At 66.6% G+C, this 57,671-nt stretch carries 46 protein-coding genes (1 of these 46 running past the window's edge); 24 read left to right on the top strand and 22 right to left on the bottom strand.

Annotated elements, in window-relative coordinates; translation table 11 throughout:
* Both hmgA and KHO41_RS02260 read right to left on the bottom strand, forming a co-directional pair.
* A protein-coding gene (gene hmgA / locus KHO41_RS02265) for a homogentisate 1,2-dioxygenase (protein WP_211951686.1) crosses the window boundary here: on the bottom strand, nt 1-1,139 show its 5' portion. It extends 181 nt beyond the left edge of the window; the window shows 1,139 of its 1,320 coding nt (coding positions 1-1,139); the start codon lies at nt 1,137-1,139; its stop codon lies beyond the left edge, outside the window.
* A 376-nt stretch (nt 1,140-1,515) separates the two neighbouring features.
* Nucleotides 1,516-1,887, bottom strand: a complete 372-nt coding sequence (locus KHO41_RS02260) for a helix-turn-helix domain-containing protein (protein WP_084791941.1) — start codon at nt 1,885-1,887, stop codon at nt 1,516-1,518.
* A 297-nt stretch (nt 1,888-2,184) separates the two neighbouring features.
* Between KHO41_RS02260 and KHO41_RS02255 the strand changes: the two genes are divergently transcribed.
* From KHO41_RS02255 to KHO41_RS02245, 3 genes are all read left to right on the top strand, one after another.
* Complete coding sequence (locus KHO41_RS02255) at nt 2,185-2,790, top strand: TetR/AcrR family transcriptional regulator (protein ID WP_211951685.1); 606 nt, start codon at nt 2,185-2,187, stop codon at nt 2,788-2,790.
* A gap of 179 nt (nt 2,791-2,969) precedes the next feature.
* Nucleotides 2,970-3,899, top strand: coding sequence for an alpha/beta fold hydrolase (locus KHO41_RS02250; RefSeq protein WP_211951684.1), 930 nt, complete (start codon nt 2,970-2,972; stop codon nt 3,897-3,899).
* A gap of 16 nt (nt 3,900-3,915) precedes the next feature.
* A complete protein-coding gene (locus tag KHO41_RS02245; protein WP_211951683.1) occupies nt 3,916-4,239 on the top strand; it encodes a DUF2917 domain-containing protein in 324 nt (107 codons plus the stop codon).
* 68 nt (nt 4,240-4,307) lie between these two features.
* Here the strand turns inward: KHO41_RS02245 and aliA are convergent, their stop codons facing one another.
* Genes aliA through badH form a run of 4 tightly spaced genes read right to left on the bottom strand, consistent with a single transcriptional unit; the run spans nt 4,308 to nt 8,797 of the window.
* Nucleotides 4,308-5,969, bottom strand: a complete 1,662-nt coding sequence (gene aliA / locus KHO41_RS02240) for a cyclohexanecarboxylate-CoA ligase (RefSeq protein ID WP_211951682.1) — start codon at nt 5,967-5,969, stop codon at nt 4,308-4,310.
* Nucleotides 5,970-6,017: 48 nt separating this feature from the next.
* Nucleotides 6,018-7,169, bottom strand: a complete 1,152-nt coding sequence (gene aliB / locus KHO41_RS02235; RefSeq protein WP_211951681.1) for a cyclohexanecarboxyl-CoA dehydrogenase — start codon at nt 7,167-7,169, stop codon at nt 6,018-6,020.
* A gap of 29 nt (nt 7,170-7,198) precedes the next feature.
* Nucleotides 7,199-7,981 carry a 2-ketocyclohexanecarboxyl-CoA hydrolase gene (gene badI, locus KHO41_RS02230; RefSeq protein ID WP_211951680.1) on the bottom strand — a complete coding sequence of 261 codons (783 nt, stop codon included), beginning with the start codon at nt 7,979-7,981 and terminating at the stop codon, nt 7,199-7,201.
* A 48-nt stretch (nt 7,982-8,029) separates the two neighbouring features.
* A complete protein-coding gene (gene badH, locus KHO41_RS02225; protein WP_211951679.1) occupies nt 8,030-8,797 on the bottom strand; it encodes a 2-hydroxycyclohexanecarboxyl-CoA dehydrogenase in 768 nt (255 codons plus the stop codon).
* 136 nt (nt 8,798-8,933) lie between these two features.
* Here badH and KHO41_RS02220 point away from each other — a divergent pair, with 136 nt between their 5' ends.
* Complete coding sequence (locus KHO41_RS02220; protein WP_211951678.1) at nt 8,934-9,446, top strand: MarR family winged helix-turn-helix transcriptional regulator; 513 nt, start codon at nt 8,934-8,936, stop codon at nt 9,444-9,446.
* A gap of 286 nt (nt 9,447-9,732) precedes the next feature.
* Nucleotides 9,733-10,026: a GYD domain-containing protein gene (locus KHO41_RS02215; RefSeq protein WP_211951677.1), complete on the top strand. Its 294-nt coding sequence runs from the start codon at nt 9,733-9,735 to the stop codon at nt 10,024-10,026.
* Between the two features lie 79 nt (nt 10,027-10,105).
* Here KHO41_RS02215 and KHO41_RS02210 read toward each other — a convergent pair whose 3' ends face one another.
* From KHO41_RS02210 to KHO41_RS02195, 5 genes are all read right to left on the bottom strand, one after another.
* On the bottom strand, nt 10,106-11,122 hold the full coding sequence (locus KHO41_RS02210) for a zinc-binding alcohol dehydrogenase family protein (protein ID WP_211951676.1): 1,017 nt from the start codon (nt 11,120-11,122) through the stop codon (nt 10,106-10,108).
* A gap of 153 nt (nt 11,123-11,275) precedes the next feature.
* Nucleotides 11,276-11,410 carry a hypothetical protein gene (locus tag KHO41_RS41615; protein ID WP_280519686.1) on the bottom strand — a complete coding sequence of 45 codons (135 nt, stop codon included), beginning with the start codon at nt 11,408-11,410 and terminating at the stop codon, nt 11,276-11,278.
* A gap of 82 nt (nt 11,411-11,492) precedes the next feature.
* Entirely contained in the window at nt 11,493-12,062 is a 570-nt protein-coding gene (locus tag KHO41_RS02205; protein WP_211951675.1) for a thioredoxin family protein, read from the bottom strand.
* Between the two features lie 187 nt (nt 12,063-12,249).
* Nucleotides 12,250-13,557 (bottom strand): ATP-binding protein, encoded by a 1,308-nt coding sequence (locus tag KHO41_RS02200; RefSeq protein WP_211951674.1) that lies wholly within the window; start codon nt 13,555-13,557, stop codon nt 12,250-12,252.
* Nucleotides 13,554-14,297 carry a response regulator gene (locus tag KHO41_RS02195; RefSeq protein ID WP_011300033.1) on the bottom strand — a complete coding sequence of 248 codons (744 nt, stop codon included), beginning with the start codon at nt 14,295-14,297 and terminating at the stop codon, nt 13,554-13,556. Before KHO41_RS02195 ends, KHO41_RS02200 begins: the two co-directional genes overlap by 4 nt.
* A gap of 215 nt (nt 14,298-14,512) precedes the next feature.
* Here KHO41_RS02195 and KHO41_RS02190 point away from each other — a divergent pair, with 215 nt between their 5' ends.
* From KHO41_RS02190 to KHO41_RS02165, 6 genes are all read left to right on the top strand, one after another.
* Nucleotides 14,513-16,318, top strand: a complete 1,806-nt coding sequence (locus KHO41_RS02190) for a cytochrome c biogenesis protein DipZ (RefSeq protein ID WP_211951673.1) — start codon at nt 14,513-14,515, stop codon at nt 16,316-16,318.
* Between the two features lie 157 nt (nt 16,319-16,475).
* Nucleotides 16,476-17,219, top strand: a complete 744-nt coding sequence (locus tag KHO41_RS02185; RefSeq protein WP_211951672.1) for a DUF3348 domain-containing protein — start codon at nt 16,476-16,478, stop codon at nt 17,217-17,219.
* A gap of 10 nt (nt 17,220-17,229) precedes the next feature.
* On the top strand, nt 17,230-20,628 hold the full coding sequence (locus KHO41_RS02180; protein WP_211951671.1) for a DUF802 domain-containing protein: 3,399 nt from the start codon (nt 17,230-17,232) through the stop codon (nt 20,626-20,628).
* Nucleotides 20,625-21,272, top strand: coding sequence for an OmpA family protein (locus KHO41_RS02175; RefSeq protein ID WP_211951670.1), 648 nt, complete (start codon nt 20,625-20,627; stop codon nt 21,270-21,272). The genes KHO41_RS02180 and KHO41_RS02175 overlap by 4 nt, the downstream gene beginning before the upstream one ends.
* Nucleotides 21,265-21,915 (top strand): DUF2894 domain-containing protein, encoded by a 651-nt coding sequence (locus tag KHO41_RS02170; protein ID WP_211951669.1) that lies wholly within the window; start codon nt 21,265-21,267, stop codon nt 21,913-21,915. The genes KHO41_RS02175 and KHO41_RS02170 overlap by 8 nt, the downstream gene beginning before the upstream one ends.
* A 150-nt stretch (nt 21,916-22,065) precedes the next feature.
* Nucleotides 22,066-22,368 carry a hypothetical protein gene (locus tag KHO41_RS02165; RefSeq protein ID WP_211951668.1) on the top strand — a complete coding sequence of 101 codons (303 nt, stop codon included), beginning with the start codon at nt 22,066-22,068 and terminating at the stop codon, nt 22,366-22,368.
* 292 nt (nt 22,369-22,660) lie between these two features.
* Here KHO41_RS02165 and KHO41_RS02160 read toward each other — a convergent pair whose 3' ends face one another.
* Entirely contained in the window at nt 22,661-23,719 is a 1,059-nt protein-coding gene (locus tag KHO41_RS02160) for a BKACE family enzyme (RefSeq protein ID WP_211951667.1), read from the bottom strand.
* 199 nt (nt 23,720-23,918) lie between these two features.
* On the opposite strand from KHO41_RS02160, the gene KHO41_RS02155 reads away from it, so the two are divergent.
* Both KHO41_RS02155 and KHO41_RS02150 read left to right on the top strand, forming a co-directional pair.
* Entirely contained in the window at nt 23,919-24,956 is a 1,038-nt protein-coding gene (locus tag KHO41_RS02155) for an AraC family transcriptional regulator (protein ID WP_211951938.1), read from the top strand.
* Between the two features lie 273 nt (nt 24,957-25,229).
* Nucleotides 25,230-26,735: a DASS family sodium-coupled anion symporter gene (locus KHO41_RS02150; RefSeq protein ID WP_211951666.1), complete on the top strand. Its 1,506-nt coding sequence runs from the start codon at nt 25,230-25,232 to the stop codon at nt 26,733-26,735.
* Nucleotides 26,736-26,797: 62 nt separating this feature from the next.
* On the opposite strand, the gene KHO41_RS02145 is transcribed toward KHO41_RS02150, so the two are convergent.
* Entirely contained in the window at nt 26,798-27,769 is a 972-nt protein-coding gene (locus tag KHO41_RS02145) for a Bug family tripartite tricarboxylate transporter substrate binding protein (protein WP_211951937.1), read from the bottom strand.
* A gap of 272 nt (nt 27,770-28,041) precedes the next feature.
* On the opposite strand from KHO41_RS02145, the gene KHO41_RS02140 reads away from it, so the two are divergent.
* Entirely contained in the window at nt 28,042-29,370 is a 1,329-nt protein-coding gene (locus KHO41_RS02140; protein ID WP_211951665.1) for a DUF1254 domain-containing protein, read from the top strand.
* Between the two features lie 46 nt (nt 29,371-29,416).
* Here KHO41_RS02140 and KHO41_RS02135 read toward each other — a convergent pair whose 3' ends face one another.
* Nucleotides 29,417-30,148: a TetR/AcrR family transcriptional regulator gene (locus KHO41_RS02135; protein WP_211951664.1), complete on the bottom strand. Its 732-nt coding sequence runs from the start codon at nt 30,146-30,148 to the stop codon at nt 29,417-29,419.
* 1,095 nt (nt 30,149-31,243) lie between these two features.
* On the opposite strand from KHO41_RS02135, the gene KHO41_RS02130 reads away from it, so the two are divergent.
* Nucleotides 31,244-32,362 (top strand): ligase-associated DNA damage response exonuclease, encoded by a 1,119-nt coding sequence (locus KHO41_RS02130; RefSeq protein ID WP_211951663.1) that lies wholly within the window; start codon nt 31,244-31,246, stop codon nt 32,360-32,362.
* A complete protein-coding gene (locus tag KHO41_RS02125; protein ID WP_211951662.1) occupies nt 32,359-34,014 on the top strand; it encodes an ATP-dependent DNA ligase in 1,656 nt (551 codons plus the stop codon). Before KHO41_RS02130 ends, KHO41_RS02125 begins: the two co-directional genes overlap by 4 nt.
* Here KHO41_RS02125 and KHO41_RS02120 read toward each other — a convergent pair.
* From KHO41_RS02120 to KHO41_RS02105, 4 genes are all read right to left on the bottom strand, one after another.
* Nucleotides 34,001-35,008: a Bug family tripartite tricarboxylate transporter substrate binding protein gene (locus tag KHO41_RS02120; protein WP_376989612.1), complete on the bottom strand. Its 1,008-nt coding sequence runs from the start codon at nt 35,006-35,008 to the stop codon at nt 34,001-34,003. The two genes, KHO41_RS02125 and KHO41_RS02120, sit on opposite strands and share 14 nt — an antisense overlap.
* A 62-nt stretch (nt 35,009-35,070) precedes the next feature.
* On the bottom strand, nt 35,071-37,539 hold the full coding sequence (locus KHO41_RS02115; RefSeq protein ID WP_211951660.1) for a CaiB/BaiF CoA transferase family protein: 2,469 nt from the start codon (nt 37,537-37,539) through the stop codon (nt 35,071-35,073).
* 43 nt (nt 37,540-37,582) lie between these two features.
* Nucleotides 37,583-40,900 carry an acetyl-CoA carboxylase family protein gene (locus tag KHO41_RS02110; RefSeq protein ID WP_211951659.1) on the bottom strand — a complete coding sequence of 1,106 codons (3,318 nt, stop codon included), beginning with the start codon at nt 40,898-40,900 and terminating at the stop codon, nt 37,583-37,585.
* A 74-nt stretch (nt 40,901-40,974) separates the two neighbouring features.
* Nucleotides 40,975-42,522: an acyl-CoA carboxylase subunit beta gene (locus KHO41_RS02105; protein ID WP_211951658.1), complete on the bottom strand. Its 1,548-nt coding sequence runs from the start codon at nt 42,520-42,522 to the stop codon at nt 40,975-40,977.
* A 170-nt stretch (nt 42,523-42,692) separates the two neighbouring features.
* Here KHO41_RS02105 and KHO41_RS02100 point away from each other — a divergent pair, with 170 nt between their 5' ends.
* From KHO41_RS02100 to KHO41_RS02065, 8 genes are all read left to right on the top strand, one after another.
* On the top strand, nt 42,693-44,429 hold the full coding sequence (locus KHO41_RS02100; RefSeq protein WP_211951657.1) for a sigma-54 interaction domain-containing protein: 1,737 nt from the start codon (nt 42,693-42,695) through the stop codon (nt 44,427-44,429).
* Nucleotides 44,430-44,754: 325 nt separating this feature from the next.
* Nucleotides 44,755-45,573, top strand: a complete 819-nt coding sequence (locus KHO41_RS02095; RefSeq protein ID WP_211951656.1) for an IclR family transcriptional regulator — start codon at nt 44,755-44,757, stop codon at nt 45,571-45,573.
* Between the two features lies 1 nt (nt 45,574).
* Nucleotides 45,575-46,636 carry a cyclase family protein gene (locus KHO41_RS02090; RefSeq protein WP_211951655.1) on the top strand — a complete coding sequence of 354 codons (1,062 nt, stop codon included), beginning with the start codon at nt 45,575-45,577 and terminating at the stop codon, nt 46,634-46,636.
* Nucleotides 46,637-46,676: 40 nt separating this feature from the next.
* Entirely contained in the window at nt 46,677-47,918 is a 1,242-nt protein-coding gene (locus tag KHO41_RS02085; protein WP_211951654.1) for an ABC transporter substrate-binding protein, read from the top strand.
* A 1-nt stretch (nt 47,919) separates the two neighbouring features.
* Nucleotides 47,920-49,065, top strand: a complete 1,146-nt coding sequence (locus KHO41_RS02080) for a thiolase family protein (protein WP_211951653.1) — start codon at nt 47,920-47,922, stop codon at nt 49,063-49,065.
* On the top strand, nt 49,062-49,415 hold the full coding sequence (locus KHO41_RS02075; protein ID WP_211951652.1) for a Zn-ribbon domain-containing OB-fold protein: 354 nt from the start codon (nt 49,062-49,064) through the stop codon (nt 49,413-49,415). Before KHO41_RS02080 ends, KHO41_RS02075 begins: the two co-directional genes overlap by 4 nt.
* A 69-nt stretch (nt 49,416-49,484) precedes the next feature.
* Complete coding sequence (locus KHO41_RS02070) at nt 49,485-50,471, top strand: tripartite tricarboxylate transporter substrate binding protein (protein WP_211951651.1); 987 nt, start codon at nt 49,485-49,487, stop codon at nt 50,469-50,471.
* Nucleotides 50,472-50,499: 28 nt separating this feature from the next.
* Nucleotides 50,500-52,587: an acetate--CoA ligase family protein gene (locus KHO41_RS02065; RefSeq protein WP_211951650.1), complete on the top strand. Its 2,088-nt coding sequence runs from the start codon at nt 50,500-50,502 to the stop codon at nt 52,585-52,587.
* A gap of 218 nt (nt 52,588-52,805) precedes the next feature.
* On the opposite strand, the gene KHO41_RS02060 is transcribed toward KHO41_RS02065, so the two are convergent.
* The 4 genes from KHO41_RS02060 to KHO41_RS02045 form a co-directional block, all read right to left on the bottom strand.
* The gene (locus tag KHO41_RS02060; RefSeq protein WP_211951936.1) at nt 52,806-53,783 is read right to left on the bottom strand and encodes a Bug family tripartite tricarboxylate transporter substrate binding protein; all 978 of its coding nucleotides are present in this window, start codon (nt 53,781-53,783) and stop codon (nt 52,806-52,808) included.
* A 121-nt stretch (nt 53,784-53,904) separates the two neighbouring features.
* Nucleotides 53,905-55,155 carry a CaiB/BaiF CoA transferase family protein gene (locus KHO41_RS02055; protein ID WP_211951649.1) on the bottom strand — a complete coding sequence of 417 codons (1,251 nt, stop codon included), beginning with the start codon at nt 55,153-55,155 and terminating at the stop codon, nt 53,905-53,907.
* Nucleotides 55,156-55,251: 96 nt separating this feature from the next.
* The gene (locus KHO41_RS02050) at nt 55,252-57,366 is read right to left on the bottom strand and encodes a 3-hydroxyacyl-CoA dehydrogenase NAD-binding domain-containing protein (RefSeq protein ID WP_211951648.1); all 2,115 of its coding nucleotides are present in this window, start codon (nt 57,364-57,366) and stop codon (nt 55,252-55,254) included.
* Nucleotides 57,367-57,429: 63 nt separating this feature from the next.
* Nucleotides 57,430-57,671, bottom strand: a 242-nt coding sequence (locus KHO41_RS02045; RefSeq protein WP_211951647.1) for a hypothetical protein, incomplete at its 5' end; no start/stop codon positions are given.

Genomic DNA, 57,671 nt, shown 5'->3' with positions numbered 1-57,671 from the left:
GCAAAGGTATCGGCATCGGGGCCATGGCCGCTCATGCAGTTGTGCAGGCTCGCGCCGCCCGGAGCGAAGCCATCGGCCTTGGCGTCGTACACGCCGGAGATCAGGCCCATGAATTCGCTGGCGATATTGCGGTGGAACCAGGGCGGGCGGAACGAGTTTTCCATGGCCAGCCAGCGCGGTCCGAAGATGACAAAGTCGATGGTGTCCACGCCCGGCGTGTCCGACGGCGATTGCAGCACAAGGAAGATCGACGGGTCCGGGTGGTCGAAGCTGATCGAGCCGATGGTATTGAAGCGCCGCAGGTCGTACTTGTACGGCGCGAAGTTGCCGTGCCAGGCCACCACGTCCAGCGGCGAATGGCCGATATCGGCACGCCACAGATTGCCCTGGAACTTGGCCACCAGTTCGAAATCGCCTTCGCGGTCCTCGTATGCGGCGACCGGGGTCACGAAATCGCGCGGGTTGGCCAGGCCATTGGAGCCGATCACGCCGAGGTCGGGCAACTGGAACAGCGCACCGTAGTTCTCGCAGATATAGCCACGCGCCTCGCCATCAGGCAGTTCCACGCGGAAACGCACGCCGCGCGGAATCACCACGATCTCCTGCGGCTCCACGTCGAGCCGGCCCATTTCCGTCACGAAGCGCACGCGGCCCTGCTGGGGCACGATCAGCATTTCGCCGTCAGCGTTGTAGAAGAAGCGGTCCTGCATCGACTGGTTGGCCAGATACAGGTGGATGCCGCAGCCCGTCATGGCGTCCGGACCCCCGTTGCCTGCCATGGTGACGATGCCGTCGATGAAATCCGTCGGCGTGGTGGGCATGGCCGGCGGGCTCCAGCGCATCTGGTTCGGCGACGGCGGTACGTCGTCGAAGCGGCTCAGGAAACGCGACTGCTCCACCAGCGTGAACGGCTTGTGCACGGCGCCCGGGCGGATGCGGTACAGCCATGAACGGCGGTTGTGGGCTCGCGGCGCGGTGAAAGCCGTGCCTGACAACTGCTCGGCGTACAGGCCATAGGGCGCGCGCTGCGGCGAGTTCTGACCAACCGGCAGTGCGCCCGGAAGCGCCTCGGTGGCGAATTCGTTGGCAAAGCCGGACATATAGCCGTGCTCGGCCAGTTGGGTGTGCGTAAGGTTCATGGTCGGATCAGCGTCGGGGGTCAGGAGCTTTCGATCGAATTACGAATTGCGTAATGCATTTACTATATCGTAATCATCAGGCGTGGACGTGTCAAACCGTTGCCGGGACGCGCGCGGGAAAACGCACATCACAGACGTTGTAGGCGGGAAACTGAGGAAACGCGGAGGAAGTCGCGGGAAAAAAACGCGGGAAGGGTCCGGCCGCGAAGAATATGCCGGTTACGCTACAAGGGAGGGGGAAAAGCGACGCTGCGGACAACAACAACCGGCACAGTGCCATGGCACTGTGCCGGTTGTTGCACTCCTGTCCGGCAGGTGACTGCCTGCGCCGGCCCGTCTGGAACGTGGCCGGTCAGACAGCCCTGGAAAGCCGAGGCTAGTGGCCTTCGCCCGTACCGGAGCCGAAGCTGCCGGTAGCCGGGCTGGCTGCGGTCGCCGGCGCACTCGGGGCCGCTTGGCCGGCCATCGAGGCTGCCGTGACGCCGCCATTGCGGCTGGCAATGAATGCGTTTACGTCGGCAGCAAGATGCTGCGGCGCCAGGACGACTTCGAGCCCAAGGGCTTCGCATGCGGCCAAGAAGGTCGACATGCGCGGATCGGCCTGGCCAGACTCTGCACGCAGGTAGGCTTCTCGCGAGATTCCCGCCTTGCGGGCAACGTCTTCCTGCTTCAGCTTGCGCGCTCGACGCAACGCCCGCAGTTGCCGGAACGGTTCGCTAGCGCCTCTTGGCACGGCTGTACTGTTCATGTCGGTCTCCAGTCACCAGTGAAAAAAAAGTGCGCGGACGTGCATTCGAGTATAGAGCACGCGAAGCATTCCGTATGTAACTGCCCAAACACTTTGTGCAGATTTCTTGCAACGAAGGTTTTGGAGGCCAAAGCGGGCTGCCTATGGGTCGAATACTGCACAGAATCGTCGTACCGCCCTGACAGTAACGAGAATGTAGCAATTGCGTTGACGTGTAAGGCACACGACTTGACTTGCCCCCGCTTTAGCAGGGGCAACTTCATTGACAAACCGACCGGTCGTGCTATTCTCGGCTCTATGCAAAAAGGCCAACTGACCCGCAACGCCATCATCGAACAGGCACTCGACACCGCCGCCAAGGTTGGTTTCGAACAGCTTTCGCTGGCGAGCCTGGCGGCGGACACCAATATGTCCAAGAGCGGCCTGTACGCCCACTTCAAGTCGAAGGAAGCGCTGCAGCAGGCTGTCCTGGAACTGGCGACGGACCGGTTTGCGACCATGGTCGTCCGCCCCGCCATGCGGCAGCCGCGCGGCGTTGCGCGCATGGAGGCGCTGTTCGAAGGCTACCTGGAATGGCTGGGCGGCACAGTGACGCAGGGACGTTGCCTGTTCATGGCGCTTGGCCAGGAGTACCGCGACAAGCCCGGCGCGATTCGCGACCAGGTAGTGCAGTCGCTCAAGGACTGGCACAGCACCATTGCGCGCGTGGTCGCGGACGGCATCGAAGAAGGCCAGTTCGCGCCGGACGTGGATGCGCGCCAGTTCGCCTTCGACATGGTCGGTATCGGCATGTCCTTCCAGCAGTCGTTCAAGCTGCTGGGCCGCGCCGACGCCGAAACCATGGCCCGGCGCGCGTTTGCCGGCCTGCTCGACCGCGCTCGCCAGCCCGCTGCGGCGGACTGACAGCACCACGAAGGATTCCGGACGACGGCGTACAGCTACTTAAAAAAAGCACGACTGGTCGTTCTTTATAACAGCGTGGACATTCCGTAACCGTTTTGGTCGGTCCGATCCGCGCACCACATCAGTTGGAGGTGTTGGTTGTGAGGCAAGGACTTTCATCATCTTCTCCCGGCACCGCCGTGAAACGCACGACGCCGGCCCTGGGAGCGCTCGCCGCCCTGGCCCGCTTGCGCTGGCAGGCTGGCAGCCTGATCAACCCGGCCGGCACGGCGCGAGCGCTGGAACGGCTCTGGTTCGGACCGCCACGCGGGACCCCGAACGGCGCCGCGCTGCGGCTACTCGATCGCGCGCGTGCCGACTGGGCGCTCGTTGTTGGCCATGGACCGAGCCGGCGGGTCCGCGTGTACCGATGGGGCAACAGTGGTCCGGTGGTGCTGCTAGCCCATGGCTGGGGCGGGCACGCGGGCCAGTGGCATGCGGTGGTCGACGGGTTGCTCGCGGCCGGCATGCGCGTGGTGGCATTCGATGCGCTGTCGCATGGCGCGTCGGATGCCGGCGTACGTGGCAGCACTCAGACATCGGTGCTGGAGATGTCGCGCTCATTGCTGGCGGCGGCGTGGCACGCCGGACCGGTGCACGCGGTGGTGGCGCACTCGCTGGGCAGTGCCGCCACCGCCCTGGCGATCCGCGAGGGCCTGCCCGCGCGGGCCGCGGTGATGATTGGCCCGCCGGCCGACATGCACGCCGCGTGCGCCACCATGGCATGGAACCTCGGCATCGGTCCGCGCGTGCTGGCACGCATGCAGCGCGACAGCGAGCAATGGCTGGGCATGCCGTGGTCCGCGTTCAACGTGCCCGATGTGGGCCGCACGCGCCCCGTGCCGCCGACGCTCGTCATCCATGACCGGCACGACCGCGAGGTGCGTTGGGAAGACGGCGCCGCCATCGCGGGCGCGTGGCCGCAGGCGCAGTTGCTGACCACCGAAGGCCTTGGCCACCGGCGCATCCTGCAGGACGCCGGCGTGATCGCGCGCATCGCCGATTTCATCGGACCGGCGGCGGCGCAGCCCTTGCCCGGGCTTGCGCTGCCAGACCTGGCCTTGCAGTAAATGCGGGAGAACCGACATGTTCCTGGTCAGCAATGACATGACAGCCACGCTGCCCGCACGCGCATCCCTGCGCGTCGTGGCCGATCCCGGCGAACGCGTCGCCGTGCGCTGCACCGATGGCGAGCTGTGGCTGATCCGCGACGGCGACCCGAAGGACACGTCCCTGGCCGCCAGCGAGAGCTTCACGCTGGCCGAGGCCAGCCGTGTCGACCTCTACGCGGTCACCGCTGCGACACTGCGGGTCACCCGCTGCCGAGCGGGCGGCGCCACCGTCCGAGGCTGGCGCGCCTGGTACAGGCGAGCCCTCAACCTGGTCCATCCGTTGGAATCCGGCGGCTGACAGCCGCCTTGTTGGCGGGCGACGCAGGGCGTCGTCCCGCTTGATCCGGCGTGGCACTCGCCTGTCAGTTAATTGCTTAATCTACCTTCGGCAGCCTGCTCCCGGAGCATTTCACGCAACCTGAACTTCTGGATCTTGCCGGCCGGCGTCGCCGGCAAGGCGTCCTGCACGATCAGCCGTTCGGGGATGTACTGCAGCGCCACCTTCTGCGCCTTCAGGAAATCCACCATCGCCGACTTGTCAAAGCCCTGCCCTTGCCGCGGCACGACCACGGCGCATGCACGCTCGCCCAGCCGCTCATCGGGATACGCGACAATGGCCACCTGCGCCACGGCGGGATGCCGGTACAGCAGCGTCTCGATCTCGACCACCGGGATGTTCTCGCCGCCGCGGATGATCACGTCCTTGCTGCGCCCGGCGATGCGCACGTAGCCCTGCGCGTCGAGCCACGCCAGATCGCCGGTATCAAACCAGCCCTCGGCATCGGTCGCGTTCAGATGTGGCCGCTTCAGGTAGCCGCCGAAGTTCGAGCACGCGCGCACGAGCAGGCGCCCGACTTCACCCGCCGGCACCGAAGCATCCTGTCCATCCACCACCTTTACCTCCACGCCGGGCAGCGGCACGCCATCCGTCGTCGAGGCACGCTCCTCACTGTCATCGGGCAACGTCGTCGTCACCGCGCCGTTCTCGCTCATCCCCCAGGCCGAAACGATGCTGGCGCCCAGCGCCGTGCGCGCCCGCTCCACCAGCGCCCCGGGAATCGGCGCGCCTGCGCACAGGAATGTACGCAGGCTTGGCACGGGTTGGCCCAACTCCTCCACGGTGCGCGCAAGATCGGTCAGGAATGGCGTCGACCCCATCGTGAACGTGACGCCGGCCTCGCGGATCAGCCTGGCCGCCTGCGCCGGGTCCCAGATGTCCTGCAGCACGGCATGCGCGCCCAGCACCACGGGCATCATCAGTCCGTACATGAAACCGGTCTGGTGGGCCATGGGCGAGGCCATCAGCACCACGTCGCCGGCGCCAAGGCCTAGCCGCTCGGCATACGGAAGGATGTTGGACAGCAGCGTGTTGGCGGTATGCATCACGCCCTTGGGCTCGCCCGTCGTGCCCGAGGTATAGATGAGCTGGGAGACATCATCGGGGCCGGGGCGATCGCGCCTCAGGATGGCGGCTGCATCCGGGTCGCTTTCGCGATCGGGGCCGCACAGCATGGCCTCAAACCCGTCGGGGCCATCGCTTCCGGTGATCACGACATGACGCAACGCCGGCAACGATTCACGCAGGCCTGCCAGCATGCCCGCATGATCAAACCCACGGAACCGCTGCGGCACGACCACGACCTTGCTGTCCGCGTGCGCCAGCATGAACGACAGCTCGCGCTCGCGGAAGATCGGCATCAGCGGATTGAGCACCGCGCCGATGCGCGCGCAGGCCAGGTACAGCGCCGTGACCTCCCAGCCATTGGGAAGCTGGCACGACACCACGTCATTGCGTTCGACGCCGAGCCGGCGCAGCCCGACGGCAATGCGCGCGACCATCGCGTCGAGCTGACGCCACGTGAAATGCCGCACCGCCCCGCTTTCCACCTGCAGCGACGTGAGCGCCGGGCCGTCCGGCGCGCGCGCCACGCTGGCGTCGAAATAATCATTGATGGTGCGGTCACGCCACAGCCCTGCCGCCACGCTCGCCGCGCGGCGCGGCGCAATCAGTACCGCGTCGAAATCCATGGCTTGTCTCCTGTGTTCTTGTGTTGATGGCCCGGCCCGTGCGCGGCCTCAGGCCGGCACCGCGGCGCGCCCGGCACGGTGCCGCGCGATGATGGTCTTCATGATCTGGGCCGTGCCGTCGCCGATCTGGAAGCCCAGCACATCGCGCAGGCGCTGCTCCATCACTCCGCGGTCATAGCCGCCATGCCCGAACGACAGCAGGCACTGATGCACTACGTCGTAGGCAAGCCGTGGCGCCCACCACTTGCACATGGCAGCCTCGGACGTGTGCGGCAGGCCATGGTCCTTGAGCCAGAGCGTCTGCAGGCACAGCAAGCGCGCGGCCGTCACCTGCGTCTCGAAATCCGCAAGCGGATGCGATACACCCTGGAAGGCCGACAGCGGCTTGCCAAAAGCCTGGCGCTCGGCCACGTATTCCCACGTTTCGTCGAGCGCGGCCTGCGCCACCGCCAGCACCTGCAGGCCGATCAGCGCCCGCGAGAAATCGAAGCCCTGCATCACCTGCACAAACCCTTCGCCTTCCTTGCCCAGCAGGTGGTCCGCCGGCACGCGCACGTTCTCGAAGAAGATCGAGCCGCGCCCGATCGCGCGCTGGCCGTGGCAATCAAAGCGGCTGCGCGTGACGCCGGGCAGATCCATCGGCACGAGTACGGCCGAAATACCGCGCGCGCCGTCCTCGACGCTGCCCGTGCGGGCAAACACGACCGCGGCATCGGCCTGGTCGGCTGCCGAAATCGACGTCTTCTCGCCGTTGAGCACATAGCTGTCGCCGACGCGTTCCATGCGCAGCCGCAGGCTGCCCGCGTCCGATCCGCCACGCGGCTCGGTCAGCGCAATCGCGAGCAGCGCCTCGCCCCGGGTGAGCCGCTGCAGCCACGGCCGCCCCACTTCAGGCAATGCATGCTGCGCGAGGATCTGACCGTTGAGCGACGCCAGCAGGTTGACATAGGACATGCTCAGGTCCGCGCGCGCCACGGCTTCATGGATCACGCCGGCGGCCAGGCAACCCATGCCCTGCCCGCCGTACGCTTCGGGCAGCTCGGGGCCGATGAAGCCCATCTCGCCCATCTGCCGCATCAGCGAGCGGTCCAGCACGCGCGTCTTGTCACGCTCCAGGAAACCGGGTGCGATGCACGCATCGGCAAACCGGCGCGCATGCTCGGCCAGCGCCTGCAGGTCTTCGTTGAGGTAGGGATTCATGATGTTTCCTCGATCTGCCTGTCTGCGCCTTACTTCGCGTACTTGCGGAATTCGGGCTTGCGCTTTTCCTGGAACGCCTTGACGCCCTCGCGCGATTCCTCGGTGTCGTAATAGAGCTTCAGCGCATACATGCCCATGCCGGCGATGCCGCTCTGGTGGGCCGTGTCCATGTTGAACGAGCGCTTGGCAATGGCGACCGCAGTCGGGCTCTTGTCGAGGATCTCGTCGCACCACTTCTGCACCTCGGCATCGAGCTGCTCGTGCGGCACCACGGCGTTGACGAGGCCCATGGCCAGTGCTTCGGCTGCGGGATAGCGGCGGCACAGGTACCAGATCTCGCGCGCCTTCTTTTCGCCGACGACGCGGGCCAGATAGGCCGTGCCATAGCCGGGATCGACCGAGCCCACCTTCGGCCCGACCTGCCCGAACACGGCCTTCTCGGACGCGATGGTGAAATCGCAGATCGTGCACAGCACATTGCCGCCGCCGATGGCGTAGCCCTGTACGCGTGCGATGACCGGCTTGGGCACGTCGCGGATGGCGTTGTGCAGCTCTTCCATCGGCAGCCCGATGGTGCCGCGCCCGTCATACTGCCCTTCATGCGCGGACTGGTCTCCGCCGGTGCAGAACGCCTTGTCGCCGGCGCCGGCCAACACGATTGCGCCGATCTCGCGGTCATAGCCCGCGCGGTTGATCGCGTGGATCAGCTCGTCGCAGGTACGGCCACGGAACGCATTCATCTTCTCCGCGCGGTTGATGGTGATCCAGGCTGCGCCGTTGCGGACTTCATAGAGGATGTCTTCGTACTGCATGGTGATCTGTCTCCTGTGTATTGCCGATTGGGGTGGCGAGCGCCGGGCTCAGCCGTTCATGGTCAGTCCGCCGGACACGCTGAGCACCTGTCCGGTAATGAATGCCGCATCGTCGCTGGCAAAGAAGGTAATCGCGCCCGGCAGGTCATCGGGCTGACCGATGCGGCCGAGCGGAATCGAGCGCGTGAACGCTTCCATGAGCTTTTCGGGGTTGCCCGCGCCCTGCTTGTAGTCTTCAAACAGCGCGGTCTGCGTCGGCCCCGGGCACACCACGTTGACGGTGATGCCGTGGCGCGCATGTTCGCGTGCGATGGTCTTGGAGAACGACACCAGCCCGCCCTTGCACGCGGCATAGACGGCTTCGCCGGACGAGCCCACGCGCGCCGCGTCGGACGCGATATTGACGATGCGGCCCTGCTTGCGCTCCACCATGCCGGGCAGCACCGCGTGATGCATATGCAGCGCGCCGGTCAGGTTAATGGCGATCAGGCGTTCCCATTGCGCGGGCTCGGTCTTGGTGAAGGGACGGAACACGTCCCAGCCCGCGTTGTTGACGAGAACATCGACAGGGCCCAGCCCTTCACACACCGCGGCGACGGCCAAATCCACGCTGGCGCGATCCGTAATGTCGCACTGAATTGCCAGCGCCTTGCCGCCGGCTTCGGTAATACGGTCCGCCACCTTCTGCGCCGCCTCCGCACTGAGGTCGAGCACAGCCACCGCCGCGCCTTCGCGCGCAAAGCGCAAACATGTTGCGCCGCCGATACCACCACCGCCGCCGGTCACGATGACCGTTTTGCCTTTCAGTCCCTGCATGGCTATCTCCGAGAAGGTCTCCGGTGCTATCGTGCCGCCATTGCGTCACGCGCCGTCACCGAATTAGGTAAATATATTGACCTATACTAGGCTGTGTAGCGCTGTCACGCAAGGCTCTTACTCAGTGGATCGGATCATGGTTAACCCGGAATTTGGCGACGATATCGCCCCAAACGCGCGGATGGAACTGGCCAACCGGCTGTTCTTCCGCCTTTACCAATGCGCAAACATGTTGCATAAGACGGGTTCGCGCGCCGTGGAAGCGGAAGGCCTGACCACGCAGCAATGGGCGGTACTGGGCGCGTTGTCGCGGCCGGAGGCCGCCAATGGCATGAGCGTGGGAGACCTGGCGCACTACCTGATGGTGAGCCGCCAGAACCTGTCGGGGCTGGTCAGCCGCATGGAGCGGGACGGGCATGTGAGCCTCGCGCCGGATGCGCGCGACCGCCGGTCAAGGCTGGTGCGGATGAGCGAAACGGGGCGTGAGGTATGGCTGCACCAGGCGCAGCCGAAGATTCGCGACTACTACGAGCGCGCGCTGGAAGGCTTCTCCACGAATGACCTCACGCACACGTTGCATTACCTGCTAAAGCTGCTGGACAACATGCGCGCGCTCGATGTCGGCGCGTCGGACGCCGAAAGCGACTGACTGGCAATATCGGATTTGCAACCATGCGGCGCGCCGGCCGCACCATCCGCCAGTACCGAAGACCGGGAAGCCGCCTGGCATGGCCGGTGGCGCGCAACTTGCGTCAACGCAGGCTTGCTCAGACGCAAGGGCGCCTTTCCCTCGAGGCGCGAGCGCTTTACCGCGCGACCTCCCGCGGCGGAGGCCCTGGCACACGCTGCCCGGGCTACGCCAACAACGCTCCGAAGCCCTGAACCACCGTCCGCGCCTGCGCCGACGGCGCCGACCCATTCCGCCGGAGACTCACATGACCCGATACCTCGTGCTGGCAAACTTCACCGACCAGGGCATCCGCAGCGTGAAGGACACGACCAAGCGTGCCGCCGCCGTGCGGGAAATGGGCGCCCAGCTCGGCGTGCAGATAAAGGAGATCTACTGGACGCTCGGCGCTTATGACCTCGCGCTGGTCATGGAAGCACCCGATGATGAAGCGATGACAGCCTTCGGCTTGACGGTCGGGGCCCAGGGCAATGTCCGCACGCAAACGCTGCGCGCGTTCAACGCCGACGAAATGCAGGGAATTCTCGGCAAGGTGCGTTGATACGTACCTAAACGCAGAAAGCGCCTGTCTGCACGATGTGCGGCAGGCGCTTTCTGCTTGATGCGTTCGGACAGCCGGCTCAGAACCCTTCCAGCACCAGCTTGCCGATGGTCTTGCCGCCTTCCAGCATGGCGTGGGCTCGGCGCAGGTTTGCCGCGTTGATCGTGCCGAGGTGCTCGCCTACCGTGGTCTGCAGCCGGCCGGCATCGACCAGCCGCGCCACTTCGTTGAGCAACCGGTGCTGCGCGATCATGTCGGGCGTGCCGAACATCGCGCGCGTGAACATGAACTCCCACACGAACGCCGCGCTCTTGCTCTTGAGCCGTTCCACCGGCAGCGGCGCCGCGTTCTCGACGATCGTGCAGATCTTGCCCTGCGGCGCGATCAGGTCCGCCATGGCCGGGAAATGGCCATCGGTATCGTTGAAGCACAGGATGTAGTCGACCTGCGCAAACCCGAGCGCCTTCAGTTGCGCCGCCATGTCGCTGCGATGGTCCACGGTATGGTCCGCGCCCAGCCGCCGGCACCACGCCTGCGACTCCGGCCGCGCCGCCGTGGCAATCACCGTCAGCCCCGCCAGCGTCTTGGCAAGCTGGATGCCGATGGACCCCACGCCGCCCGCACCGCCAATGATCAGCACCGACTTGCCCGCATCGTCGCCCTTGGGCGACACGCCGAGCCGGTCGAACAGCGCTTCCCACGCGGTGATGGCCGTCAGCGGCAGCGCAGCGGCGTGTGCGAAATCGAGCGAAGCTGGCTTGTGCCCAGCAATGCGCTCATCAACAAGGTGGTATTCCGCATTGGCGCCGGGGCGCGTGATGCTGCCCGCGTAGTAGACCGGATCGCCAACCTTGAACAGGCTGACATCCGGCCCCACGACGACCACCGTGCCGGCTGCATCCCAGCCCAGCACGCGCGGCGTCGGTTCGACCTGCGGCTTCGGCGCGCGGACCTTGGTGTCGACCGGATTGACGGCGATGGCCTCGACTTTCACCAGCATGTCGTGGCCCGACGCAGTCGGCGTTTCGAGTTCGATGTCGACCAGCGAATCGGTGTCGGAAATGGGCAGGTAGCGGGTCAGGCCAATGGCTTTCATGGTGACAGTCCGGTGGTTCGTGCCGGCCTGCAGGCGTGTCTGCAAGCCGGTTCAGGGAGATGGACTGTAGCGTAGCTGCAATTGACTTGCTTGATTAGCTGGATTATCCGGCAATCACTTTCCTGAAATTCAGGAAAATAGCCTGAAGACGCGTCAGTGAGGTTGCCGCGCCTGGCTCCTGGCCGGGTCTTCGTCGTAGAAACCGGGCGGGTAGATCGGATACCGCACAGCCGCGTACACAACCACGGCCGCGCCGATCGCGGTGATCCAGTCGAGCAGATTCGCCATGGAGACTCCTTGCAAAGCGCCGGACACTGGCTGCACCGGCCTTTGCTGAAGTCTATGAAGGTTCCGCGCCTGGACCAACGATCTATTTCGACTTAGGTTCCTCGGGCCGTGACTTGCGCTGCGCCAGCAGCTTCTGGATGGCGGCCTCGGTCTCGGCGTAGCGCCCTTCGCCATAGTGCTGGTACACGATGCGTCCGTCTGCGTCGATCAGGTAGGTAGCCGGCCAGTAGCGATTGTGGAAGGCCGACCACGTGCCGTAGGCGTTGTCCTGCGCGACCGGATAGCGGATATCCAAGCGCCGGATCGCCTCCTGCACATTGGCGGTCGACTTTTCGTACGGAAACTCCGGCGTATGCACGCCGACGACGACCAGCCCCTGGTCCTTGTACTTCTCGTGCCACTGCTTCACGTACGGCAGCGTGTTGATGCAGTTGATGCACGAGTACGTCCAGAAGTCGACCAGCACGACCTTGCCGCGCAGCGACTGCATCGTCAGCGGCGGCGAGTTCAGCCAGTGGTCGATGCCGGTGAATTCGGGGGCCTTGCCTTGGTCGCCGACCGCGGGGCTGGAGTAGGCACTGAAACCGGTGCCGAAGAGGTAGACGGTGAGGAGGATAGCCGCCGCAAGAGCGGCGCGAAATAGTGTGCGCATGGTCAGGGCTGGTCGTTGGGCAGTGGGCGCGGCAGCCGCGTCGCTCGGGTAGAACGCGCTGCCACGCTTGCATTTAAGGCGACCGATGTATCGCGCCCTTAGCGCGTGAGGGCTGCGTCTGCGTGTTCACGTATCGTTGCAGGCCCGCGATACAAACGCATACAAAGTGCCGGGCGGCTGCGGGCGCTCAGCCCAGCCGGACTTCCGCCGCAAGCCCCCCACCCTCGCGATTGCGCAGCCTGAGCGAGCCGCCCATGGCTACCGCGAGCTGCTGGGCGATCGCCAGGCCCAGCCCGGTGCCGCCGGTCTCGCGGCTGCGCGAGTTTTCAAGCCGCACGAACGGCTGGAGCACCGATTCGAGCTTGTCCTCCGGGATGCCCGCACCCCGGTCCAGCACTTCGATAACGACAGCTTCCTGATCGCGGCGCACATTCAGCTCCGCCGCGCCGCCGAACTTGATCGCGTTGTCGATCAGGTTCGTCAGGATGCGGCGCAGCGCCTGCGGGCGCGCCTCGATGGCGCAGCCAACGCTCTGCTGCACGGTGACGTCCTTGCCGGTGTCCTGATAGTCATACACCAGGCTTTCCACAAAGGAACACAGGTCGATCCGCGACATCTTCTCGCCACCACCGTGCGCCGAACGCGCATACGCAAGCCCTTCCTTCACCAGCGTCTCGATCTCCGCGAGATCGCTGACCATCTTGCGCTTCTCTTCGGAGTCGTCGGCCATCTCGGCACGCAGCTTCATGCGCGTGATCGGCGTCTGCAGGTCGTGGGAAATCGCGGCGAGTATCTGCACGCGCTCCTCCACGAACCTGGCGATGCGTCCGCGCATGGCATTGAATGCACGGGCCGCGCGCGCCAGTTCGGTCGGGCCGTCCTCGTCGAGCGGCGGGGTCTTCGCGTTCGGGTCGAGCGCATCGGCGGCATCGGCAAGCTTCACCAGCGGACGGATCGACAGCCGCACGGCAAACCAGCAGCACACCACCAGCAGCAGCAACTGGATCACCAGCACATAGGGCAGCCATTGCGCGATCGGCGTCATGCGCGGATGCACGTCGATGGTCAGCGGGCTGCCGTCGCTGAGCGTCAGGTGCGCCTGCAACCGCTTGCCATCGCCCGGGATGGATTCCACGCGGACCGCGAAGCGGCCTCCGCCCGCGCCCATGATCCGGTCGGCAATATCCTGGCCCCGCTGCGACATCTCCGGTACGCCGGGCAGGCCGAGCCCCAGGATGTACTGATAGTTGCCGCGATTCACGCGTGGCAGCCACTGCGGCCGCTCACTGGCTGGCAACCGGTCAAGGATCGCCACCGAGGTGGCGACATCGGTTTCCAGCGTGCCCAGCATCACCTGGCGCGCCGAGATGTAACGCTCGGCGAACAGCACGCCGAACGACAAGCCGTGCGCGACAACCAGGCCGGCGAGCAGGATCAGGAAGAGCCGCGCCCCGAGCGTGCGAGGCCAGGCCCAGCGCGGCAAAGTCAAGGTCACTGGCGTGCCTCCCGGATCTCCACGGGCATCGAGAACACATAGCCCTCGTTGCGCACGGTCTTGATATGTTTGGGTTCGCGCGCATCGTCATTGAGGCGCTGGCGCAGGCGGCTGACCAGCAGGTCGACCGAACGCTCGAACATCTCGGCCTCGCGGCCCTGCGTGAGGTTAAGGAGCTGGTCGCGGTTCAGCACGCGCTGCGGATGATCGACGAACACGCGCAGCAACCGGTACTCCGCGCCGCTCAGCGCGACGATGGTGCCGTCGCGGTCGATCAGGTGCCGCGCGGTGGTATCGAGTTCCCAGTCGCCGAAGGCCAGGACCTGCGCGGCTTCGGTGATCTGCAGGTTCGGCGGCAGCATCCGCGTGCGGCGCAGCACGGCCTTGATGCGCGCGAGCAGTTCGCGTGCCGCAAACGGCTTGGCCAGGTAGTCGTCGGCGCCCATCTCGAGTCCGATGATGCGGTCGGTCTCGTCGTCGCGCGCGGTCAGCATCAGGATCGGCGTGGCCTTGTGCTTGCCCGCGCGCAGTTCGCGGCACAGCACCAGGCCGTCGTCGCCGGGCATCATCACGTCGAGCACGATCAGGTCCACGGTATTGGCTTCCAGGAACGCCCGCATGTGCCGCCCATCGGGCGCCACCGTCGTGCGCAGACCGTTCTTGGTGAGATAGGTGGAGACCAGTTCGCGGATTTCCCGGTCGTCATCGACGATCAGGATGTGGTCGACGTGTGCGTCCATCGTGTTGCCTCGGCAAAGTGAAAGTGAACGGGCAGCCTGCTTTGCCAGCATTGTATTGGGGCCGGCCGGCGCGCGTGTATCGCCATGTATCTGGCGGCCAGGGCTGCACAAAGCGGTACAAAAACGCCGATCGGCGACACATGCCGGCGACGCGAAGGGAGTCTGATCGGGGCATGCCAATCCTCGGGGCCCGCGCCCAACGAAAGGACACCATCATGACCTTGCTCCTCCTCGCCTACCTGGGCGGTGCCCTGACCATCCTGAGTCCGTGCATCCTGCCCGTCCTGCCCTTCGTCCTGAGCCGCAGCGGGCAGCCGTTCCTGCGCGGACGGCTGCCGATGCTGGCCGGGATGGCGCTGACCTTTGCCGCCGTGGCGTCGCTGGCGTCCGCCGGGGGCGCCTGGGCGGTGCGCGCCAACGCCTATGGCCGCATCGGTGCGCTGGCGCTGCTCGCCGTGTTCGGGCTCTCGCTGCTGGTACCCAGGGTAGCCGACACGCTCGCCCGGCCGGCCGTGGCGTTGGGGAACCGCCTCGCGGGCCGGGCCGCGTCAACGCCCGAGGCATCGGCTTCGCCATGGGGCTCGCTGCTGCTCGGCATTGCCACCGGCATGCTGTGGGCGCCTTGTGCGGGCCCGATCCTCGGCCTGGTGCTGACCGGGGCTGCGCTGAACGGCGCCAGCGTATCCACGTCGCTGGCGCTCGCCGCCTATGCCGCCGGTGCGGCGACGTCGCTCGCAGCCGCGCTTGGCCTCGGCGGCGGGGTTTTCGCGGCCATGAAGCGGAGCCTGGGCGCAAGCGAATGGCTGCGCCGCGGTCTGGGCGCGGGCGTGCTCGGGAGCGTAGTGGTCATCGGGCTTGGCGCCGACACCGGCCTGCTGGCGCGATGGTCCGCCGGCGGCCCGGCGCGTCTTGAGCAGGCACTGGTCGATGCGCTGCACAGGGACCGCCCCGCGCCGCAAGCGGCCAATGATGTAGCGGATGTAGCGGCTCCCGGCAACGGCATGCTGCTGGCGGCGAACGACACGCGCGTCGGTTTCCCGGGTCCCCTGCCCGCCCTTCCGGTAGAGGGCCGGCTACCCGCCCTCGACGGCGCGGTGCAATGGCTCAACTCGCCGCCGCTGTCGCGCGAGCAGCTGCAGGGCAAGGTCACGCTGGTCTACTTCTGGACCTATTCCTGCATCAACTGCATCCGCACTCTGCCCTACCTGCGCGCATGGGCGGACAAGTACAAGGACCAGGGCCTGACGGTGGTCGGCGTACACACGCCCGAGTTCGCCTTTGAAAAATCGACGGACAACGTCAAGCGCGCGGTGGCGGACTTCCGCATCGGCTTTCCCGTGGCCGTGGACAGCGACTACCGCATCTGGCGCGCCTTCCATAACAGCTACTGGCCGGCCGCGTACTTTGTCGATGCGCGCGGCAATATCCGCCATCACCAGTTCGGCGAAGGCGGATATGCGAATTCCGAACGCGTCATCCAGACGTTGCTGGCTGAGGCCAGCGGGCGCACGGTGGCAAGCGATGTCGTCTCTCCCGATGCAGCCGGCGCGCAGGCAGCACCGGACCTGCGCAACGTGCGCTCCGACGAAACCTATATCGGCTACAGCCAGGCAACGAACTTCGCCTCGCCGGGCGAGATGCGGCCCGACGCGCCCCGGCAGTACACCGTTGGCAAGCTGCTTCTCAACGAGTGGGGCCTGTCAGGGCAATGGACCGTCGGCCCCGAGCAGGCAACGCTCGATCGTGCCGATGGCACCATCCGCTACCGCTTCCATGCGCGCGACCTGCATCTGGTGCTGGGGCCCGCAGCCAATGGCCAGGCCGTCCGCTTCGTCGTGACGATCGATGGCAAGCCGCCGGGCAAGAACCACGGCGCCGATACGGACGCGGGCGGCAATGGCGCCGTCACGCAGACGCGGCTCTACCAGCTTGTGCGGCAGGCAGGCGAGGTCGGCGAGCATACGTTCGAGATCCGCTTCCTCGACCCTGGCGCGCAGGCCTACGCCTTCACCTTCGGCTAGCCGCCGGGCCGCTGTCAGCGGCCGATCCGCCAGCGAAATCCACACGATCCACCTCCCCAAGCCGCCGCTTAGGGGCCGACCGCCACCGGTCTGGCCGCGAAAGCGGCGAAATCGCACGCGCGGGAGTGTAAACTGCTGGATTTTTCGCTCTGGCGACATGCTCCAAGCTCCACGGCGCGCAGGGTTCAGCGGCCCCACGCTGATCCGCCTGCTGGTTCGCCTGACCGGCGACGACGCCCCCGAATCCGGACAATCACTTTCCGACCAGCTCGGCCAATGGCTTGGCTGGACGGACGCGATCGCCTTGTCCGCCGCGCTGAACGGCAATCCGCCGGCGGCGGCCGGCGCGCGCGCGGCCGGCACCGAGCAGGCCGACTGTGCCCGCGTCAAGGCCGCGCTGGCGGCAGCCGTTGCGGAAGACAAGGCCGGCAGCAGCCGGCAGCGCGGACGGCCACGCCCGGCCGTGCCGGACCCGGCGGAGGCGGTTGTCGACTATGCGCCACTCCGCCAACGGTACGTCACATTGCAGCAGGCCATGGAAACGGAAATCGGCAGCCTGCGCGGCCGGCTGCGGGCAACGCTGGCGGCAAGAGGTGCCGGCATGACGCGCCTGTCCATGGTCGATGCCGTCATGGAGCGCGTGCTGGGCGCGCGCGAACAGGCGCTGCTGGCTACCGTACCCGGGATGCTCGAAGGGCACTTCACGCGCCTGCGCCAGGCCGAGGAAGCCGCGCTGGCCAGCGCCCAGGCGGCGGGCAAGCCGGCACCCGCGTCGTCCCCCGCGTCGTCCGGTGCCTGGCTGACCGTCTTTCAGAACGATATGCAGAGCGTGTTGCGCGCCGAGCTGGACATCCGCTTCCAGCCGGTCGAAGGATTGCTCGCGGCGCTGCGTGACAGCTAACCCAACCATCATGACCCGACCCATTACTCATATCGTCGTCTTCCTGGCAGGCCTGGCCGTCGTGGGCTGGATCAGCGCCGGCTACGCGGGCACCAATGCGCTGGCCCTGGCCGTCACGCTGCTGATCGGCGGCTTCTACCTGGCCGGGGCGTTCGAACTGAAGCGCTACCGACAAGCCACGTCCTCGCTGGCGCAGGCCATCGCGGGGCTGTCCGAGTCGCCCGCGAGCCTTGCCGGCTGGATCGAGCCTCTGCATCCGAGCCTGCGCAATGCCGTGCGCCTGCGCGTCGAAGGCGAGCGCACCGCCCTGCCCGGCCCGGCCCTGACGCCCTACCTGGTGGGCCTGCTGGTCCTGCTCGGCATGTTCGGCACGTTCCTGGGCATGGTGGCGACGCTGCGCGGCACCGGGATCGCGCTTGAAGGCGCCGCGGACCTCGATGCCATCCGCGCGTCGCTGGCCGCGCCGGTCAAGGGGCTCGGCTTCGCGTTCGGCACGTCGGTCGCCGGCGTCGCCACCTCGGCCATGCTGGGCCTGCTTTCGGCGCTGTGCCGGCGCGAACGCATCGAGACCGCGCAGGCGCTCGACGCACGCATCGCCACCACGCTGCGCCCGTTCTCGCGCACGCACCAGCGCGAAGAGGCGTTCCGGCTGCTGCAGCGGCAGGCAGACGTGATGCCCACGCTAGTCGACCGGCTGCAGGCCATGATGACGACCATGGAGCAGCAGCACCAGGCAATGTCCGATCGGCTGGCCGCCAGCCAGGCCGTGTTCCATGACCGCACCGATGCGGCGTACGGCCGGCTCGCCGACGCCGTGCAGCAGTCGCTGACGCAAAGCATCGCCGATAGCACGCGCACCGCCAGCGCGGCGATCCAGCCCGCCGTCGAGGCCACCATGGCAGGCATCGCGCGCGAAACCGCGGCGCTGCACACCACCGTCACGGACGCCGTGAAACTGCAGCTCGACGGCCTGTCGACTCGCTTTGAAGGCACGACGGCCACCGTCGCGGACCTGTGGCAGCAGGCACTGGCCGGACACCAGCGCACTACCGAGGCGCAGGCCAGCGACCTGCGCGCCACGCTCGATGGCTTCGCGCAGACGTTCGATCAACGCTCGGCCGGCCTGGTCGAAAGCGTGGCCACGCGCCTGGATGCCACGGCGGGCAGCGCCGCCGAAGCCTGGAACGACGCGCTGGCGCGGCAGGCAAGCCTCGGCGAGAAGATGGCCGGCGACAACCGGCAGGCCGTGGCGAATGCCGCAGCCGCGTTTGAGCAGCAAGCCGCTTCGCTGGTGCAAGCCGTGGCCCGCACCCATGCGGACCTGAAGCAGCAACTGTCCGCGCAGGACGCCCAGCGCCTGCAGGCTTGGACGGACACGCTCGGCGCGGTCGCGGCGACCCTGCGCAGCGACCTGGAACAGGCCAGCGCGCGTGCCGCGAGCCACCAGCAGGAAACCGCCGCTGCGCTGGCGCAGACCGCGCGCGATATCTCCGCCGAGGCGCGCACGCATGCCGGCAGCACGATTGCCGAGATCGATCGCCTCGTCCAGGCCGCCGAGCATGCCCCGAAGGCTGCCGTAGCGCTGCAGGAGGAACTCGCCTCGCGCGATCAGCAACGCCTGACTGCGTGGACCGAGGCACTGGCCGGCATGGCCGCTGTGCTGCGTGCGCAGATGGAGCAAGCCAACGCAGCGGCCGCTGGCCATCAGCAGCAGATCACGGAAACGCTGGCACAGACCGCACGCGATATGTCGGCGGAAGCGCGCACGCACGCCAGCACTACCATTGCCGAGATCGACCGCCTCGTGCAGGCCGCCGAGCTGGCCCCGAAAGCCGCTGTCGCGCTGCAGGAAGAACTCGCCTCCCGCGATCAGCAGCGTTTCACCGCGTGGACCGAGGCGCTGGCCGCCCTGGCCGCGACGCTGCGCGCGCAGATGGAACAGGCAGGTACGAACGCCGCTGAGCAGCAGCAACAGATCACCGAAACGCTGGCACAGACCGCACGCGATATGTCGGCCGAGGCGCGCACGCACGCCAGCACCACCATCGCCGAGATCGAACGCCTTGTGCAGGCTGCCGAACTGGCGCCGAAGGCTGCCGTAGCGCTGCAGGAAGAACTCGCCTCCCGCGATCAGCAACGCCTTACCGCGTGGACCGAGGCACTGGCCGCCATGGCCGCAGCGCTGCGCGCACAGATGGAACAGGCCAACGCCAGTGCGGCTGGCCATCAGCAGCAGATCACGGAAACGCTGGCACAGACCGCGCGCGATATGTCGGCCGAGGCGCGCACACACGCCAGCACCACCATCGCCGAGATCGACCGCCTCGTGCAGGCCGCAGAGCTGGCCCCGAAGGCCGCTGTCGCGCTGCAGGAAGAACTGGCCTCCCGCGATCAGCAGCGCTTTACCGCGTGGACCGAGGCGCTGACCGGCATGGCTGCGACGCTGCGCGCGCAGATGGAACAGGCCGGCGAACAGTCGTCCGACCGCCACCAGGCCATCACCGAAGCGCTGGCACAGACCGCCCGCGATATCTCGACCGAAGCCCGCACGCACGCGAGCAGCACGATCGCCGAAATCGATCGCCTCGTGCAGGCCGCCGAGCTGGCCCCGAAGGCTGCCGTCGCATTGCAGGCCGAGATCGCCGCGCGTGAGGAGCAGCGGATGGCCGCCTGGACCGAAACGCTCGGCGCCATGGCATCGTCGCTGCGCCAGGAATGGGAGCAGACCACGGCGCAGACCGTCAGCCGCCAGCAGGACATCTGCGACACGCTGGCGCAGACCACGCGCGACATCTCCGCACAGACGCAGGCACAGGCGAGCCACACCATCACCGAGGTTTCTCGCCTCGTGCAGGCCGCCACCGAAGCGCCCAAGGCCGCGGCCGAAGTCATCGCCGAACTGCGCCAGAAGCTCACGGACAGCATGGCGCGCGACAACGCGATGCTCGAAGAGCGCGGCCGCCTGCTTGAAACACTGGGCACGCTGCTCGACGCCGTGAACCATGCGTCCACGGAGCAACGCTTGGCGGTCGACTCGCTGGTCACCACCACGGCTGGCCTGCTGGACCGTGTCGGCACGCGCTTCCATGAGCAGGTCGAATCCGAGACTGGCAAGCTCGCTACCGTGGCGGCACAGGTCACGGGCAGCGCGGTCGAAGTGGCAAGCCTCGGCGAAGCGCTTGGCGTTGCCGTTCAGGTGTTCAGCGAGTCCAACGACAAGCTCATGGCCCATCTGGAGCGTATCGAGACCGCGCTCGACAAGTCCATGACGCGCAGCGATGAACAGCTCGCGTACTACGTGGCACAGGCGCGCGAAGTCGTCGACCTGAGCATGCGGTCGCAGAAGCAGGTGCTTGAAGACCTGCAGCAACTCGCCGGGCAGCAGGCATCCAACGCAGAGGCCGCATGAGAGACGACTTCGACGCCGGCGTCGAGCCGTCGGTACCCGCATGGGCCGTGTTTGGCGACCTGATGTCAGTGGTGCTGGGCGCGTTCGTGCTGATCCTGCTTGGCGTCATCGGCGCGCAGATGGAACTCACGGCCCGGCTCGAGAAAGAGGCCAAGCAGCGCCAGGAAGAAATGCAGCGCCGCGAGAGCCTGGAAAAGGCGCTGGCGGCCCCGCTCGCCGCCGGCCGCGTGACGCTTGTAAACGGCCGCATCGGCATCAATGGCAGCGTGCTGTTCGCGCTCAACTCCGACCAGCTCCAGCCACAGGGCCGTGACGTGCTGAAGAGCCTGGCCGGCCCGCTGTCGGCCTATCTGCGCTCGCGCGACGAGATCCTGATGGTCAGCGGCTTTACCGACGACCAACAGGTAGGCGAACGCAACCGCCGCTTTGCCGACAACTGGGAACTGTCCGCGCAGCGCGCGCTGACCGTGACCCGCACGCTGATCGATGCGGGCATCCCCGCCGCTTCCGTGTTCTCAGCCGCGTTCGGTGCCGAGCAACCGGTGACGTCGAACGCCGACGAGGCCGGCCGCGCCAAGAACCGGCGCGTGGAGATCGCCCCGGTACCGCGCGTGTCGATGGGAACGGCCAAACCCCATGGCTAGCGACGCCATGCAGGACACGCTGGCCGCGTGGCGCGAAAACGGCGCCGACCGCATCGACCCGGTACGGTTTCGCCTGATCGAAGCCATGGCACGACGCGCGGCCGCGCACAGCGGCGACGCGCGCCGGCTGCTCGATGACAGGCTGTCCGAACTGGTCAGGGCTTATGGCGATGCCGTGGGGAAAGCCGAATGCCCGAGCGACACCGCGAGCGGTGCGCCTCGAACCCCCGTGCCCGTGCGCGGCGCGCTGGCCGACGTTGTCGACTACATCGCGAGCCGCGTGCAGGAGCCGGACGCCATGCCTGCCCGCAGCGCCGCGACTCCGCGCAACACGCCACGCGCGGAACCCGGGCTGATCGATTACTTCCGCGACACCTGGACCCGCGTCAGCGCCGGCCAGCAGTTGCAGCAGTCGCTGGAGCGCGTCCCCGAGCATGCGGGACCGCTGAATTCCAGCCACCTCGTCCACCGTTCGCTGACGCTGATGCGCGAGATGTCGCCGGGCTACTTCGAGCAGTTCCTGTCGTACGTGGATGCGCTGACGTGGCTGGAACAGATGAGCACCGGCGGTGCCATGGCGAGCAAGGAAGCGCCGCGCGCCGGCGTCGTGAAGAAGGCCACCAGAGCCCGGGCGCGCAAGTAAGCCACCCGCGCGCAAGCCGTATCTGCCCTTGGTGGCAGAGAAGCCGATCTTCTAGGATAGATACGCTAGCGAAACGACCGTCAAGGCAGAGCGCCTGATACGACGCTGACGAACCAGGTGACGGTTACGAAGCCTCAGGAGGTAACAGCTATGCCTGCCACCAGGATCGAGATGTGCGACGGCGATGGCGACGGAGTCCTGGTCATCCGGGACGACGGCGCCGAATTTTCGGGCGTCGCACTGGACCTCTCGAATACGTTCGGTGAAGACGTCGTCGCGGATCTGGACAAGCATCAGTTGCTTGACTGGTGCGAGAGGGTCGCGGCGCACCTGCGGGCCCAGGGCGTCACGCCGAGCGCGGGCGCATCCGGGAGCTACGTGAACAAGACCAGTCAGAGTCATACGAAAGCGCAGCCCGGCGTCGACGACCTTGTGCAGTCGGCGGCATCCTGATCGAGCGAACGCTCGACCGTCAGATTGCTGATAAAGCTCGCTTGGCAGCTTGTTTGCTCCCCTCTCCCGCTTGCGGGAGAGGGGTTGGGGGAGAGGGCAGGCGCATGGCAAGCACTGTTGCGCCTCACTTCGTGGAGACTCCTGCCCTCTCCCCCGCCCCTCTCCCATAAATGGGAGAGGGGAGACAACAATCACGGCATTGACTCTGTAGCAGGGCCTCACGCTCCGCCGGAAGCAAAGCGTTTATTGGGTTCATCGGCGCCTGGTGGCAAGCCCCCAGCGCAGCCCCTGATCACCCAACCTTACGCAGGAAACCCTGCTGCCCACCATTGCGATTCGGCGCAAAGCCGTTGGCCTGCAGCGTTTCATCCACGGTGTCATAGAACTCGCCGATCCGGCACATCTCACGCGCTTCCTTGGCCGTAGCGATCGGGCGGCTCATCTCTTCAGAAATCCGCACCAGTTGCTCGATCTGGGCCACCGTCCCCATCTTCTTCGTACGCGTCTGGTTCCACAGCGTGTCTTCGGTGCCGCAACGGACATGCAGGCCCATCGCAATGCCCATCGTGTTCACCGGCAGCACGTTGCACACCGAGCTTTCCACCGTCAACACGGCGCCATCGGGCACGGCGCGCACGAAGTTGGCCAGGCTGTAGATGCTCGGCGAGTCCATGCCCCCGCCAATCGCCACCCAGTTCATGACCAGCGGGCCCTTGTAGATGCCGCGGCGCATCAGGCGCTCGACGGATTCGAAGCTGTTGAGGTTGTAGCACTGGAACGCACTCTGGATCCCCGCGGCGCTCAGGCGGCGCACGTGTTCCTCGACCCAGCCCGGCTGCGCCGGCACGGTCATTTCCTTGTAGGCGTTGAAGACCTCCGGGTCTTCCATGGAGCTGCCAGCGATGTCGCGATGATCAAACTGCTCGAGGATGTTCATCTGCGACGTATTGACGGTGACCGTCACCTGGTCAGGCGTGGGCTCCAGTTCGGCCAGCATGTGGCGCGTGTCGTCCGAGAGCCATTTGGCCGCCGCGCCGTCCGATTCGGGCGCGAAGCTGATCGACCCGCCGACCTGGATGATCATCTCCGGTACGCGGGCGCGGACACCGGCGATCAGTTCATTGAACTTGGACAGGCGCTTGGAGCCCTTGCCATCGAGTTCGCGTACATGCAGATGCAGAACGGTGGCACCCGCGTTGTAGCAATCCACCGCTTTCTGGATCTGGTCCTCCATGGTGACGGCGATGTCCTCGGGGAAGTCCGAGGGCATCCATGAGGGGGCATATGGTGCGGCCGTGATGATCAGCGGTTGCTGGTTTTCGGGGAACAGGTGTCCGTCAAGGAAGTTCATGGCAAGTCAGGAAAAGGATTTGGGAGGGATTCCGGCACTCCCGAATCCAGGAAGGCCGACAAGGCTGTAGTCTAGGAACCCCGAGCCTTCCTATCTCTCTCATTTGACGACATAGGCATCTCATTTCATGACAAAATGAATGAGACTACGGTTTCTGCGCAGCACAGCGCCGGACCACACGCTGCATGGACGAGACGCGATGGGCACGTTGATGCGTACCGGGACGCTGACCAACTATTTCAAGGTTGCGCAGCAACTGGACTTTGACCCGCAGCCGCTGCTGCGGAAGCTGGGGTTGACCAAGGAAATGCTTGCCGACCCGGAATGCCTGATTCCGGGGAGTGCTTCCGTCACCCTGTTGAAAGAGTCGGCGCGCCTGACCCAATGCCCGACCTTCGGACTGCGCGTGGCCGAGCGTTGGCAACTGTCCGACCTCGGGGTCATCAGCGTGCTGCTCACGCACCAGAGCACCCTGCGCGATGCCGTTGGCACCCTGATCCAGTATCGGCACCTGCTGAACGAGTTCCTCGTCATCCGCATGGAAGATGTCGGTAGGAAGGTGATCGTGCGCGAGGAACTCGTCGCGGATGAGGCCGGCACATCCATACAGTCGACCGAGCTGGTGCTGGGCTCGCTGTCACGCCTGTGCAGCACACTGATGGGCACCACGTGGCACCCGCTGAGCGTCCATTTCACGCACGATCCTCCAGCTGACCTGCGGCTGCACCGCCGCGTGTTCGGAGGCAAGCTGGAATTCGCCAGCTCGTTCAATGGCATGATCTGCCGCGCCGCAGACATGGACTTCCCCAACCCCATTGCGGACCCCGTCATGGCCCGCCACGCGCAACGCTTGCTCGAGGGACTGCCGGGAGCCAACGAGCCCTCCATCGTGCTTGAAGTGCGCAAGGCCATCTATCTGTTGCTGCCGCTGGGGCGCGCGACCATCGAGCAGGTCGCCCAGGGTCTTGGCATGAACGTGCGAACGCTGCAGCGCCAGCTCGACAGCGCCGGAATGGTCTTCTCGGACATGGTCAACGGCGTACGGCGCGATCTCGTCATCCACTATATGGACAACAAGAGCTACACGCTGGCGCGCATTGCCGAGTCGCTCGGATACTCGGCCTACGGCTCGTTCGTACGCTGGTTTGCGGCGCAGTTCGACATGACGCCAACGCGGTGGCAGAGCCTGCGCCAGCAAAAGGAACACGGTCGAAGTCCAATCCGCATCCATAGCTGATGCGACCCGCATGCCTTCGCGATGACGATGCGCATGCATCACTTCTGACGCTTCGTAGATCACAGGACGGATCCGGCGGCAGCCAGCCGCTGCCTTCCATCGAAATATCTATACGGCCGCTACAAAAGATTCACTTCTGCTTGCAGAGCACATCGCTCAGCATCTGTTTATCTCTGGTCACGTGCCAGGCCAGAGCATGCGCTTTGCAAGCGCCGCCCGGCGCAAGCCCCGGCTGCCTGTATCCACTGCGTCCCCCGTATGGAGATCCAGAGAATGCTTGCTCAAATCGCTGCGACGTATCGCTACTTCATGTCGGTCGTGCCCTTCCGGCTCACGCCCGCCATCATCAGCACGGTCGTGCTGGTCACCCTGCTGCTCCTTCCGGCGCCGGAGGGCCTGAAGCCCGAGGCCTGGCATCTGGTCGCCATCTTCCTGACGACGATCGTGGCCATCATTCTCAAGGTGATGCCGATCGGCGTGATGGCGATGATGGCCATCGTCATCGTCTCGCTGGCGCAGGTGACGTCGGACTCATCGAAAGGCGCTATCGCCGACGCGCTCAGCAGCTTCGACAATCCGCTGATCTGGCTCATCGTGGTCGCGATCCTGATCTCGCGCGGCCTGAAGAAGACCGGTCTGGGCAGCCGTATCGGACTGATCTTCATCTCGCTGCTGGGCAAGCGCACGGTGGGCATCGGCTACGGACTGGCGATCTGCGAACTGGTGCTGGCGCCGTTCACGCCCAGCAATACCGCGCGCGGCGGCGGCATCGTGCATCCGATCATGAAGTCCATCGCCGGCGCATTCGACTCGGATCCGGCCAAGGACACGCAGGGCAAGGTCGGCACCTACCTCGCTCTGGTCAACTACCACGCGAACCCGATCACGTCGGCCATGTTCGTGACCGCCACCGCGCCAAACCCGCTGGTCGTCGACTATGTCGCAAAGGCCAGCGGCGGTACGCTGACTCTCAACTGGACCACCTGGGCCCTGTGCATGCTCGTGCCCGGCCTGCTCTGTCTGCTGGTGATGCCGTTGATCATCTACGTGCTGCAACCGCCCGAACTGAAGGCGACGCCCAACGCCATCGACTATGCGCGCGGCGAACTGGAGCGCATGGGCCCGCTGAGCGGACAGGAACGCGTGATGATGGGCGTCTTCGCCGTGATGCTGGTGCTCTGGGCAAACCTGCCGGCGATGGCTTTCGGTCCCGACCTGACGCTCGATCCGACCGTGGTCGCCTTCCTCGGCCTGTTCGCGCTGATCATCACCGGCACGATCGACTGGGACGACGTGCTGTCGGAGAAAAGCGCCTGGGACACGCTGATCTGGTTCGGCGCCCTGGTCATGCTCGCCGAGCAACTGAACAAGCTCGGGGTCATCACCTGGTTCGCGGGGAACATGCGCGACACCATTGCCGCCAGCGGCATGGGCTGGCTGGCAACCGCCGCGGTGCTCGTGCTGGCCTTTGTCTTTTCGCACTACCTGTTCGCAAGTACCACCGCCCACATCAGCGCCATGATGCTGGCCTTCCTGACCGTGGGCGCGCACCTGATCCCGCCGCCCTATGTGCCCGTATTCATGCTCATGATGACGGCCGGATCCGCGATCATGATGACGCTGACCCACTACGCCACCGGCACGTCCCCGATCATCTTCGGCAGCGGCTACGTGACGCTGGGACAGTGGTGGCGGGTCGGCGCGGTCATGTGTGTATTCGAACTGATCGTCTTCGCCGTAGTGGGCGGTATCTGGTGGAAGATCCTGGGATTCTGGTGATCCTCACCCAATGCGCCGCCGCGTACGAGGACTGATGCAGCGCGCGCATTGGGGACTGGAGTTCAGTCCAGCGACACTCCCGTATCCGCCGTCAGCTTCAGTACCACCGGCAGATAAGCCTTATAGGCCGCGACCGCTTCTCCGGGCAGGTTACCCAGCGGCTCTGCGCCCATGTCCTCGATCTTCTGGCTGACAGCCGGGGTCTTGACCAGCGCGCTGACTTCGCGCCCCAGCCGCTCGACCACTGCATCGGGCGTCTTCGCCGGCGCCAGCAGGCTGACCGGGCCAACCAACGCAAAGGGATTGTCCTTGTAGCCCGCCTCGGCAAAGGTCGGCACGCCGGGCATCCCACGTGCGCGGCTGGTGCCCACGACCGCCAGCGCCCGCAGGCGACCGTCGGCAATATGCTGCTTGAGCGACGTGATCGAGCCCACCGTCAGGTTCACCTGCCCGCCGAGCAGGTCCGTGATCATCGGCCCCTCGCCGCGGTACGGCACGTGCAGCATGTCGATCCCGTACGTCTTGTCCATATATGCCTGGATCGTGTGAGGCTGCGTGCCGGGCCCCCATGATCCCATCACCAGCTTGCCCGGCTGCTTCTTCGCGTAGGCAATCAGTTCGGCCACCGTCTTCACCGGCACCGACGCATTGACCGCCATCACCGTGCGCGCGACGGCGACGTCGGAAATCGGACGCAGATCCGTGCGCGGATCGTACGGCAGCCGTTTGTAGAGCACGATATTGGCCGTGAGCGGGCCCGGTATTGTCATCAGCAGCGTATAGCCGTCCGGCGCCGACTTGGCGACGTAGTCCGTGCCGATGCCGCCGCCAGCACCCGCGCGGTTCTCCACCACCACCGGCTGTCCCAGGCGGCGCGACAGGCCGTCGGCGACCGTGCGCGCCAGCGTGTCGGTCAGCCCGCCGGGCGGATACGGCACCACCATGCGGACGGGCTTCACCGGGTAGGTCTCGGCGCCCTGCCCGAAGCACGGCACCAGCGCCAGCGTCAGTGCCGCGGCGCCCAGTGCGCGCATGGATATCGACAAGGTCCGGCGCCGGGCGGCGCGGACGGGACGGTGTACGGTCATGCTGTCTCCACATATCCGGGCTGTGCCGCCGGCAGCGCATGGCTTTGGCAGATCGCCCTGTTTTAATACGCTGCATTAATTTCAGACAGAATGTAGCAGAGGCCCAGCGAAGGCCGGCATGGTGGAAACCCCAATGCCCGCGTGCACGGCCAGCGCCTACTCTGTTTCCACAATTTAATACGATGAATTAAATAACGAACGGAGACTGTCAGATCGCCATGAACGCACCCCGCACTCCTGCTTCCGACCAGGCCGCGCTGCTGCGCGACGCCGTCGTCTACACCTATCCGCTGTACGAAATGGCGCGCATGCGTGCCGCCACGTGCCCGCGGCGCCGCACCGACGGCACCTTCGCCGGCGACACGCCGGACAACACGCTGCGCTGGGTCAACCAGCTTTTCCACTCGCGCGCGCTGCTTGGCCCGCAGCACCGGCAGGTCGTCACGCCGAACAACGACACGCTCTACACCAATGCCTGGCTGGATCTTTCCGAAGGACCGGTGTGCATCAGCGTGCCGGACACCGCGGGGCGCTACTACGTGCTCGGGCTGCTCGATGCCTACACCAATCCCTTCGGCGGCATCGGCAGCCGGACCACCGGCACTGGCACCGGACGCTACCTGCTGCATGGTCCGCGCTGGCAAGGCGAGATTCCATCCGGCATGCAGGCGGTGCAGTGCCCGACCAATGCAATCTGGATGATCGGCCGCTGGCTCGTCGATGGCGAAGCCGACCTGCCGACGGTGCACCGCTTGCAGGACGCCGTCAGCCTGACCCGCCTCGACGGCACGCCGGCCGCGCGCGCCTTCGACGTCGGCATGCAGCCCGGTGAGCGCGCCAGCGACCCGGTGCGCTTCGCCGCCGTGGTCAACCGCATGCTGCGCGACAACCCGCCCCCTGCCGAGCAGGCCGAACATGTCGCCCGATTTGCCGCGGTCGGCATTGGCGCAGAGTGCGACGCGGGGACGATGGACGATGCGCAGCGACAGGCCTTGTCTGCCGCACTGGCAGCGCTTGATGCCGAACTCGCCGCACCGATCCCCTCAGACCTTGGCGGCGGCTGGTCGCTGCCGGTGGAGTTGCTGTCCACGTTTGGTGAACGCTATCTCGAGCGGGCGCTGGTCGCGCGCAACTACATCGGCGCGCTGGGCATGGAAGAAGCGATGTACCTGATCGCCGATTGCGATGGCGACGGGCAGCCACTCGACGGTCGCGCCAGCTATGAATTGGTCTTCCCGGCAAACGGGCTGCCGCAGGTCGATGCGTTCTGGTCGCTCACGCTCTACCGCAAGTCCGATTGCATGCTGGTGGAAAACCCCTTGTGCCGGTATTCGCTCGGGGACCGTTCGCCGGCGTTGCGATATGAAGCCGATGGCAGCCTGCGGCTGCTGCTGGGTTCGCGCGCACCCGATACGCCATCAATGCAGGGCAACTGGCTGCCCGCACCCGATGAGCCGTTCTATGTCGCGCTGCGCCTGTACGTACCGCGCAAGGCCCATCTGGACAAGACCTTCGCGTATCCGCCAATCCGGCGCGTCAGTGCATGAACGCGTGATCGCGTGATGTCATGCCGCTGCACGGCAGCGGCAGCCCTCATCCCTTGCGCGTCTTGCCGCTTCGGCGCGGCGCGCTCGTGGTGCGCGTGACCGGTCCCGTGAGCCCTGCCGTGCAGTAGTCGGCCAGTTCGTCGACGGGCGGCGCGCCATGCTCGGCGCGCGTGCGCTGGTACCAGTCCGCCAGCGAAAAGACCGTACCGTGGTTGAACCACATCAGGCGATAGTCCATTACCTTGGCCGGCACGTCCGGCAGCGCGGCCATGATCATCCGCCGCGTGCGCACCAGCCCGGTCATTGCGTCCTTGTCGAGCAGTTCGGCATTGAACAGCGTCGGGCTGAACATCGTCTGTGCCGCCACTTGCAGATAGCTTGCACCCCATGCCGTCTCGACCACGGTATCGGCCAGCGCGCTGATCGATGCATACACGATCGCGCGCACATCGCCTGACTTGCCGGCCGCCTCGACTTCGTCGAGATAAGCGTTGCGCAGCACGTTGACATGGGCCAGCCGCAGGTTCAGCAGATGGGCGACCAGTGCCTCACGCGAACCGAAGTGGTAGTGCAAGGCCGAGCGGTTGCGCTGGCCCGCCTCGACCACGATCTGCCGCAGCGGCACCTGCTCGATGCCATGCTCGGCGAACAGCCGCTCCGCGATTTCCAGCATGCGCATGGCGGTTTCGCTTTGCTGCGAGGCGGTGGATGTAGCCGCCTCGGCCGGCGGGGTGCTTGCCTCGGCGACGAGGGAACTGAGGGTGCGGATGCGGGGCATTCCGGGATTTTTGGATTAGAGGTTGGATTGATTATCAGAGCGTGGGGGCGTTCAGGCAATTAGGGCGTCCTCTTGTGGTTGGGGTGTCGCTCTTGGCATGCGCCGCTGTTTCGCCGGCGTAGCCGGTGGGGCTTCTCGTGGGGTGGGTTATCGTTCTTGGCATGCGCCGCTGTTTCGCCGGCGTAGCCGGCGGGGGCTTGTAGTTCGGGCTGGGTTGTCGCTCTTCGCTGGCGCTGCTGTTTCGCCGGCGTAGCCGGCGACCTCCTTTTGTCCGAGCGACAAAAGGAGGCAAAAGCGCGTTTACGTGGCCAAACAAGGGCTCGATGCCGTTGTTGCATCAGAGGACCGCTGGACTGCCTGCCGCGTAGATGATTAGGATGGGACAGCGCGTACGAGCGAACCCGGATTACGGAGTGGTCCCTTCTAACAACGCCCTCACGGGGACGCCTACGGCTGCGCTACGCGCGGCTCGGAGTAAGGCCGCGAAGGTCTGACCCGAACGGCGCTCCAGTGACGATGCCTTGGGCGCATTGCATGCGCGTAGAGACAGGAAATTAGGAACTGGAACTGGAATGGGGACTCGGGCACCAGCGACGCTGATGAGATCGCATCCAGACGACGACCTGCGCGCAGCGCAGCCGAAGGCGTCCCACCGCTGCCCTTGTTGAAACGCTGTACCCGAGTCCGTCTTGGGGATCGTCCAAAAGCCGTGCCGCGCGAGGCACAGGTTCTGACTCACATGGCGTAGCAGGTTGGAACGGCCGACCACCATCGCTGGCGTCCAAAGCCGTTTGAACCCCTGCCGCCGTGGAATTGATGGCCAGCGGCAACGACGCGCTTTTTGGTTACTTTTTGTCGCTCGGACAAAAAGTGACTCGCCGGCTACGCCGGCGAAACAGCGGCGCCAGCCAAGAACGACACATTCAATCCCAGCCAAAAAAGCCCCGCCGGCCACGCCGGCGAAACAGCAAAACTAGCCCCGCTACAACCCAGCCCCCCATTGTCAGCCCCCCACCGACATCCAAATCGGCCGCCACCACCTCAACGCATCACAATCCCCCGAAGTATGATTCTCACGTCTCCCACCCCTGGCATATGGAGGCACGCGTGGACCATCCGAGGCCCTTGCAATCCGAATCCCGCCACGCCCGCGACCTCATCATCGCCCGCCCCGAGGGCCTCTACTGCCCACCCGGCGACTTCTACATCGACCCGTGGCGTCCGGTGGATCGCGCCGTCATCACCCACGCCCATTCCGACCACGCCCGTTTCGGCAACGCGCACTACCTGAGCGCCGAGCCCGGGCGAGGCGTACTGCTGGCCCGGCTGCCTGGCATCCAGCTCGACACGCTGCCCTACGGCCAGCGCATCACCCATCACGGCGTCACGCTGAGCCTGCATCCGGCCGGGCACGTACTCGGCTCCGCGCAGGTGCGACTCGAATACGGCGGCCAGGTGTGGGTGGCTTCCGGCGATTACAAGCTGGAATCGGACGGCACATGCGACCCGTTCGAGCCAGTGCCGTGCGACACCTTCATCACCGAAAGCACCTTCGGCCTGCCGATCTACCGCTGGCCGCCGCAGGCAGCGCTGATGGCCGAGATCTTCCACTGGTGGCAGGCCAACGCGCAGGCAGGTCGGGCCAGCATCGTCTACGCCTACACCTTCGGCAAGGCACAGCGCATCCTGCACGGCCTGCTGCGCCATGCCGGCGCGGACGCCCTGCCCGGGCCAGTCATCGCCCACGGCGCGCTGACCACGCTCAATGCCGCCTATGCCGAAGCCGGCGTGGCGCTACCGCCGACGATGCTCGCCACGGAACTGCCGCCGCGCAGCCCGCTGCTGCGGCAGGCATTGATAGTGGCGCCGCCGTCGGCGCAGCGCTCGCCGTGGCTGCGGCGCTTTGGCGATGCTTCCGACGCGTTCGCCAGCGGCTGGATGCAGTTGCGCGGCACGCGCCGGCGCCGCGGCGTGGACCGCGGCTTCGCGCTGTCCGATCATGCCGACTGGCCCGGGCTGCTGAAAGCGATCGAAGCAACCGGCGCCGGCCGCGTGATCGTGACGCACGGCAATGTGCCTGTGATGGTGCGCTACCTGAGCGAGCGTGGCTGGCAGGCGCAGGCGTTCGACACCGAATACGGCGACGACGATGAGTCGGCACGCACCGAGGCGCAAGCGGAACCGGCCGCCGCCAGCGAGGACGCGGCGCCATGAAGGCCTTTGCCGATCTCTACGCCGCGCTCGACGGCACCACGTCCACCAAGGCGCGGCTGGCCGCACTGGTGGACTACCTGCGCGCGGCGCCGCCGCAGGATGCCGCCTGGGCCGTATATTTCCTCGCCGGCGGCAAGCCTCGCCAGATCGTGCCGGTGTCCCTGCTGCGCGACATGGCGCGCCAGGCCGCCGACCTGCCGGATTGGCTGTTCGAGGAAAGCTACCAGGCCGTCGGCGACCTGGCCGAGACCATCGCCCTGTTGCTGCCGGAGCCCATGGACGCGGACCACGCTGGCTTGGCCGAATGGGTCGAGCAGCGCCTGCTGCCATTGCGCGGCCTGCCGCCCGACGCACTGATGCCGCGCCTCGATGCGCTGTGGCGGCCGCTCGACGCGCACGGCAGGCTGGTGCTGTTCAAGCTGATCACGGGTGCGTTCCGCGTGGGCGTGTCGCGGCTGCTGGTGACGCGCGCGCTGGGCGAGGTCGCCGGCATCGATCCGAAGCGCGTGGCCGAACGCATGGTCGGCTACACCGACCTTTCCGCGCGGCCCGACGCGGCGCGATTCCAGTCGCTGCTCGCCCCGGAGAGCGATGATGACCGCGAACTACGCGCCAACGGCCAGCCCTACCCGTTCTTCCTCGCCCACCCGCTGCAGGCGCCGCTGGAACAGTTCGATACCGTACTGGGCGCCCCCGACAATTGGCAGGTCGAATGGAAATGGGACGGCATCCGCGCGCAGCTCGTCTGCCGTGGCAATCAGACCTGGCTGTGGTCGCGCGGCGAGGAACTGATCACCGAACGCTTTCCCGAAATCGTCGAAGCCGCCGCAGCGTTGCCTGACGGCACCGTGCTCGATGGCGAGATTGTGATCTGGCAGCAGGGTCGCGTGCAACCGTTCGCACTGCTGCAGCAGCGTATCGGCCGCAAGACACTGAGCGCGAAGCTGCTGCGCGACGCGCCGGCCATCCTGATGGCCTACGACCTGCTCGAATGGCAAGGCGAGGACTGGCGCACGCGGCCGCAGGCTGAGCGCCGCGCCAGACTGGAACAGCTTGTCGCCAGCCACGTGCACCCGGCGCTCGAACTGAGCCCGCTGGTGCAGGCCAACGACTGGGCGCACTTCGCCAGGCTGCGCGAAGCTTCACGCGACATGGGCGTGGAAGGCTTCATGCTCAAGGCTGTGAGCGCCGCCTACGGTGCCGGCCGCACCAAGGACGTGGGCATCTGGTGGAAGTGGAAGATCGACCCTTACTCGGTCGATGCGGTGCTGGTCTACGCGCAGCGCGGCCATGGGCGCCGCGCGAGCCTCTATACCGACTTCACATTCGCGGTCTGGAACGCGCCGCCCGGAACGCCGGACCGCGCATTGGTGCCGTTCGCCAAGGCCTATTCCGGCCTGACCGACGAGGAAATGCGCGCAGTCGATGCCATCGTGCGGCGAACCACGGTGGAGAAGTTCGGCCCGGTGCGCAGCGTGGAGCCGACTCAGGTATTCGAGCTGGGCTTCGAAGGCATCGCCCACAGTGGCCGGCACAAGAGCGGCATTGCGGTGCGCTTTCCGCGCATGCTGCGCTGGCGCACCGACAAGCCGATCGAAGAGGCCGATACGCTGACCACGCTGGAGGCGATGCTGCCCGTCAATCCAGCGTAATGCCTTCCCGCTGGATCACCGTGCCCCAGTTCGCATCTTCCTTCTCGATGCGTTTGGCAAAGGTTGCCGAATCGATCATCACGACATCGCCCTGCTGTCCCAGCGCAGCCCTGGCCTTGCCGTCCTCCAGCATCCCGCGCGTGATCGCGTGAAGCTTCTGCACGATCTGCGGCGGCGTGCCGGCCGGCGCAAGCATGCCGATCCAGAAGGTCACGTTGAACGGCGTGATGCCGAGCTCTTCGAGCGTGGGCGTGTCCGGCAATTGAGCCATGCGCGTTGACGAGCTGACCGCGAGCGGCTTGAGCTTCCCGACCTTGATCTGCGGCAGTGCGGTCCAGGTGTCGAACGCCGTTTCGAGCTCCCCGCTCATCACTGCCATTTCCGCCTGCGCGGCCGACTTGTACGGGATGTGCGTGGTCTTGATCTTCGTGCGGTTATTGAGCATGGCAAAGCTCAGGTGCGCGATGTTGCCGGGGCCCGCCGAGCCATAGCTGATCTTGCCGGGATTCTGCGAGGCGAACTTGACGAGATCCGGCACCGTGCCCACCGCGTGTTTCTGCGACCACTCCGGATTGGTGACCAGGATAAACGGCGCCTCCAGCACCAGCGTGACCGGCGCGAAATCCTTCGGCTTGTAGTTGCTCTTCTTGTAGATCTGGTGGTTGATGGTGATGCTGCTCGAGTTGGTCACCAGCAGCGTGTAGCCGTCCGGCGCGGCGCGGGCCGCCTCTGCCACGCCGATCAGCCCGTTGGCCCCGCCCTTGTTGTCGACAATGACCGGCTGGCCCAGCGACTTGCTGAGCTGATCGGACAACACGCGCGCCACGGTATCGGTAAACGACCCAGCCGGGAACGGCACGATCATCCGGATGGGCTTGGTGGGCCAGTTGCCGTTATCCGCGGCGGCCGGGCCTGCGATGGTGCAAGCCAACGCGACCAATGCGGCGCCAGCCAGCCTGAAGCAGCCCGTGACCTGACGGCAACGCGAAGCCATGTTGAGTGTCTGCATGCTTGTCTCCTGTTACTGCTCTGTGTTTTTTGAGTGTGCCGCTGGCCTTAAGCGGTCTTGCCCGATGCCTTCGGCTTCGCGGTCTTGCCCGTGATCCCCATGCGTTCGAGCTCTGCGATCCGCTCCGCGGTCAGTCCGAGCACACGAGTCAGAACTTCGTCGGTGTGCTCGCCCAGGGTCGGTGATGCATGGCGGATAGGCATCGGTTCGATCCCGGTGCGACACCAGGCGGTGCTGGCCGTGTACGGGCCGCTGTGCGCACGCTCGACGCGACGCCAGAATCCGCGCGCGTTCAGATGCTTGTCCTGCAACACCTGCGACATGGGACGAACTACGCCAGCGGCAATCCCGGCCTGTTGCAGCGACCGCATGGCCGCTTCGGGATCGCGGCCCGCACTCCATGCCGCAATGGCCGCATCGATCCTGTCCTGCTGCGTACGCCGGCCGACTGCATGCGCGAGCTGCGCATCCGCGGCAAGGTCTTGCCGGCCGATCGCGCGGCACAGCGCAGGCCAGTGCGCGTCGGGCACGGTCAGGACGATCCACGCGTCGTCGCCCGCGCAGCGGAAGCAGCCGTGCGGCACATTCACCGGATGGCCGTTGCCCTGGCGTGGCGCAACGGCTCCGCTGACCGATTGCTCGATGATGAACGGCGCCGCCATCGGCAGCATGGCCTCGACCTGCGACAGGTTCAGGTGCCGCCCCTTGCCGGTCGCCTGCTGTGCGAACACGGCCAGCAGCATCGCGGCACCGGCATTGAAGCCGCCGACCGGATCGCCATACGCGTACGACGTCATGGCAGGAGGACCGTCCGGATGCCCCGTGTGCAGCGGCAAGCCACTCGCCTGCTCCAGCGTGCCGCCATATGCACGTGTGTTGCTCCACGCGTTGCCGAGGCCGAATGCCGGCATCGACACCATGACCAGCCGCTCGTTCACGGCGCGCAGTGCCTCGTAGTCGAGGCCGAGCTTCGGCAGGACCTCGGCCGAGTAGTTCTCGATCACCGCATCGGCGTGCGCCACGAGATCGAGCAGCAACTGCTTGCCTTCGGGCTGCGTCAGGTCCAGCGTGATGCCGAGCTTGTTGCGGTTCATCAGGTGGAAGTTGGAGTTCTTCTCGTACAGCCGCTCCCGATAGAACTCTTCGGTGAAGTTGGCACCGCGCCACCAGTCGGGATAGCCAGTGCTTTCGACCTTGATGATCTCCGCGCCGAAATCGGCCAGCGTGCGCGACGCCAGCGGCCCGGCCCATCCCATCGTCAGGTCCACCACGCGAATGCCATGCAGCGGAAGCTGCGGCGAAGCGGTTCGCCGAAGTTGCCGGCGCGGATGATGATCAAGGCCCGCAGCGCGATAGAAGGCGTCGTGCGCGCCCCTTGCCGGAGCGGGTCCGCCAAGCAGTGGCCCGGCCGCATCGAGCCGCAGCGGCACGATCGGGCCTTCGAACCCCACGCCACCGATGTCGACCGGCACGAACGCATTGCGCTGCCGATGCACGTCCTGGCGCAGCAATTCCTCCATGGTCGGCACGATGACCGCCGGATGCTTCTTGTCGCAGAGGATGTCGAACCATTCCTGCGCGGTGCGCGTCCGCAAGGCGGGAATGAGCAGATCGTCGATCTCGTCCGCGCGGGCCATGCGCTCCTGGCCGTTCGCGAAGCGCGGATCATTGCCCAGTTCCGGACGACCGATCGCCTCGCACAGCGCTTTCCACTGCGGCAGCGTGTGCGTGAAGATGCCGATCCAGCCCTCTGCTGTCTCGAAGATGCCGGCCGGATGCGTGCCGCAGAATCGGTTGACGCCGAGGCGCCGCAGCGGATGGCGCTTGTCGGGCACCATGCCCGCTTCCATCTCGACCACGCCGAAGACGGACTCGAGCGCGCTCAGTACGTAGCGACGGCTGCCTTGCCCGCTGCCGATCAACGCCGCAACGGCGGCCGAGAACACCTGCAGGCCGACGGCGATTGCGGTCTGCACATCGTGGGGCATGTGCGGCGGGCCCTCTACGGGACCGCTTCCGTGAATCGCACCTGCAAGCCCCCGGCAGACGGACTCCGAACCGGCGTACTCGCTGTAAGGCCCGCTTTCGCCGAACCATGTGAGCGCCACTTCGATCGGCTCGTGCGGCGGTTGCGCGCTCACCGCGCCCGACCAGACGGGGCTGGCGACCACGCCGGGGCCCTCCGTCAACGCGCGCGCATCGAGCACGACGTCGCAGGTCCGGGCAAGCTGAGCGATCCATGCGATGTCCACGGCATTGCGGGCATCGGCCGTGACGCTGCGCTTGTTCGTGTTCAGCCATGCGAACAACGCGCTTTCCGGTGCGGTGCCGGGAACATCGACCATTGGCGGCATCTGCCGCCATGCATCGCCCGCAGGGCTTTCGACCTTGATGACTTCGGCGCCGAAGTCGGCGCACAACTTGCCCGCGTACGCCAGCGCCGGACCGGTGCCGATCTCGAGTACGCGCAGCCCGCGCAGCGCGAGCTGCGCCGGGTCAGGACCATTCCTGATCATGCAAACCTCCTGGCTGTTGTGGATGGAATCGCCGCGCTGGCGCTCACCATGCATCGACAAATCCGCGGCGCGTCCGGCGGCTGCGCAGCTCCGCGGAGGCGATGCCCTGCGCGATCCATTTCCGTGTCTGGGCCGGGTCGATCACGGCGTCGATCTCCACGGCCGCTGCCGTATTGATCGCGTGGCCCCGCTCATAGGACTGTGCGACAAGCTGGTCGAACAGCGCCTTGCGCTCGGGGCCGTCCGGCACCGCTTCGAGTTCCTTCTTGAAGCCCAGTCGCACCGCACCTTCCAAACCCATCGGCCCGAACTCGCCGGTCGGCCAGGAGACGGTGAAGCTCGCCGAGCGGAAGCCGCCGCCCGCCATCGCCATGGCGCCAAGCCCATAGCCCTTGCGCAGCGTCACGGCCAGCAGCGCCACGCGCAGCTTGGCGGCTGTGAGGAACATGCGCGATACGTGCCGTACCTGCGCTTGCGCTTCACACTCTGGCCCGACCATGAATCCCGGCGTGTCGATCAGCGAGAGGATCGGCAGCCCGTGCGCATCGCAGAGCTGCATGAAGCGCGACGCCTTGTCGGCCGCATCGGCGTCGATGGCGCCGCCAAGGTGATAGGGGTTGTTGGCCATGATGCCGACAGGCTGCCCTTCCACGCGCGCCAGCGCCGTGTGGATGCCCGCGCCAAACCCGCCGCGCAGCATCAGCACGCTGCCGGCATCGGCAATGCCTTCGATGGCCTTGCGGGTGTCATAGACGCGCAGCCGGTTCTCGGGGACGACATGACGCAGGGCCATGGGGTCCGGCGCACTCCAGTGTTCGACGCGTCCCTGGAACATCGACAGGTAGTGCTTCGCCACCTGCACGGCTTCCGCCTCGTTCTCGACCAGCACGTCGATCACGCCATTGGCGAACTGCACGGGCGCGGGGCCGACCTCTTCCGGCCGGTAGATGCCCAGGCCGCCCCCTTCGATCATCGCCGGCCCGGCCATGCCGATGTTCGCCGACTTGTCGGCGATGATCACGTCGCAGCAGCCAAGGAATGCGGCATTGCCCGCGAAGCAACGGCCCGATACGATGCCGACCACCGGCACCTCGCCGCTCAGTTCCGCGAAGGCAGCGAACGACGGCTGATAGAGCCCGGACACCGACGGGAAATCGACATCGCCGGGCCGGCCGCCACCGCCTTCGGCGAACAGCACCAGCGGCAGTTCATCGCGCAGTGCCACTTCGACGATGCGGTCGGTCTTGATATGGTTGCGCTTGCCCTGCGTACCGGCGAGCACCGTCGCGTCGTAGGCCATCACCGCGCTGCGCGCACGCTCCTTGCCCACCAGAGCGCCGTTGATATGGCCGACGCCGGTGATCAGCCCGTCCGCCGGCGTGTTGGCGATCAGATCGTCCTTCGTGCGGCGCGACGACTGCGCCGCGAGCGCCAGCCCGCCATACTCCACGAAGGTATCGGCATCGCACAGGTCGGCCAGGTTCTCGCGCGCCGTGCGCTGGCCGCGCGAGCGGCGCCGCGCGACGGCGTCGGGACGTGCGGCGTCATCGAGAAACGCGTGCCGGTCCAGCACGCGCTGCAGATCCGCGCGGATGGCGTTCGGGTCGGCCTTCTGCGCCGCATCCACCGCCACGCCCTCCGCCTCGACCTGCTCCACCACGATCAGGATCTGGCCTTCCGCTGCCAGCGCACCTTTCTCCAGCCGCAGGTCGACCACGCGGCCGCCGCATTCGGCGGTGATCGCGTGTTCCATCTTCATGGCATCGAGCACGGCAACGGTCTGTCCGGGCTTGACGATCTCGTCGAGACCCACGGCAATCTCCACGACGCGGCCGGTCAGCGGCGCACGGATTGCCACGAGGCCGTCCTCGACCTCTTCCTCGGCCTCGTGCGAACGGGGCGTGTGTGCCGCTGGCGAACGCGAGGCATCGCCGAGCAGCGCCTCCTGCGCGCGGCCGGCCTCCGCAAGAAGCTCTGCCGACGCCGCCAGTGCAGGCAGGATCGCCTCGAAGTGGCGGGTATGGACATCCTGCGTGAGGAAGTCGTCGCGCTGCACCAGCGCGCGCAGCAGGTTGATGTTGGTCGGCACGCCGACGATCCGGAACTCGGCCAGGCTGCGTTGCAGCCGGCGCACTGCGGCCTCGAACTTCGGCGCGGCGCTGCTCACGATCAGCTTGGCGAGCAGCGTGTCGAAGTTGGGCGACGGCTCATAGCCGGTGTAGCCGTGGGAATCGACGCGGACGTCCGGACCGGAAGGCGGATCGAAGCGTTCGAGCCGGCCGTATGCCGGCCGCGCAAGGCCCTGCGCGTCGGTCATTTCGGCATTGATGCGCACCTGGATCGCGAATCCCTTCGGTTGCGGCGGGGACGCCGGATCGAGGCCTAGATCCGCAAGCGTGCGCCCTGCCGCCAGACCGATCTGCAGCGCGACAAGGTCGACACCGGTGACCTGCTCGGTAATGGTGTGCTCGACCTGCAATCGCGGATTGGCTTCGATGAAGACAAAGTCCTTCTGCTCGCCCGACTCCGTTTCCTCGACCAGGAATTCGAACGTGCCGAGGCTGCGGTAATTCACGCGGCGCGCGAGCCTGAGCGCGGACTTGATGATCTGCTCGCGCAACTGGGGCCGCAGCACCGGACTGGGCGCGATCTCCACGAGCTTCTGGAAGCGGCGCTGCAAGGTGCAGTCACGCTCGCCGAGCGCGACGACATGGGTACCGTCGCCGGCAATCTGCACTTCGATATGGCGCGCGCGACTCACGAGCCGTTCGGCGTACAACGCATCGACACCGAACGCGGAAGCTGCCTCGGACCGGCAGCGCGCATACGCTTCGGCCAGGTCTTCGCGCCGCCTGACCACGCGCATGCCGCGGCCACCGCCGCCGCCCACAGCTTTGATGACCACGCCGGCATCGCCTTGCTTGTCGAAGAAGCTCGTGATGTCTTCGAGCGATGCGCCGCCGCGCGTGGCGGGCATGACCCGGACATCGCTATCCATCGCCAGTTCAAGCGCCCTTCCCTTGTCGCCAAACAGCGCGAGCTGTTCGACGGTCGGCCCGATGAACCGGATGCCGGCGTCGGCGCACGCCTGCGCGAAATCGGCGCGCTCGCTCAGGAAGCCGTAGCCCGGGTGGATCGCATCGCAACCAGATGCCTTCGCGGCGGCGATGATTCCAGCAATGTCGATATACGCGGCCGGCCCTGAACCGTCGAGGGCGATTGCCTCGTCGGCCAGCATGCGGTGCCGCGAGCTGGCGTCGTCCTGCGAATACACGGCGACTGTGGCGATATCCAGGTCGCGTGCCGCGCGCAGCACGCGCAAGGCAATCTCGCCCCGATTGGCGATCAACAGCTTGTTCAATTTTGTCTCCTCGTTCAGATTGCGGCTTCTGCGGCCAGTGACTGGGTATTGCGTTGTTGTTGCGTGCGACCCGCTCAGGGACGGATGCCGAACCGGCTGACGCCCGCTTCGCGCAACGGCGCAGCCAGGTTGGCGAATTCGCACAGCAGCGTGCGCGTCTCGCGCGGATCGATGATGTCTTCGATGACGAAGGCCTCGGCACTGCGGAATGGCGAGGTCAGGCTGCGCACGCGCTGCTCGATCTCGGCGCGCTTCTGCACCGGGTCATCCGCGCCTTCGATCTCGGCCTTGTAGGCCACCTCGAGCCCGCCTTCGATCGGCATTGCGCCCCAGTTCGCCGAAGGCCATGCATAGCGGCAATTGAACCGGCCCATATGCTGGTGCGCGGCAGCGGACATGCCATACGCGCGGCGCAGGATGACCGAGCACCACGGTACGGTCGCCTGGTACACCGCCGCGAGCGCGCGCACGCCGTGGCGCATGGTTGCCGCCTGCTCCGCCTCCTGGCCGATCAGGAAGCCGGCCGTGTCGACGAGGTTGACCACGGGCAGGTGGAAGGTCTGCGCCATGTCGACGAAGCGCGTGAATTTCTCGGCGGTCGCGCTGTCCCAGCCGCCGCCATGGAAGTACGGGTCGCTCGCGATCACGGCCACCGGCCAGCCGTCGAGCCGGGCCAGGCCGGTGACGATGGCGCAGCCCCACTGCCGCCCGATCTCGAAGAACGAACCGTTGTCCACGAGCGCCTGCACGATCGGGCGAATCTTGTAGACCGCGCGGCTGTCGCGAGGAATGGCGGAGAGCAGCCATTCGTCGCTGCGTGCGGGATCATCGGCGGGCTCGGTTCGCGGCGGGAGTTCGTGGACCGACGCCGGCAGGTAGGACAGGAAGCGGCGGGCATGCTCGAACGCGTCCTGCTCGGTGGCGACCTCGTCGTCGACCACGCCATTGCGCGTGTGGATGTGGCTGCCGCCCAGTTCGTTCTTGCTCAGTTGCTGGCCGATATGCGCGACCACGGGCGGGCCTTCGGTGAACACTTGCGAGGTTTCCTTCACCATCACCGAGTAATGGCTGGCCGCCACGCGTGCGGCGCCCATGCCCGCGACCGACCCGAGCGCCAGCGACACCACGGGCACCACGGACATGTTCTCGACCACGTGCTGCCAGACCTTCATGGTCGGGATCAGCGTGTGGCCCTTGATCTCGATATTGCGCACCGAGCCACCGCCGCCGGTGCCGTCCACGAGCCGCACCATCGGCAGGCGCAGGTCGTGCGCCATCTTCTCGGCGTGGACAAGCTTGTCGCCCACCGCGCCATCGTTGGCGCCGCCGCGCACGGTGAAATCGTCGCCCACCAGCACGACGGGACGCCCGCCGATCTGTGCGCGGCCCATCACGAGGTTCGACGGCACCAGGTCCACCAGCCGCCCGTTGCTGTCATAGCGGCCGCTGCCGCTCAGGCCCCCGACCTCGCGGAACGATCTCGGGTCGGCAATGCCGGCGACGCGATCGCGCACGGTCAGCTTGCCGGCCTCGCGGTGGCGCGCCACTTTCTCTTCGCCGCCCATGCGCTCGGCCAGGCGGCGGCGGTAGGCCAGTTCGTCAATTTCAGGCTGCCAGGTCACAGCGTGTCTCCGGTGTTCTCGTTCTTGCATCGGATCCAGTACCGCACAAGCCATGCCAACCCGAGGACACCCGACGAGCCGTTGATTTCATTGAGGATTCTTTTTGGCGCGGCTATGATGTCCGCAATAACGACAGGATGTGTCCACACCGAGGACACACGCGGAGACAGATGGTGTCCTCAGCAACGACACAAGGGCCGACCCCGCCCGCACTCGGCGCGGTCATTCGGTCGATCAAAGGCCAGCGGCTAGCAGCGATCGGCGTCTGTACTGATCCCAGCACTGCGGAAGCTGCGGAAGCCGCGTGTGCTCAAGCGACGGATCGCACGGCGGGTAGCCGCCTGTTTCCCGTAGAGGCTGGCGGTCACCGCTACGTCGGCCTGTGTCTCGAGGACGCGGCGCACCAGCTCATCCTGCTGCACCGCGCCGATACGCACGCCGTGCTGTTCGACTTCCTCGGCACGGTGCCCTTTGCCAGCGCCATCCTCGACCATTTCCTGAGCGACCCGTACCAGGCCATCACCGTGGCTGACCGGCACGGCCGGATGCGGTTCATGAGTCCCGTGCACGAAAAATTCCTGGGCCTCGATACCGGCGAAGGCATTGGACGTCCTGCTGCCGACGTCATCCCGAATTCCCGGCTGCCGCAGGTAGTGGCCAGCGGCAAGGCCGAGATCGGCCAACTCCAGCCGATGAACGGCGTGACGCGCGTGGTCAATCGCATTCCGATCCGGCAGGACGGCGAGGTGGTCGGGGCCATCGGCCAGATCATGTTCAAAGGACCGGAAGACATGGTCCGGATGCACGATGAACTGTCGGAACTGCGCTCGCAGGTCGCGCGCTACCAGCGCGAGTTGGACGGCCTACGCGAAGGCCAGCCGCCGCTTGGGCTGATAGGCGAAAGCGCGCCGATGCAGCGTCTGCGCCGCGAGATCCAGACCGTTGCGCGGCTGGACGTGCCGGTGCTGATCCTCGGGGAAAGCGGCACCGGCAAGGAACTGGTGGCCAACGCCATCCATCACGCGGGGCGCGAGCCCGTCAGCGAGCGGCCGCTGCTCAGCCTGAACCTTGCCGCCCTGCCCGCCACGCTGATCGAGTCCGAACTGTTCGGCCATGCGCCCGGCGCGTTCACGGGCAGCCAGCGCCATGGACAGGCCGGCAAGCTTGAACTCGCGGCCGGCGGCACCGTGTTCCTCGACGAGGTTGCGGATATCCCCATGGAGATGCAGGTCAAGCTGCTGCGCGTGCTGGAAGACCACATGGTCGAACGGCTCGGCAGCCGCCGTGCGCAGCATGTGGAGTTCCGTTTGATCTCCGCGACCAATCGCGATGTTCCGGCGCTGATCGACGCGGGGCGCTTTCGCCTCGACTTGTACTACCGGCTCAGCGGCGTGGTGCTGCGTATTCCGGCGCTACGCCAGCGGCGCGAGGATATTCCCGCGCTGCTGCAGCACTTCGTCAACGCGTTCTGTGCGCGCAACGGCGTGCCGGTGCCGAAGATCGACCATGACGTGGCGCGGCATCTTGCGGGCCAGCCGTGGCCCGGCAATGTGCGCCAGTTGCGTCAGCGCATCGAGGAAGCGCTGGTGTTCTGCGATGGCCGCATGCTGCGGGTTGCCGACTTTGCGCGTGGCGAATCGGCGCGCGGGCTCGTGGCCGTGGAAAGCGAACCGGTCGTGCATCCGCTGGCGCGGGCGTATTCGCATGAAGAGGCCGAGATGGACAGCGGGGTTTCGGCTGCGGCATTGCCGGTTGGTGAGCCGGCGGCGGGGATGAGCGAACTTGCCTATGCGGCAGTGGTCGACGCGATTGCGCGTCATGGCGGCAACAAGAAGCGCGCCGCCGAGCAACTGCGGATTTCGCGTTCGCATCTGTACAAGATATTGGAGCGCGGACCGGGGCGGTGAAACTTCAATACGGTGGCCAGACACCGACAGCCCGATGATTCCCCAATGGTGTTCTCCCCTCTCCCATTTATGGGAGAGGGGCGGGGGAGAGGGCAGGAGGCTCCACGAAGCGAGGCGCGATCGTACTTGCCATGCGCCTGCCCTCTCCCCCAACCCCTCTCCCGCAAGCGGGAGAGGGGAGAAACCGGTGAGTGGCATTGCTGCCGCCTCACGAGTTTCATCCCGCAAAATTTTTCTGCGCCGCAGGATGACGGCCCTTGCCTGATGGCCTATAACCGCTCCTACAGGTTTCAAATGACGAAAACCTGACAAGGAGACAACCGGCGTGACCACTCCGAGCACCTCGCTGCAAAAGGCGTGCCGCCTGCTGCGCGCGCTGACCGATGCCCGCAACAGCCGCCTGACCGACCTCGCGAACGCCGCCGGGGTCGACAAGGCGTCGGCGCTGCGCCTGCTGGAAACGCTCGTGGCAGAAGGCATGGTGCAACGCGACCCCGACACCAAGGCGTTCATGCCCGGCCCGGAGTGGCTGACGCTGCATGCCACCACCGTTCATCGCACCGACCTGCGCCCGCTGGTCCGCCCCGCGCTGATCCGGCTGGCCAATGCGTTCCAGGACAGCGCCATCCTGTCCGTGCCCAGTGGCTGCGAGTCGGTCTGCATCGAACTGCGCCTGGGCACGTTCCCGATCCGCGCGAATTACCTGGACATCGGCAGCCGCCGGCCGCTGGGCATCGGCGCAGGCAGCCTCGCGCTGTTGGCTGCGCTGCCCGACGCGGAGGTGGAAGCGGTGATCGACGGCATCGCCCCGGCCATGCGCCGCTTTCCGCGCTTCAGCAAATCCATGCTGCTCGGCCATGTGCAAGCCACGCGCGAGCGCGGCTACGCGGTGCTGCTGGACGTGGTGGTCGAGCGCATGGGCGGCATTGCCATCGCACTGCCCGGCCCGGACGGCTATCCGCTCGGCGCGATCAGCATTGCCGCGCTCAATGAACGCATCACCGACCGCGAAGCCGCGATGGCGCGTGCGCTGCGGCGCGAGGCCGATGCCATCTGCCAGAACTGGCGCCCGCGCAGCGGCGCCACCCCAGACACCGAACGAGAACGGCCGGCCGCCCGGCCACGCACGCGACAGGAGGCATGACATGCGCTGGAAGCAACGTCCGCAGGGTTCCAACTGGGGCGATTTCGGGCCCGATGACCAGCTCGGCCGCATCAACCTGATCGGCCCCGAGCAGGTCGTGAAAGGCGCGCGCGAGGTGCAGGCCGGCCTGAGCTTCTGCCTGTCGCTGCCGCTCGACTATCCCGGCGGCAACAAGCTCAATCCGCGCCGCCATCCGCCGATCTTGCGCCCGACGTTTCGTGACGATATCCCGTACGTGAACTTCCCGCTGGCCAAGGTCGATCCGGCCGCGACCGACGTCATCAGCGACGACCAGGTGCTGATGTGCCTGCAGTACAGCACGCAGTGGGACGCTCTCGCACACGTCGGCGCACTGTTCGATGCCGACGGCGACGGCCGGCCTGAGCGCGTCTACTACAACGGCTATCGCGCCAACGAGCATATCGTCGGCCCCGTGGACTATGCCGAGAACGACCACTTTGCGGCCCACCCCTGCGATCACGGCCACGACCACAGCGCCGCGCAGGCGCTGGGCATCGAGAATTTCGCGGTCAGGGGCATGCAGGGCCGCGGCGTGCTGGTGGACCTGGCGCACACCTTCGGCATGGACTTCCGCAACGTCGGCTATGACGACCTGATGCGCGCCATGGATGCCACCAAGGCGGAGGTCGAGCCCGGCGACATGCTGCTGCTGCGCACCGGCTTTGCCGAAGTGGTGCTGTCGATGCAGCGCGAACCCGACGAAGCGGTGCTGCACCACAGCTGCTGCGCGCTCGACGGGCGTGATGACAAGCTGCTTCAGTGGATCACCGACGCCGGCATCGCCGCACTTGTCGCCGACAACTACGCCGTCGAGCGCTACCCCGCCCGCCCCGCGCCCGATGGTGACAAGCACCACCCGCTGCTGCCGCTGCACCACCACTGCCTGTTCAAACTGGGCCTGCCGCTGGGCGAGCTGTGGTACCTGCGCGAACTGGCCGACTGGCTGCGCGCCAATGGCCGCACCCGCTTCCAGCTCACCGCACCGCCGCTGCGCTTGCCCGGCGCGGTCGGCTCGCCCGTGACACCGATCGCCACGGTCTGACCACACCTTACGACAGCACACAACAAGCCACGGAGACGACATGAAGCTACGCCATTCGATGTTCCGCAAGGCCACCGGCACGCTTGCCATGGCCGCCGCGCTTGCCTGCGGCGCCGCGCACGCCCAGCCGGCGGCTGGCATCTCTGACGACATGGTCAAGATCGGCATGCTGCTCGACATGAGCGGCCTGTATGCCGATGTCACCGGCCGTGGCAGCGCCACGGCCGCGCAGATGGCCATCGACGATTTCGGCGGCAAGGTGCTGGGCAAGAAGATCGAGCTGGTCGTGGTCGATCACCAGAACAAGGCGGATATCGCCGCCAACAAGGCGCGCGAGTGGTTCGACACGGGCCATGTCGATGCCATCCTGGACGTGGCGGCCTCCGCGCCGGCGCTGGCCGTGCTGGACGTGGCCAAGCAGAAGAACCACATCGTGGTGTTCTCCGGTCCGGGCAGCGAGCGCATTACCAACGACCTGTGCACGCCGGTGTCGGTGCACTACGCGTACGACACCTATGCGCTCGCCAATACGACCGCGCGCGCCATGGTGCAGCGTGGCGGCAAGACGTGGTTCTTCCTGACCGCGGACTACGCGTTCGGCCACACGCTGCAGGACTCCGCCACGGCGGTGATCAACGAAGCCGGCGGCAAGGTGCTGGGCGCCGCGCGCCACCCGATCGGCGCGAGTGACTTCGCGTCCTACCTGTTGCAGGCGCAGGCCAGCAAGGCGCAGGTCGTAGGGCTCGCCAACGCGGGCGGCGACACCGTCAACGCAATCAAGGCCGCGTCGGAATTCGGCCTGACGCGCAACGGCGCGCAGCGCATGGCTGGCCTGCTGCTGTACATCAACGACATCCACGCCATCGGCCTGAAGACCGCGAGCGGGCTGGTGCTGACCGAGGCGTTCTACTGGGACATGAACGACGCCACGCGCGCGTGGTCGCGGCGCTACTTCGAGAAGGTGAAGAAGATGCCGAACATGAGCCAGGCCGGCGCCTATTCATCGGTCATGCACTACCTCAAGGCCGTGCAGGCCGCGGGCACCGACGAGACCGCGGCAGTGATGAAGAAAATGAAATCCATGCCCATCAACGACTTCTTCGCAAAGAACGGACGCATTCGCGAAGACGGCCGCATGATCCACGACATGTACCTGTTCGAAGTGAAGAGCCCGGCCGAGTCGAAGTATCCGTGGGACTACTACAAGGTGCTGGCGACGGTGCCGGGCGACCAGGCCTTCATGCCGGCATCGAAGTCGCAATGCCCGCTGCTCAAGCACTGACATGGCGGGCACAAGCTACATACGCGGCACCGGCAACACGCGCTTCGGCCGCCTGGAGGGCAGCACACCGCTGACGCTGATGGCGCAGGCAGCCGATGCCGCGCTGACCGACAGCGGACTGGCGCGCGCGGATATCGACGGCGTGCTGTGCGGCTACGCCACCACGCTGCCGCACCTGATGCTGGCCGACCGCTTCTGCGAGTACGCTTCGCTCACGCCGGCCTATGCGCATGGCGTGGCCTCGGGCGGCGCCACCGGCGGCGTGATGGCGATGCTTGCGCACGAACTGGTGCGCGCCGGCCGTTGCCGCCATGTGCTCGTGGTGGCCGGTGAAAACCGCCTCAGCGGCCAGAGCCGCGACCAGTCGATCCAGACGCTGGCGCAGGTCGGCGAACCGCACGCCGAGGTACTCAACGGCGCTTCGGTGCCGGCCTACTACGCGCTGCTGGCCTCGCGCTACCTGCATGAAGCCGGCATGGATGCCGATGCGCTGTCGGGCTTTGCCGTGCTGATGCGCGAGCATGCCGCCAGCCATCCCGATGCGCATTTGCGTGAGCCCCTGTCGCTGACTGATGCGCGTGCCGCGCGGGCCATCGCCACGCCGCTGCGCCTGTCGGATTGCTGCCCGATTTCCGATGGCGCCGTTGCCGTGGTCGTGTCCGCCGAGCCCGGCGCCGGCACGCCGGTGCGTATCGCCGGCGCAGGGCAGGCGCACCGGCACCAGCACCTGAGCGCGATCGACGACGTCATGCAGACCGGTGCCGCCGATGCCGCGCGGCGCGCGTTTGCCGAGGCGGGCGGCGGCGTGGACAGCATCGATTACCTCGCGATCTACGATTCGTTCACGATCACACTGGTGATGCTGCTGGAAGAACTCGGGGTGGCCGAACGCGGGCAGGCGCAGGCGCGGCTGCGCGCTGGCGACTTCGGACGCGGCGGCCCACTGGCGCTCAACACACATGGCGGCTTGCTGGCCTTCGGGCATTCGGGCGTGGCCGGTGGCCTGATGCACCTGGCAGAAGCCGCGCGCCAGCTCGCCGGCCGCGCCGGAGAGCGCCAGGCCGGCACGCGCACGCGCGCGCTGTTCCATGCCGATGGCGGCGTGCTGTCGTCCCATGTCAGCCTGGTGCTGGAGGCCATGCCATGACCCATCCCTATACCGACGGCCTGGACGCCGGCGTGGTGCGCTACCAGTGCTGCGACGACTGCGGCGCCTGGCAGCCGATGGAGCGCCATGCCTGCCGTAGCTGCGGCGGCTTGCAACTGCGCTGGCGCGATGCGGCCGGGCTCGCCACGGTCCACGCCGTGACCGAGATCAGCCGCGCGCCCGATGAAGCGTTCCGCGCGCTCGCGCCGTACACGCTGGTGCTGGCCACGCTCGACGAAGGCCCGCGCGTGATGGGCCATGCCGAGCCCGGCGTCGCCATCGGCGACCGCGTACGGGCAGGCTTCCTTCGCTTCGGGGAAGGCACGCTGCTGCGTTTCCGGCGCGAATAGCGCCGCCTCTGGCGCCCTGCCGGCAAGCGCCTCCCCGTCCCGGCCGGCATTCACAACCGGAGTAACCACTTGGCACCGAATCGATCCCGGCGGCACGCGCTCGCCCTGATTTCCTGTCTCGCCGTGTCCGCGACCGCCTTGTCGAGCGCACTGGCACAGTCGTTCCCGAACAAGCCCATTCGCGTCGTGGTGCCCTACCCGCCCGGTGGCCCGACCGATATCGTCGCCCGCGTGGTCGGGCAGAAGCTGTCGGAAAAGCTCGGCCAGCCGCTGGTCGTGGAGAACCGTCCGGGTGCAGGCGGCAATATCGGCGCCGAAGCCGTGGCCAAGGCCGCGCCGGACGGCTACACGCTGCTGGTCGCCACCACCGCGCACGCCATCAACATGACGCTGTTCAGCAAACCCGGCTACGACACGCGCAAGGACTTCGCGCCGGTCAGCATGCTCACGCGCGGTCCGCTGGTGCTCGTGACCGCGCCGGCCACGCCCGCCAGCAACGTGGCCGAGCTGATCGCGCTGGCCAAGGCCAAACCGGGACAGGTCACGTTTGCGAGTTCGGGTAACGGCCAGTCTACGCACCTCGCCGCGGAACTGTTCAACAGCATGGCGGGCATCCACATGACGCACGTGCCGTACAAGGGCAGCGCCCCCGCGCTGACCGATGTCATGGGCGGCCAGGCCACCGTAATGTTCGACACCATGCTGTCGGCCATGCCTTTTGTGCGCGACGGCAAGTTGAAAGCACTCGCCATCACGGGCGCCACGCGCTCGCCGGCCGCGCCGGACACGCCGACCATCGCGCAGGCCGGCCTGCCCGGCTACGAGGCCAGCGCCTGGAATGCGCTGCTCGCGCCGGCCGGCACGCCGCCCGCGATCCTCAATACGCTCAACGGCGCGCTCAAGGCTGTCCTGCAGGACCCGGACGTACGCGCGCGCTTTGCCTCGCAGGGCTTCGCCGCCGAATGGACCGAGCCCGCCGCCACCGCCCGCATCATCGGGCAGGAAATCGACAAGTGGGCCAGGGTCGTCAAGACCTCGGGCGCCACTATCGACTGACCCACCACCACCCGCTTACGTCTTGCCCATGACCGCCCCACTCCAGCCCCTGCTCTCCCCGCGCTCGATTGCCGTGATCGGTGCCTCCGACAACATTCACAAGATCGGCGGACGGCCCATCCACTACATGAAGGCGCACGGCTACGCCGGCACGCTTTACCCCGTCAATCCGCAGCGCGACACCATCCAGGGCCTGCGCGCCTATCCCACGCTGGACGCGCTGCCGGAAGTCCCGGAACTGGCCATCATCATCGTGGCGGGCGACGCCGCGGTGCAGGCCGTGCACGACTGCGCACGGCTCGGCGTGGCGGCGGCTATCGTGATCGCCTCCGGCTTCGGCGAGGCCGGTGCCGAAGGCCGCCGCCAGCAGGACGAGATGGTGCGCACCGCGCACGCCACCGGCCTGCGGCTGGTGGGCCCGAACAGCCAGGGGCTGGCCAATTTCGGCAGCGGCGCGATCGCCAGTTTCTCCACGATGTTTATCGAAGTGCCGCCACAGGACGGGCCGGTGGCAGTAGTCAGCCAGAGCGGCGGCGTGGCGGCCATGGTCTACGGGCTGTTGCGCGGCCAGGGCATTGGTGTGCGCCATATGCACGCCACCGGCAACCAGGCCGACATCACGGTCAGCGAACTGGCGCTGGCCGTCGCGCATGATCCCGGCGTGCGGCTGGTGCTGCTGTATCTGGAGAGCCTGTCCGATCCCGAGGTGCTGGCCGAAGCCGCGCGCGTCGCGCGGGCCCGCAACGTGCCGATCGTGGCGGTCAAGGCGGGCCGGTCGCAGGACGGGCAGCGCGCCGCGGCCTCGCACACGGGAGCCATTGCCAACGAAGACCGCGCAGTCGATGCGTTCCTGGCCCGCCATGGCATCTGGCGCGTGGACGATGCGCACGCACTGGCACGCTGCGCGCCGATGTACCTGCGTGGTTGGGACACGTGCGGCCGCAGGCTGGTGGTGGTCAGCAACTCGGGCGCCAGCTGCGTCATGGCGGCCGATGCGGCCCAGTCGTTCGGACTGACGCTTGCGCCGCTGTCCGACGCCACGCAGTCAGCGCTGGCAGAACGCCTGCCGGGCTTTGCCGCGACCGCGAACCCGGTTGACGTCACAGCGGCGCTGCTGACCAACAGCGCGCTGTTCGGCGAGGTGCTGCCCGTGGTCGGGCAGGATCCTTCGGCCGATCTGTTCCTGCTCGACATCCCGGTCTCCGGCATGGGCTACGACGTACCTCGCTTTGCGCGGGACGCCGCTGCGTTTGCCGACACCGCGGGCAAGCCCATCGCCGTCGCCGTATGGCAGCAGCCGGTGGCCGACGCGTTCCGCGAAGCCGGCGTGCCGACCTACGCCAATGCGGCTGAAGCGCTGTCCGCCTTCTCTCAAGTGGTCTCTCATCAGGAGCGCCTGCGGCAGATCAAAGCCGAGGGCGAGCCGCCAGTGCCGGCCCGGCACGCGCTGCCGGTAACTGCAGGCGCCACGCTCAGCGAAGCTGCCAGCCTTGCCCGGCTCGCGGCCGCCGGCATGCCGGTGGTCGAGCACTACGTGTGCCGCGACGTCGATGCAGCAGTCGCCGCATGGCAACGCATCGGCGCGCCGGTCGCAGTCAAGGCCAGCTCGCCACAGGTGCCGCACAAAAGCGAGCACGGGCTGGTGGCTTTGAACTGCAACGATCCGGAATCGGTTGCCAGCGCCTTTACTGCCCAGACCCGCACGCTGCAAAAGATGGGCGCAACGTGCGAAGGCGTCGTGGTCGCGCGCATGTCGCGTGGCCAGCGCGAATGCATGATTGGCGCGCACTGGGACCCGGTGTTCGGCGCCGTGCTGGTGGTCGGGGATGGTGGCAAGTATGTCGAGGTGCTGCGCGACACGGCTGTGCTGCTGGCGCCTTGTCGGGAGACTGACGTAGCCCGCGCGCTCGAAGGACTCCGCATCGCGCCTTTGCTGCATGGCGTGCGCGGTGAACCGGCGGTGGATATCGCGGCACTGTGCCGGGTTGCGGTTCAGGTCGGCGACATGGTGCACGCGGCTGGCGGGGAAATCCGGTCGGTGGATCTCAACCCGGTGATGGTGAATGCCGGTGGCGTGGTGGTTGTGGATGCGCTGGTGGAGGTTGCGGGAGAGTGATCTAGGGAGCGGAACGATGGCCCAAGTATCCAGCGCGCTTCTCCCCTCTCGCGCTTGCGGGAGAGGTCGGGGGGAGAGGGCAGGTGTAAGGCAAGTACGATGCCGCTTCACTTCGTGGAAGCTCCTGCCCTCTCCCCCGCCCCTCTCCCATAAATGGGAGAGGGGAGCAAATCTACCGGTGAATTGCGTGGCGTTGGTTGATAACGCCAGTCACAGCCTTATTCGACCGCAATCCCCTTATCCCGGATCACCTTGCCCCACTTCGCATAGTCCTGCCGCATACGCTGGCTCATCTGCGCCGGTGCCTGGTAGTTGGCGATCGCGCCAGCCTTCAGCAGCTTGTCCTGGACATCCTTGTCAGCCAGGATCTTGCCGACTTCGGTCGACACGCGGTCGACTACATCCTTCGGCGTTCCCGGCGGCGCCAGCAGGCCGCCCCACGACACGGCGTCGTAGCCCTTGAAGCCTTGCTCGGCAATGGTCTTGACGTCCGGCAGCATGCTCACGCGCTGCGGCGAGCCAATGGCGATGGCACGCAGCTTGCCGGCCTGGATATGCGGCAGCGCCGCGACGAGATCGGCGTACATGATCGGTACCTGGCCGCCGATGGTGTCGCTGATTGCGGGCACGCCGCCCTTGTACGGCACGTGCTGCATTTCGAAGCCGCCCATCTGCTTGAGCAGTTCCATGCTCAGGTGGCCGAAGCTGCCGGCGCCCGAGCTGGTGTAGTTGAGCTTGCCGGGCTGGGCCTTGGCTTGCGCGATCAGCTTGGGCAGATCGGTCACGGTCGGCAGCAGTGTCGGGTTGACTACGACCACGATCGGCAGGTCATAGACCGTGGCGACCGGCGTGAAGTCCTTGAGGGTGTCGTAGCCGGCCTTCTTGTACAGGTACGGCGCCAGCAGCGTCGGCGTGGCCAGCATCATGAACGTGTAGCCGTCCGGCGCGGTCTTGGCGACCTGCGCCGCGGCGATCGAGCCCGATGCGCCGGCGCGGTTTTCGACGATCACGGGCTGCTTGAGCGCTTCGCCCAGCTTCTGGCCGACGATGCGCGACGCGGTATCCGTGGGGCCGCCCGGCGGAAACGGCACGACAAGCTTGATCGGCTTGGTCGGCCACGCTTGCGCGAACGCGCTGCTGATCAGCAGCGGGGCGGCGGCCAGCGCCAGGATGGCGCGACGCCGGGAGTGGACCATACGGGTGAAATTTCGAATACGCACTTTATTGTTCCGGTTTGAGTCTGTGCAAGGTCTCCATCAGGCCCCCTTGCCGGGCCTTGCCGCGCGCACGCTCATGGCGTCCGCGCGGCGCGAATGCTCAGGCGTTGCCCGCTGTCTCGGGCAGCGTCAGCACGCCGCGCGCCTGCAGATCCTGCAGTTGCTCGTCGCTCATTTCCAGCAGGTTCTGCAGCACGGCACGCGTGCCTTCGCCCAGCGTCGGCGGCGCGTTGCGGATCGGCAGGCGCTGGCCGTCAAGACGGTACGGCGGCGCGAACACGTGCGTGCTGCCGGCCACGGGATGCGGCATTTCGCGCAGCAGGCCACCCTGGCGGGTCCGCTCGCTGGTCAGCGCCTCGTGCAGGCCGGCCACCTTGCCGCACGGAATGCCGCAGGCCGTCATGCGTTCCAGCAGCAGGTCGCGCCCGAAGCTGCGAATCAGGCCGGTGATCAGCGGGGTCAGCGTCTCGCGGTTCTTCGCGCGTTCCACGTTGGTGGCGTAGCGCGGATCTTCGACGATGTCCGGGCGCTCGATGACCTGGCGGCAGAACTTGTCGAACTGGCTGTTGTTGCCTACGGCGATGATCAGCGGACCATCGGCCGACTCGAACATGCCATAAGGCACGATCGACGGATGGGCATTGCCATAGCGCGCGGGGTCATGGCCGAGCAGCATCGCGTCGAGGCCGTAGTAGCCCGTGACCATCACGCCGCAGTCGTACAGCGCCATCTCGATCAGCTGGCCCTTGCCCTTGCGTTCACGGCGGAACAGCGCAGCCAGCACGGCCTGCGCGGCATACATGCCGGTCATCAGGTCGACCACGGCCACGCCGAACTTCAGCGGCGGCGTGTTCGCTTCGCCGTTGAGCGCCATCAGCCCGGCCTCGCCCTGGATCACCAGGTCGTAGCCAGGCCGCTTGGCCTCGGGACCGCTGGTGTTGTAGCCCGACACCGCGCAGTAGATCAGGTCCGGCTTGATGGCCTTGAGCTGCTCGTAGCCGAGGCCCAGCTTCTCGGCGCCGCCGGTCTTGAAATTGTGGATGACCACGTCGAACTGCGGCAGCAGGTCATAGACGATCTGCGCGCCTTCCTTGCTCTGCAGGTCGAGCGTGATGGACCGCTTGTTGCGGTTCATGCTGTTGAAGTACGTGGTCTCGGTCTTGCCGATGCGCATGCCCCAGTCGCGCGTGTCGTCGCCGCGGCCCGGGTGTTCCACCTTGACCACGTCGGCGCCGAAGTCGGCCAGAACCTGGCCGCACAGCGGCCCCGCGAACACACGCGACAGGTCCAGCACACGCACGCCCTCCAGCGGGAAGTCGACGTCCTGGGATGGTTCGGTTGTTGTTTGCATTGCTCGTCTCCATGCGCTGCAGCGAGGCATGTGCCGCCTAGCTGCAATGAATTGTTCTGGCCACACTGGCATCGCGCGCTGCGCGACGCCGGCATGTCAGCGGCCGGCCTGGTTCAGGCTGGCAAAGTCCTTGCCTTCCGCCACCAGCTTCTCGAGCAGCGGTGCCGGCTTCCAGAATAGCGGGTCTTCCTTGGCAAAGGTGCGGATATCTTCGAGGATCTTCGGCAGGCCGACCATATCGGCATACTTCATCGGGCCGCCGCGGAAGCGCGGGAAGCCGTAGCCCGCCAGGAACGTCACATCGACGTCGAGCGGACGCAGCGCGATGCCCTCTTCGACCACCTTGGCGCCCTCATTGACCATCGCGGCCATATAGCGGCGCATGATTTCCTCGGCCGTGAACTTGCGCGGCGCGATGCCCTTCTTCTGGCGTTCGGCATCGACAATGGCGAGCACTTCCGGGTCGGGCTGGCCGACACGCGCGCCTTGCGGGTACAGGTAGAAGCCGCGGCCCGTCTTCTGGCCGAACCAGCCGCGTTCGCAGATGCGGTCGGCCACTTCCACGTATCGCGCCTTCGGGTCGCGCGTGGCGGCGCGGCGCTTGCGCGTGGCCCAGCCGATGTCGCCGCCGGCCAGGTCGGTCACCTGGAACGGGCCCATCGGATAGCCGAAGCCGCGCACGGCTTCATCGATCTCGTAGGGGCTGGCGCCGTCTTCCATGATGTAGTCGGCAGCCTGCTTGTAGACGGCCAGGATGCGGTTGCCGATAAAGCCGTCGCACACGCCCGCACGCACCGGGATCTTCTTCATGCGCTTGGCCAGTTCGAACGCGGTCACGACCACGTCCGGGCTGACCTTGGCCGGCACCACGATCTCCAGCAGCTTCATGATGTTGGCCGGGCTGAAGAAGTGCAGGCCGATGACGTCCTGCGGGCGCGAGATGCTGCCGGCGATCGCGTCGATGTCGAGATACGACGTATTGGTCGCCAGCACGGCGCCCGGCTTGCACACGCGATCCAGTTGCTGGAACACGGCCTTCTTGACTTCGATGTCTTCGAACACGGCCTCGATCACGAGGTCCACGTCGGCAATCGATTCGTACGAGGTGCTCGGCGTGTAGCGCGCCATGATCGCGGCCTTGCCTTCCGGCGTCATGCGGCCCTTGGCGATCAGGCCGTCGTAGACCTTCTCGACATTAGCCTGGCCACGTGCGATGGATTCGGCATCGCGCTCGATCATCACGACCGGCAGGCCGGTGTCCAGCGCGGCCACGGTGATGCCCGCGCCCATGGTGCCGCCACCGATCACAGCGATGCGGTTGAGCGCACGCGGCGCGGCGCCTTGCGCTTCAGGCACCTTGGCGGTTTCGCGCTCGGCAAAGAATGCGTGGACCAGGCCGGCGCGCTGCGGGCTGTTCAGGCATTCGACGAACAGCGCGCGCTCCTTGGCGAGACCTTCGTCGAAGGGCAGTTCGACGGCGGCACGCACGCACTCGACGATCTTCAGCGGCGAGAACAGGCCGCGCGATTTCTTCGCGGTCTCGGCCTGCAGCGTGTCGAGCTCGGCAAGTGCGGCGGGCTTGTCGGCAATGGCGAGATCGCGCGTGCGGCGCAGCGGGGCGCCTTGTTGCAGCAATTCGTTGACGTAGGCGAGGCCAGCGGCCACGGGATCGTCGCCTTCGGCCAGGCGGTCGACCAGGCCTGCGGCCAGCGCGGCCTTGGCCGACAGGTGCTTGCCGCTGAGCATCAGATCGGCGGCCGCCTTCACGCCCATCAGGCGCGGTGCACGTTGCGTACCGCCTGCGCCGGGCAGCAGGCCCAGGTTGACTTCAGGCAGGCCCAGCTTGGCGGCCGGCAGCGCGAGGCGATAGTGGGCCGACATGGCCACTTCCAGACCACCGCCAAGGGCCGGACCGTGGATCGCGGCTACCACCAGCTTGTTGCTGGCTTCGATCTGGTTGCAGACCTCGGGCAGCGACGGCGGCATCGGCGGCTTGCCGAATTCGCGGATATCGGCGCCGGCGATGAAGGCCTTGCCTTCTCCCACGACCAGCACGGCGCGCACGCCGGCATCGGCTTCGGCCTGTTCGATGGCCTGCTTCAGGCCCTGGCGAACGGCAACGCCAAGGGCATTGACCGGCGGATTGCAGATGCTGATCACCTGCACGTCGCCGTGGCGGGCTGTGCGAACGACGGAAGCTTCGTTGGTCATGGGATTGTCTCCAGTTACTGACGGTCAGTCTGGCATTCTTGCCCCGATAAATTGACTATACAATTACAATGATTGTTGACATGACGTTAAAGAAAATTTGACGATCGGGTGAGGGGTTGGTGGTGGAGGTGGTGCTTGGCGGGTTTCGCTGGCGTAGCCGGTGGGGGTTTTGTGGTTGGGATTGAGGTTTCGTGCTTGGCAGGCGCCGCTGTTTCGCCGGCGTAGCCGGCGAGTCACTTTTTGTCCGAGCGACAAAAAGTAACCAAAAAGCGCGTCGTTGCCGCTGGCCATCAATTCCACGGCGA

Source organism: Cupriavidus numazuensis, from assembly GCF_905397435.1.
Classification (GTDB): Bacteria; Pseudomonadota; Gammaproteobacteria; order Burkholderiales; family Burkholderiaceae; genus Cupriavidus; species Cupriavidus numazuensis.
This window is presented reverse-complemented; position numbering and strand designations above follow the sequence as displayed.

Bases quoted from the DNA above. Each gene is read 5' to 3' on its own strand.
- KHO41_RS02195 (WP_011300033.1), bottom strand. From the start codon at position 14,297: ATGGACGCACACGTCGACCACATCCTGATCGTCGATGACGACCGGGAA.
- KHO41_RS02080 (WP_211951653.1), top strand. From the start codon at position 47,920: ATGGCGGGCACAAGCTACATACGCGGCACCGGCAACACGCGCTTCGGC.
- badH (WP_211951679.1), bottom strand. From the start codon at position 8,797: ATGCAGGGACTGAAAGGCAAAACGGTCATCGTGACCGGCGGCGGTGGT.
- KHO41_RS02090 (WP_211951655.1), top strand. From the start codon at position 45,575: ATGCGCTGGAAGCAACGTCCGCAGGGTTCCAACTGGGGCGATTTCGGG.
- KHO41_RS02085 (WP_211951654.1), top strand. From the start codon at position 46,677: ATGAAGCTACGCCATTCGATGTTCCGCAAGGCCACCGGCACGCTTGCC.
- KHO41_RS02215 (WP_211951677.1), top strand. From the start codon at position 9,733: ATGACCCGATACCTCGTGCTGGCAAACTTCACCGACCAGGGCATCCGC.
- KHO41_RS02255 (WP_211951685.1), top strand. From the start codon at position 2,185: ATGCAAAAAGGCCAACTGACCCGCAACGCCATCATCGAACAGGCACTC.
- KHO41_RS02185 (WP_211951672.1), top strand. From the start codon at position 16,476: ATGCTCCAAGCTCCACGGCGCGCAGGGTTCAGCGGCCCCACGCTGATC.
- KHO41_RS02115 (WP_211951660.1), bottom strand. From the start codon at position 37,539: ATGATCAGGAATGGTCCTGACCCGGCGCAGCTCGCGCTGCGCGGGCTG.
- KHO41_RS02150 (WP_211951666.1), top strand. From the start codon at position 25,230: ATGCTTGCTCAAATCGCTGCGACGTATCGCTACTTCATGTCGGTCGTG.
- KHO41_RS02050 (WP_211951648.1), bottom strand. From the start codon at position 57,366: ATGACCAACGAAGCTTCCGTCGTTCGCACAGCCCGCCACGGCGACGTG.
- KHO41_RS02165 (WP_211951668.1), top strand. From the start codon at position 22,066: ATGCCTGCCACCAGGATCGAGATGTGCGACGGCGATGGCGACGGAGTC.
- aliA (WP_211951682.1), bottom strand. From the start codon at position 5,969: ATGGATTTCGACGCGGTACTGATTGCGCCGCGCCGCGCGGCGAGCGTG.
- aliB (WP_211951681.1), bottom strand. From the start codon at position 7,169: ATGAATCCCTACCTCAACGAAGACCTGCAGGCGCTGGCCGAGCATGCG.
- KHO41_RS02180 (WP_211951671.1), top strand. From the start codon at position 17,230: ATGACCCGACCCATTACTCATATCGTCGTCTTCCTGGCAGGCCTGGCC.
- KHO41_RS02245 (WP_211951683.1), top strand. From the start codon at position 3,916: ATGTTCCTGGTCAGCAATGACATGACAGCCACGCTGCCCGCACGCGCA.
- KHO41_RS02205 (WP_211951675.1), bottom strand. From the start codon at position 12,062: ATGCGCACACTATTTCGCGCCGCTCTTGCGGCGGCTATCCTCCTCACC.
- KHO41_RS02140 (WP_211951665.1), top strand. From the start codon at position 28,042: ATGAACGCACCCCGCACTCCTGCTTCCGACCAGGCCGCGCTGCTGCGC.
- KHO41_RS02190 (WP_211951673.1), top strand. From the start codon at position 14,513: ATGACCTTGCTCCTCCTCGCCTACCTGGGCGGTGCCCTGACCATCCTG.
- KHO41_RS41615 (WP_280519686.1), bottom strand. From the start codon at position 11,410: ATGGCGAATCTGCTCGACTGGATCACCGCGATCGGCGCGGCCGTGGTT.
- KHO41_RS02145 (WP_211951937.1), bottom strand. From the start codon at position 27,769: ATGCGCGCACTGGGCGCCGCGGCACTGACGCTGGCGCTGGTGCCGTGC.
- KHO41_RS02065 (WP_211951650.1), top strand. From the start codon at position 50,500: ATGACCGCCCCACTCCAGCCCCTGCTCTCCCCGCGCTCGATTGCCGTG.
- KHO41_RS02055 (WP_211951649.1), bottom strand. From the start codon at position 55,155: ATGCAAACAACAACCGAACCATCCCAGGACGTCGACTTCCCGCTGGAG.
- KHO41_RS02210 (WP_211951676.1), bottom strand. From the start codon at position 11,122: ATGAAAGCCATTGGCCTGACCCGCTACCTGCCCATTTCCGACACCGAT.
- KHO41_RS02175 (WP_211951670.1), top strand. From the start codon at position 20,625: ATGAGAGACGACTTCGACGCCGGCGTCGAGCCGTCGGTACCCGCATGG.
- badI (WP_211951680.1), bottom strand. From the start codon at position 7,981: ATGCAGTACGAAGACATCCTCTATGAAGTCCGCAACGGCGCAGCCTGG.
- KHO41_RS02160 (WP_211951667.1), bottom strand. From the start codon at position 23,719: ATGAACTTCCTTGACGGACACCTGTTCCCCGAAAACCAGCAACCGCTG.
- KHO41_RS02075 (WP_211951652.1), top strand. From the start codon at position 49,062: ATGACCCATCCCTATACCGACGGCCTGGACGCCGGCGTGGTGCGCTAC.
- KHO41_RS02125 (WP_211951662.1), top strand. From the start codon at position 32,359: ATGAAGGCCTTTGCCGATCTCTACGCCGCGCTCGACGGCACCACGTCC.
- KHO41_RS02100 (WP_211951657.1), top strand. From the start codon at position 42,693: ATGGTGTCCTCAGCAACGACACAAGGGCCGACCCCGCCCGCACTCGGC.
- KHO41_RS02135 (WP_211951664.1), bottom strand. From the start codon at position 30,148: ATGCCCCGCATCCGCACCCTCAGTTCCCTCGTCGCCGAGGCAAGCACC.
- KHO41_RS02130 (WP_211951663.1), top strand. From the start codon at position 31,244: ATGGAGGCACGCGTGGACCATCCGAGGCCCTTGCAATCCGAATCCCGC.
- KHO41_RS02060 (WP_211951936.1), bottom strand. From the start codon at position 53,783: ATGGTCCACTCCCGGCGTCGCGCCATCCTGGCGCTGGCCGCCGCCCCG.
- KHO41_RS02170 (WP_211951669.1), top strand. From the start codon at position 21,265: ATGGCTAGCGACGCCATGCAGGACACGCTGGCCGCGTGGCGCGAAAAC.
- KHO41_RS02120 (WP_376989612.1), bottom strand. From the start codon at position 35,008: ATGGCTTCGCGTTGCCGTCAGGTCACGGGCTGCTTCAGGCTGGCTGGC.
- KHO41_RS02155 (WP_211951938.1), top strand. From the start codon at position 23,919: ATGGGCACGTTGATGCGTACCGGGACGCTGACCAACTATTTCAAGGTT.
- KHO41_RS02220 (WP_211951678.1), top strand. From the start codon at position 8,934: ATGGTTAACCCGGAATTTGGCGACGATATCGCCCCAAACGCGCGGATG.
- KHO41_RS02260 (WP_084791941.1), bottom strand. From the start codon at position 1,887: ATGAACAGTACAGCCGTGCCAAGAGGCGCTAGCGAACCGTTCCGGCAA.